General features: G+C 40.0%; 51 protein-coding genes (1 of these 51 only partly in view). 18 read left to right on the forward strand and 33 right to left on the reverse strand.

The window, feature by feature from the left end:
* Positions 1-163 precede the first annotated feature (163 nt).
* The gene (locus AB8M93_RS15130) at positions 164-400 is read left to right on the forward strand and encodes a GIY-YIG nuclease family protein (RefSeq protein ID WP_373059179.1); all 237 of its coding nucleotides are present in this window, start codon (positions 164-166) and stop codon (positions 398-400) included.
* Positions 401-444: 44 nt separating this feature from the next.
* Here the strand turns inward: AB8M93_RS15130 and AB8M93_RS15135 are convergent, their stop codons facing one another.
* Positions 445-1,713, reverse strand: a complete 1,269-nt coding sequence (locus AB8M93_RS15135) for a M28 family peptidase (RefSeq protein ID WP_373059181.1) — start codon at positions 1,711-1,713, stop codon at positions 445-447.
* Positions 1,714-2,217: 504 nt separating this feature from the next.
* Here AB8M93_RS15135 and AB8M93_RS15140 point away from each other — a divergent pair.
* Genes AB8M93_RS15140 through AB8M93_RS15160 form a run of 5 tightly spaced genes read left to right on the forward strand, consistent with a single transcriptional unit; the run spans position 2,218 to position 7,039 of the window.
* Positions 2,218-3,114, forward strand: a complete 897-nt coding sequence (locus tag AB8M93_RS15140) for a MerR family transcriptional regulator (RefSeq protein ID WP_373059183.1) — start codon at positions 2,218-2,220, stop codon at positions 3,112-3,114.
* A 6-nt stretch (positions 3,115-3,120) separates the two neighbouring features.
* On the forward strand, positions 3,121-4,584 hold the full coding sequence (locus AB8M93_RS15145) for a phytoene desaturase family protein (protein WP_373059185.1): 1,464 nt from the start codon (positions 3,121-3,123) through the stop codon (positions 4,582-4,584).
* 4 nt (positions 4,585-4,588) lie between these two features.
* Complete coding sequence (locus AB8M93_RS15150) at positions 4,589-5,428, forward strand: phytoene/squalene synthase family protein (protein ID WP_373059187.1); 840 nt, start codon at positions 4,589-4,591, stop codon at positions 5,426-5,428.
* Positions 5,429-5,440: 12 nt separating this feature from the next.
* Entirely contained in the window at positions 5,441-5,890 is a 450-nt protein-coding gene (locus AB8M93_RS15155; RefSeq protein ID WP_373059189.1) for a sterol desaturase family protein, read from the forward strand.
* A gap of 12 nt (positions 5,891-5,902) precedes the next feature.
* Positions 5,903-7,039, forward strand: a complete 1,137-nt coding sequence (locus AB8M93_RS15160) for a lycopene cyclase family protein (RefSeq protein ID WP_373059191.1) — start codon at positions 5,903-5,905, stop codon at positions 7,037-7,039.
* A gap of 1 nt (position 7,040) precedes the next feature.
* On the opposite strand, the gene AB8M93_RS15165 is transcribed toward AB8M93_RS15160, so the two are convergent.
* The 7 genes from AB8M93_RS15165 to AB8M93_RS15195 form a co-directional block, all read right to left on the reverse strand.
* Entirely contained in the window at positions 7,041-7,601 is a 561-nt protein-coding gene (locus AB8M93_RS15165) for a TlpA family protein disulfide reductase (protein WP_373059193.1), read from the reverse strand.
* Positions 7,602-7,711: 110 nt separating this feature from the next.
* Positions 7,712-8,233 (reverse strand): S24 family peptidase, encoded by a 522-nt coding sequence (locus tag AB8M93_RS15170; RefSeq protein ID WP_373059195.1) that lies wholly within the window; start codon positions 8,231-8,233, stop codon positions 7,712-7,714.
* Positions 8,205-8,462 carry a helix-turn-helix domain-containing protein gene (locus AB8M93_RS15175; protein WP_373059197.1) on the reverse strand — a complete coding sequence of 86 codons (258 nt, stop codon included), beginning with the start codon at positions 8,460-8,462 and terminating at the stop codon, positions 8,205-8,207. Before AB8M93_RS15175 ends, AB8M93_RS15170 begins: the two co-directional genes overlap by 29 nt.
* A gap of 663 nt (positions 8,463-9,125) precedes the next feature.
* Complete coding sequence (locus AB8M93_RS15180; protein ID WP_373059199.1) at positions 9,126-11,393, reverse strand: aconitate hydratase; 2,268 nt, start codon at positions 11,391-11,393, stop codon at positions 9,126-9,128.
* Positions 11,394-11,831: 438 nt separating this feature from the next.
* Positions 11,832-12,785: an AAA family ATPase gene (locus tag AB8M93_RS15185; protein WP_373059201.1), complete on the reverse strand. Its 954-nt coding sequence runs from the start codon at positions 12,783-12,785 to the stop codon at positions 11,832-11,834.
* A 10-nt stretch (positions 12,786-12,795) separates the two neighbouring features.
* On the reverse strand, positions 12,796-14,244 hold the full coding sequence (locus tag AB8M93_RS15190) for a peptidylprolyl isomerase (RefSeq protein ID WP_373059203.1): 1,449 nt from the start codon (positions 14,242-14,244) through the stop codon (positions 12,796-12,798).
* Positions 14,207-15,070, reverse strand: a complete 864-nt coding sequence (locus AB8M93_RS15195; RefSeq protein ID WP_373059205.1) for a peptidyl-prolyl cis-trans isomerase — start codon at positions 15,068-15,070, stop codon at positions 14,207-14,209. The genes AB8M93_RS15190 and AB8M93_RS15195 overlap by 38 nt, the downstream gene beginning before the upstream one ends.
* 193 nt (positions 15,071-15,263) lie before the next feature.
* Here AB8M93_RS15195 and AB8M93_RS15200 point away from each other — a divergent pair, with 193 nt between their 5' ends.
* Both AB8M93_RS15200 and AB8M93_RS15205 read left to right on the forward strand, forming a co-directional pair.
* Positions 15,264-15,740, forward strand: coding sequence for an SRPBCC family protein (locus AB8M93_RS15200; RefSeq protein WP_373059207.1), 477 nt, complete (start codon positions 15,264-15,266; stop codon positions 15,738-15,740).
* A gap of 46 nt (positions 15,741-15,786) precedes the next feature.
* Positions 15,787-16,302, forward strand: coding sequence for an OmpH/Skp family outer membrane protein (locus AB8M93_RS15205; protein WP_373059209.1), 516 nt, complete (start codon positions 15,787-15,789; stop codon positions 16,300-16,302).
* An 80-nt stretch (positions 16,303-16,382) separates the two neighbouring features.
* On the opposite strand, the gene guaB is transcribed toward AB8M93_RS15205, so the two are convergent.
* The 11 genes from guaB to ggt form a co-directional block, all read right to left on the reverse strand.
* Positions 16,383-17,855 (reverse strand): IMP dehydrogenase, encoded by a 1,473-nt coding sequence (guaB, locus tag AB8M93_RS15210; RefSeq protein WP_373059211.1) that lies wholly within the window; start codon positions 17,853-17,855, stop codon positions 16,383-16,385.
* A gap of 59 nt (positions 17,856-17,914) precedes the next feature.
* The gene (locus AB8M93_RS15215) at positions 17,915-18,316 is read right to left on the reverse strand and encodes a YkvA family protein (protein WP_373059213.1); all 402 of its coding nucleotides are present in this window, start codon (positions 18,314-18,316) and stop codon (positions 17,915-17,917) included.
* Positions 18,317-18,333: 17 nt separating this feature from the next.
* Complete coding sequence (locus AB8M93_RS15220; protein WP_373059339.1) at positions 18,334-20,799, reverse strand: TonB-dependent receptor domain-containing protein; 2,466 nt, start codon at positions 20,797-20,799, stop codon at positions 18,334-18,336.
* A complete protein-coding gene (locus tag AB8M93_RS15225; RefSeq protein WP_373059215.1) occupies positions 20,780-22,144 on the reverse strand; it encodes an HTTM domain-containing protein in 1,365 nt (454 codons plus the stop codon). Before AB8M93_RS15225 ends, AB8M93_RS15220 begins: the two co-directional genes overlap by 20 nt.
* A gap of 7 nt (positions 22,145-22,151) precedes the next feature.
* A complete protein-coding gene (locus AB8M93_RS15230; protein WP_373059217.1) occupies positions 22,152-23,255 on the reverse strand; it encodes an imelysin family protein in 1,104 nt (367 codons plus the stop codon).
* A gap of 54 nt (positions 23,256-23,309) precedes the next feature.
* Entirely contained in the window at positions 23,310-24,521 is a 1,212-nt protein-coding gene (locus tag AB8M93_RS15235) for a DUF4856 domain-containing protein (RefSeq protein ID WP_373059219.1), read from the reverse strand.
* Between the two features lie 129 nt (positions 24,522-24,650).
* The gene (locus tag AB8M93_RS15240) at positions 24,651-25,514 is read right to left on the reverse strand and encodes a hydroxymethylglutaryl-CoA lyase (RefSeq protein ID WP_373059221.1); all 864 of its coding nucleotides are present in this window, start codon (positions 25,512-25,514) and stop codon (positions 24,651-24,653) included.
* 644 nt (positions 25,515-26,158) lie between these two features.
* Complete coding sequence (locus AB8M93_RS15245) at positions 26,159-26,773, reverse strand: LysE family translocator (RefSeq protein WP_373059223.1); 615 nt, start codon at positions 26,771-26,773, stop codon at positions 26,159-26,161.
* 189 nt (positions 26,774-26,962) lie between these two features.
* Positions 26,963-28,000 (reverse strand): quinone-dependent dihydroorotate dehydrogenase, encoded by a 1,038-nt coding sequence (locus tag AB8M93_RS15250; RefSeq protein WP_373059225.1) that lies wholly within the window; start codon positions 27,998-28,000, stop codon positions 26,963-26,965.
* A gap of 329 nt (positions 28,001-28,329) precedes the next feature.
* Entirely contained in the window at positions 28,330-31,203 is a 2,874-nt protein-coding gene (locus tag AB8M93_RS15255; RefSeq protein ID WP_373059227.1) for a TonB-dependent receptor, read from the reverse strand.
* Positions 31,204-31,299: 96 nt separating this feature from the next.
* On the reverse strand, positions 31,300-33,000 hold the full coding sequence (gene ggt, locus AB8M93_RS15260; protein WP_373059229.1) for a gamma-glutamyltransferase: 1,701 nt from the start codon (positions 32,998-33,000) through the stop codon (positions 31,300-31,302).
* A gap of 94 nt (positions 33,001-33,094) precedes the next feature.
* On the opposite strand from ggt, the gene pepT reads away from it, so the two are divergent.
* Both pepT and AB8M93_RS15270 read left to right on the forward strand, forming a co-directional pair.
* On the forward strand, positions 33,095-34,339 hold the full coding sequence (pepT, locus tag AB8M93_RS15265) for a peptidase T (protein WP_373059231.1): 1,245 nt from the start codon (positions 33,095-33,097) through the stop codon (positions 34,337-34,339).
* A gap of 21 nt (positions 34,340-34,360) precedes the next feature.
* A complete protein-coding gene (locus AB8M93_RS15270) occupies positions 34,361-34,951 on the forward strand; it encodes a YdeI/OmpD-associated family protein (protein ID WP_373059233.1) in 591 nt (196 codons plus the stop codon).
* Positions 34,952-35,058: 107 nt separating this feature from the next.
* On the opposite strand, the gene yajC is transcribed toward AB8M93_RS15270, so the two are convergent.
* The 4 genes from yajC to AB8M93_RS15290 form a co-directional block, all read right to left on the reverse strand.
* Positions 35,059-35,364: a preprotein translocase subunit YajC gene (gene yajC, locus AB8M93_RS15275; RefSeq protein ID WP_373059235.1), complete on the reverse strand. Its 306-nt coding sequence runs from the start codon at positions 35,362-35,364 to the stop codon at positions 35,059-35,061.
* A 9-nt stretch (positions 35,365-35,373) separates the two neighbouring features.
* A complete protein-coding gene (locus AB8M93_RS15280) occupies positions 35,374-35,835 on the reverse strand; it encodes a DUF1573 domain-containing protein (protein WP_373059237.1) in 462 nt (153 codons plus the stop codon).
* Positions 35,836-35,884: 49 nt separating this feature from the next.
* Complete coding sequence (locus AB8M93_RS15285) at positions 35,885-36,829, reverse strand: transcription antitermination protein NusB (RefSeq protein WP_373059239.1); 945 nt, start codon at positions 36,827-36,829, stop codon at positions 35,885-35,887.
* A gap of 82 nt (positions 36,830-36,911) precedes the next feature.
* Positions 36,912-38,015, reverse strand: coding sequence for a Glu/Leu/Phe/Val family dehydrogenase (locus AB8M93_RS15290; protein WP_373059241.1), 1,104 nt, complete (start codon positions 38,013-38,015; stop codon positions 36,912-36,914).
* Positions 38,016-38,147: 132 nt separating this feature from the next.
* Here AB8M93_RS15290 and AB8M93_RS15295 point away from each other — a divergent pair, with 132 nt between their 5' ends.
* Entirely contained in the window at positions 38,148-39,905 is a 1,758-nt protein-coding gene (locus AB8M93_RS15295; protein WP_373059243.1) for an ABC transporter ATP-binding protein, read from the forward strand.
* Positions 39,906-39,976: 71 nt separating this feature from the next.
* On the forward strand, positions 39,977-40,360 hold the full coding sequence (locus AB8M93_RS15300; RefSeq protein WP_373059245.1) for a PUR family DNA/RNA-binding protein: 384 nt from the start codon (positions 39,977-39,979) through the stop codon (positions 40,358-40,360).
* A 93-nt stretch (positions 40,361-40,453) separates the two neighbouring features.
* On the opposite strand, the gene AB8M93_RS15305 is transcribed toward AB8M93_RS15300, so the two are convergent.
* Complete coding sequence (locus AB8M93_RS15305; RefSeq protein WP_373059247.1) at positions 40,454-40,789, reverse strand: tRNA-binding protein; 336 nt, start codon at positions 40,787-40,789, stop codon at positions 40,454-40,456.
* 184 nt (positions 40,790-40,973) lie between these two features.
* Here AB8M93_RS15305 and AB8M93_RS15310 point away from each other — a divergent pair, with 184 nt between their 5' ends.
* Positions 40,974-41,615 (forward strand): peroxiredoxin, encoded by a 642-nt coding sequence (locus tag AB8M93_RS15310; RefSeq protein ID WP_373059249.1) that lies wholly within the window; start codon positions 40,974-40,976, stop codon positions 41,613-41,615.
* An 82-nt stretch (positions 41,616-41,697) separates the two neighbouring features.
* Here the strand turns inward: AB8M93_RS15310 and AB8M93_RS15315 are convergent, their stop codons facing one another.
* The 6 genes from AB8M93_RS15315 to AB8M93_RS15340 all read right to left on the reverse strand — a co-directional run bounded on the left by AB8M93_RS15315 (position 41,698) and on the right by AB8M93_RS15340 (position 51,593).
* Positions 41,698-42,279 (reverse strand): YfiT family bacillithiol transferase, encoded by a 582-nt coding sequence (locus tag AB8M93_RS15315; RefSeq protein ID WP_373059341.1) that lies wholly within the window; start codon positions 42,277-42,279, stop codon positions 41,698-41,700.
* Between the two features lie 28 nt (positions 42,280-42,307).
* Entirely contained in the window at positions 42,308-43,240 is a 933-nt protein-coding gene (locus AB8M93_RS15320) for a peptidylprolyl isomerase (protein ID WP_373059251.1), read from the reverse strand.
* Between the two features lie 296 nt (positions 43,241-43,536).
* Complete coding sequence (locus AB8M93_RS15325) at positions 43,537-45,159, reverse strand: amidohydrolase (RefSeq protein WP_373059253.1); 1,623 nt, start codon at positions 45,157-45,159, stop codon at positions 43,537-43,539.
* A 79-nt stretch (positions 45,160-45,238) separates the two neighbouring features.
* Positions 45,239-46,366: a hypothetical protein gene (locus AB8M93_RS15330; protein ID WP_373059255.1), complete on the reverse strand. Its 1,128-nt coding sequence runs from the start codon at positions 46,364-46,366 to the stop codon at positions 45,239-45,241.
* Positions 46,367-46,705: 339 nt separating this feature from the next.
* On the reverse strand, positions 46,706-48,547 hold the full coding sequence (locus tag AB8M93_RS15335) for a porin family protein (RefSeq protein WP_373059257.1): 1,842 nt from the start codon (positions 48,545-48,547) through the stop codon (positions 46,706-46,708).
* A 31-nt stretch (positions 48,548-48,578) separates the two neighbouring features.
* Positions 48,579-51,593 (reverse strand): tetratricopeptide repeat protein, encoded by a 3,015-nt coding sequence (locus AB8M93_RS15340; protein ID WP_373059259.1) that lies wholly within the window; start codon positions 51,591-51,593, stop codon positions 48,579-48,581.
* A gap of 160 nt (positions 51,594-51,753) precedes the next feature.
* On the opposite strand from AB8M93_RS15340, the gene AB8M93_RS15345 reads away from it, so the two are divergent.
* Entirely contained in the window at positions 51,754-52,437 is a 684-nt protein-coding gene (locus AB8M93_RS15345) for a cell division ATP-binding protein FtsE (protein ID WP_373059261.1), read from the forward strand.
* Positions 52,438-52,570: 133 nt separating this feature from the next.
* On the opposite strand, the gene AB8M93_RS15350 is transcribed toward AB8M93_RS15345, so the two are convergent.
* Positions 52,571-53,041 (reverse strand): DUF4442 domain-containing protein, encoded by a 471-nt coding sequence (locus tag AB8M93_RS15350; RefSeq protein ID WP_373059263.1) that lies wholly within the window; start codon positions 53,039-53,041, stop codon positions 52,571-52,573.
* 143 nt (positions 53,042-53,184) lie between these two features.
* Between AB8M93_RS15350 and AB8M93_RS15355 the strand changes: the two genes are divergently transcribed.
* From AB8M93_RS15355 to AB8M93_RS15370, 4 genes are all read left to right on the forward strand, one after another.
* Complete coding sequence (locus AB8M93_RS15355; RefSeq protein WP_373059265.1) at positions 53,185-53,649, forward strand: DUF4870 domain-containing protein; 465 nt, start codon at positions 53,185-53,187, stop codon at positions 53,647-53,649.
* Positions 53,650-53,743: 94 nt separating this feature from the next.
* A complete protein-coding gene (locus AB8M93_RS15360; RefSeq protein WP_373059267.1) occupies positions 53,744-54,088 on the forward strand; it encodes a PadR family transcriptional regulator in 345 nt (114 codons plus the stop codon).
* Entirely contained in the window at positions 54,081-55,859 is a 1,779-nt protein-coding gene (locus AB8M93_RS15365; protein WP_373059269.1) for a PspC domain-containing protein, read from the forward strand. The genes AB8M93_RS15360 and AB8M93_RS15365 overlap by 8 nt, the downstream gene beginning before the upstream one ends.
* Positions 55,856-56,011: a hypothetical protein gene (locus AB8M93_RS15370; protein WP_373059271.1), complete on the forward strand. Its 156-nt coding sequence runs from the start codon at positions 55,856-55,858 to the stop codon at positions 56,009-56,011. Before AB8M93_RS15365 ends, AB8M93_RS15370 begins: the two co-directional genes overlap by 4 nt.
* A 177-nt stretch (positions 56,012-56,188) precedes the next feature.
* Here AB8M93_RS15370 and AB8M93_RS15375 read toward each other — a convergent pair whose 3' ends face one another.
* Together AB8M93_RS15375 and AB8M93_RS15380 are read right to left on the reverse strand one after the other, a co-directional pair.
* Complete coding sequence (locus AB8M93_RS15375) at positions 56,189-57,046, reverse strand: hypothetical protein (protein ID WP_373059273.1); 858 nt, start codon at positions 57,044-57,046, stop codon at positions 56,189-56,191.
* Positions 57,047-57,101: 55 nt separating this feature from the next.
* Positions 57,102-57,671, reverse strand: the 3' portion of a protein-coding gene (locus AB8M93_RS15380; protein WP_373059275.1) for a hypothetical protein. Its footprint extends 546 nt past the window's final position; 570 of the gene's 1,116 nt are visible here — the last part of the coding sequence; the start codon falls outside the window, past its right edge; it ends in the stop codon at positions 57,102-57,104.

The following is a 57,671-nucleotide window of genomic DNA, read 5'->3' on the forward strand; positions in this document are numbered from 1 at the left end:
TGAAGCCAGAAAAAGAGAGAAATACCTCAAATCTACTGCAGGCAAAAGATGGATCAGAAATAATTTCTGAAGCTGAGTGCGGGCCTGTCTAACTGGCTATCGCCAGAGCGCCAGGTAGATTCAAGTCCCGCTCCGGGTACTTTACTCTCTTTTTTATATTGCGATGTATTTTGTTTATGCCATCCGTAGTCAGCTTAAAGATTGGATTTACGTAGGCATGACCAACAATGTCCAAAGAAGAATAGCACAGCACAACGCCGGACAGAATAAAAGCACTAAAGCTTACAAGCCTTTCCAATTTTTATTCTCTGAAAATTTCCCGACAAGACCTGAAGCCAGAAAAAGAGAGAAATACCTCAAATCTACTGCAGGCAAAAGATGGATCAGAAATAATTTCTGAAGCTGAGGGCGGGCCTGTCTAACTGGCCAATTTTTCCGAAAATTCTATTCTGTTTCCAGTGCAGGAGCGTTCATTTGTTCCGAAACTTTCCATCCCGTGGTATACATCCATTTGGTCATTTTAGTAAGTTTTTCTATATCAATAGCCTCCGCTTCGTCTTTAGGAGTATGATAATCTGGATGCAATAAAGTGGTAAAGAAAATGGCAGGGATATCTGCACGGGCATACGGCAGGTGATCACTGCGGTAATACCAGAACTCCGGATGGCTTGCGGCATCCCAGCTGGTATCTACATTAAAATTTGTGATTTGCCGGTTGGCTGCCAGGGCCATATCTACCAGGTCCTGTGAATTTTTATGAGGGGAGATAGCACCTAACAAAGCCGCTGAACCGGACTCGTTTCTTCCAATCATGTCGCCGTTTAAAACCGCCACGATTTTATTTTTTTCAACCGTGGGATGTTGCACAAAATACCTGGAACCAAGCAACCCACGTTCCTCTGCACCGTGCCATACGAAAAGTGCAGAGCGCTTACCCGGGTTCTTCTTCCAGGCGCGCCCAATTGCCAAAAGCGCAACGCTTACACTGGCATTATCATCGGCCCCATTCCAGATAGAATCTCCCTGCTGGGGTACTCCTATCCCATCATGGTCATGATGCCCGCTAAAAAGTACATACTGCCCTTTTAAACCAGCATCTGCTCCCACTGCCTTTGCTACCACATTGGCAGAAGGATAAGTAAATTCATCAATTTTAAAGTTTGCACTAAGGCTACTCCCGGATTGTTTAAGTTCATTTGCCCATTCCCGACTTACCAGAAGCACCGGGATTGTATCTGCAATACGTTCTTCGGCCGTGCGGGGTTCTATTTCATAAGTACCTTCTTCAAAACCATGACCAAAAAATCCAATTTTTGAAGTGGCTGTAGAATCTGCTACCAGAACAATAGCAGTGGCGCCCTGTCTTTTTAAAACCGCGCCTTGTTCCCGTATGGCCGCAAGGGCATAGCGGTAAACCCAAAGGCTCATACCTTCAGCAGGCATTCGCGATGGCGGCATGAGCGGCATTGCCACCAGCTTATTCTCAAGGTCTGCAGTGGTATCGGCTAAAGTTTCTATCCAGGTAACCTCTGTGTTTATTTTTGCTTCCACAGGAGAAGTTTCCCATGCTTCCTTCCATAGCGCCAGCTCTTTTCCATTGACCTTCACCCAGCTTTGAGGGGAAACTGTACGCCGGAAAAGGGGAAAAAACTGGAAGTAAGTACCGTCATCACCGGCTGGCGCTAAGCCTGCTTCCTGTGCTTTTTGTGCCACCCAGGCTGCCGCCCGGAGTTCATCTAAGGTTCCTCCTTCTGCCTCTCATAGCATCGCTGGCCAATGCAAAAATGTCATTCTTTAACTCAGTCGCTTTTATTGCTGAAATTGCCGGTGGAGCCTCATCTTTTTGCTGAGCGGTAAGTATAAACGTGCAGAAATAGAAAAATAGAAAATAAATTTTTTTCATATCAAGTTGTAAAGAGGTGATAAAAAGTGAAGATATAAAAATTGATTCATTCAGCATACTTCCCATTCTAATAGAAAGCTAAAAAAATAAACTACTAATCCAGGCAGAGGAGTCCTGTTTTCTTAACCCACCTTTTACTGATGCTTGCCGAAGTAAAAAGGCTGAAAAAATTTCAGGATACTCCTTAAGTCGCTTTCGCTATATGTGGAATTTGTTTTGTTTAAGATTTATTTAAATTTATTAAACATTTAACAATTTCAATAAATGTTAAGAAGGGCCAATTGTTTAGATTTGTTTATCTTGTTATTCAAAATATGGAACTGGTAAAACAAAACTTTAGTATTAAAGACCTTGAGCATTTAAGCGGGATTAAGGCACATACCATTCGCATCTGGGAAAAAAGGTACAACGTATTGTCCCCAGATCGTACTTCTACAAACATTCGAACTTATGACAGTACAAGCCTCCAGAAAATATTGAATATTGCCTTTTTAAATGAACATGGATATAAAATATCCCGTATCTCAAAATTGAACGATGAAGAAATTAGCCGAATGGTTAAAAGAATTTCTGCGAGTTCCAGCAGGGAAAATCGGGCGATAAATGCTCTTAAACTGGCTATGATCAATTTTGATGAGCAATTATTTCATAATACTTATGAACGCTTAATGGAAAGCAAATCGTTTAATGAAATTTTTGAAGAGGTCTTTTTACCACTTCTCCAAGAAATTGGAACTTTATGGCAAACCGATACTATAAAACCCATCCATGAACATTATATTGTAGAACTTATTAAACAAAAATTATACATAAATTTAGGAGAACTCAAGAAAAAAGAAGTAAAACAGAATCCAGAGCATGTATTTGTACTTTTTCTCCCGGAGAATGAAATTCATGATATAGGGATACTATATATTGATTATTTACTGCTATTAAACAATAAAAGCACCATTTATCTCGGTCCTAACCTTCCCATTGAAAATTTGAGCTACCTGTTGGAAAGGAATTCTAATATTAGTTTTATTAGTTACTTTACCATAGCGCCACAGGATATAAAATCTTTTATCGATGAGTTTCAGGAGAAAATTTGTTCAGTAAGATCATCTGAGCTTTTTTTATTTGGCCAGAGGGCAAAGAGCGTGGAGGAAATCAAGTTTCCGGAAAATATTAAATTTCAGCATTCCATTAAGGAATTTGTTCAAAAGCTGTAATTGGCCATGAAAAAGCAAGTTTCCATCATTGGCTCGGGTTTCGCCTCTTTGGCAGCGTCCTGTTATTTGGCCAAAGCAGGATATGCAGTTGATCTCTATGAAAAAAATGCTGAAGTTGGGGGGCGGGCCAGGCAACTAAAAAAGGAGGGGTTTACCTTTGATATTGGCCCCACCTGGTACTGGATGCCCGATGTATTTGAACGCTTCTTTGCCGACTTTAATAAAACACCAGAAGATTTTTACCATTTGCAGAAGCTAAATCCTGCATACGAGGTGTTTTTTGAAGATGGCAGGAAAATAACCATTGGAGATACTCTCGAAAAAATTTATGCTGCATTTGAAGCTGAAGAAGCAGGGAGTTCCCGGAAGTTGAAAAATTTCATTAAAGCCGCTGAAGATAATTACAAAATTGCCATTAAAGACCTGGTATATCGTCCCGGAACTTCCCCTTTGGAACTTATAACCCCGGAAACATCAAAAAAAATCGGGCAGTTCTTCAGTACCATTTCTAAAGAGGTGCGAAAGGAATTCAATAATATCAAACTTATTCAAATTCTGGAATTTCCCGTACTGTTCCTTGGGGCTAAAGCCAGTAACACCCCGGCTTTTTACAGCTTTATGAATTATGCCGATTTTGGACTGGGAACATGGCATCCCAAGGGCGGGATGTACCAGGTGATTTTAGGAATAAAATCTCTGGCGGAGTCCCTGGGGGTGAACATTCACACCAATTCTTCCGTAGAAGAAATAAAAATTTCCAAAAATACCGCAGAAGCCATTGTGGTGAATGGAAAAGAAATCAAATCTGACATTATCTTAAGCGGAGCTGACTATCATCATACAGAAACTTTATTGCCGGAACACAAGCGGCAGTATCCTGAAAAATACTGGAAAAAGAAAACATTTGCTCCTTCTTCCCTCCTGTTCTATGTAGGCTTTGATAAAAAGTTAAAGAACGTTGCCCACCATACCTTATTTTTTGATACAGATTTTAAGGTACATGCAGAAGCCATTTATGATCATCCAAAATGGCCTGAAGATCCTCTGTTTTATGCCAGTTTCCCTTCTATTACAGATGGCAACGCGGCTCCGCAGGGAAAAGAAGCGGGCATCTTTTTAATCCCACTGGCACCAGACCTTGAAGATAGTCCTGCATTAAGGGAAAAGTACTTTAAAAAAATTATAAAAAGGTTTGAAAACCTAACCGGACAGGAAGTAAAAAACAGCATCCTTTTTAAGGAATCTTTTTGCGTAAACGATTTTAAGGAACAATACAATTCTTATAAAGGCAATGCCTATGGTCTTGCCAATACCCTATTGCAGACCGCTTTTTTAAGGCCCAAATTAAAAAGCAAGAAAGTGCACCATCTTTATTTTACGGGCCAGCTAACCGTTCCAGGGCCGGGTGTTCCCCCATCCCTTATTTCGGGAAAACTTGCAGCAGAGCTTATTCAGAATTCCAAAAACTAGTGCTATGAAATCTATATTCGATCTTGTTTCCCACGGCTGTAGCAAAATAGTAACAAATTCCTACAGTACTTCTTTTGCTACCGCCACAAAAATGCTCGCCCCCGGCATCCGCCAGGATATTTATAATATTTACGGCTTCGTAAGGCTTGCAGATGAAATTGTGGATACTTTCCATGATTACGATAAAGAAACACTTTTTAACGATTTTGAAGCAGACCTTAAAAAAGCGATCGCTGGGAAAATAAGTCTGAACCCTATTCTTAATGCCTTCCAGGAAACAGTGCACCGCTATGGGATTGAAGAGCATCTTTATACTTCTTTTATGAAAAGTATGCGGCAGGATCTTTACAAATCAGATTACCTTAGTATAGAAGAATTTAAGGAATACATTTACGGCAGTGCAGATGTGGTGGGCCTTATGTGCCTGAAGGTTTTTGTGAAAGGCGATAATAAAAAATATGAAGCGCTTAAAGAATCTGCCATGAGCCTTGGGTCTGCCTTTCAAAAGGTAAATTTCCTGAGGGATCTTAAAGCTGATTATGAAGATTTAAGCCGAAGTTACTTTCCCCACATTAACCTTTCGCAATTAGACGAAGTGAGCAAACATAAAATTATAAGTGAAATTGAAGCCGATTTTCAGAAAGGCCTGGCCGGGATTGCCAAACTTCCTGTGGAGGCAAAATTTGGGGTATATACTGCCTATATTTATTACAGGAAATTACTGCACAAATTAAAAGCAGTACCTTCGCTGGAAATTAAAAACCGCAGGATTAGGGTTCCAAATTATCAAAAAGCCGGTTTGCTCGCAAAATCGTATATTACTTATAGATTAAACCTTATCTAAAATTAGTTCAATATGGATACTCTTTTATGGATAGCAATTTTCACTGGCACCTTCGTGGGTATGGAAGGAATGGCATGGCTTACCCATAAATATGTGATGCATGGCTTTCTCTGGCGGCTGCATGAAGACCACCACAGGAAAGACCATAGCAGCTGGTGGGAAAGGAATGATTTATTCTTTGTATTTTATGCCATAGTAAGCATTACCTGCTTTCTCCTATGGCAGTACAATGATTTTTGGGCAGGTTTACCCATAGGTTTAGGAATTCTTGCCTATGGAATTACTTATTTTACGGTACACGATATCTTTATTCATCAGCGTTTCAAGATCTTCCGGAATGCCAATAACAGGTACGCCAAAGGAATACGACGTGCGCATAAAATGCATCATAAACATTTAGATAAAGAAGATGGAGAATGCTTCGGGATGCTGTTTGTTCCCTTTAAGTATTTCAGAAAGTAATTTAATTAGTTAATGTTGGGGCCGGTATATTATTATGTGATAATAGGTGGCGGGATGGCCGGGCTACAATTAGCGCTTCAGCTTAGCAGGGATGTTTTCTTTAAGGGCAAGAAAATCGCCATTATAGATCCTTCAGATAAAGATAAAAATGATAAGACCTGGTGCTTCTGGGAAAAAGGAGCTGGCCATTGGGATCATATTGTAAGTAGCTCCTGGGAAAAAGGCCTCTTTTTTTCTTCGGAAGCAAAACTGGAACTTGATCTTTCTCCTTACCGCTATAAAAAAATCAGTGCAATTGATTTTTATACTGAAGTAAAAAAAGAATTAAGCCATTCCCCTGACGTTATCTTTATAAAAGATACTATTACTGAAGTAGATACAGTTAAAATGCAGGCCATTGGAGAAGAAGGAAACTATCCTGCCACGCATTTTTTTGACAGCCGTATTCCTGCAGATTACCTTGAAGCAAAAAAAGCCACTAAGATTTTTCAGCATTTTAGAGGCTGGGAAATAGAGACTGAAAATGAGCATTTTCAGCCTGAAGTTTTTACGATGATGGATTACCGACTTAAGTTCAAAAATTCCACTTCTTTTATGTACGTCCTGCCCGAAACTTCAAAAAAAGCTTTGCTGGAGTTTACATTTTTCACCCCATTTCTAACCGAAGAGAAAATTTATGAGGAAATGCTTGAAAATTACATTTCTGAAATCCTAAAAATAGGCGATTTCAGGATTACTTCAACAGAAAGCGGCGTTATTCCCATGACCGATTTCCCTTTTGAAAAAAAGAACAACAGGAAACTCACCAAAATTGGCACCGGCGGCGGTTGGGTAAAACCCAGCACGGGTTATTCCTTTAAGAATACCGAAAAGAAAACGGGCAAGATCATCAGCAACATAAAAAGCGGCCATATACCCGGCAAAAATCTCGTTTACAACCGCTTCCGCAGGTATGATGCATTTTTCCTGGATGTACTGGCGCGGCATAATCAAAAAGGAGAAGCCATATTCACTAAATTTTATCAGGCTAATTCTATAGAAATGATCTTCAGGTATCTGGATGAAGAGACCTCTTTTTCTGAAGATATTAAAGTTATGCTTTCCCTTTTTGGGTATGAATTTATAGAAGCTTTTTTCAGGAAACTATAATTCAGGACCCGAGTAACTTGTCCAGTGTATTTCGCATGGTCTGGCTGTTCCAATCGGCAGAACCCACTTTTTTAATTACTATGTTGGATTTCTTGTCAATCACATAAGTGGTAGGTAAAGTATAGCCATCAAGAGGCTTGGGATCTGCGCTTAACATTCGGTAAGTGGGCAGTTCCAGGCGTTTAGCCTTTAAAAAATTTTTAACCGTTTCATGTTCTTCCCCAGAAATAAAAAAGAAATGGACCTTATTTTTATAATCTTCATATAATTTCTGAAAAGAAGGCATCTCCGCAATACAGGGAGGGCACCAGGTAGCCCAGTAATTTACCACAATAACCTCATCTTTAAACTCTGAAAAATTCACCCTTTTACCGTTGTTACTTTCCAGGATCCAGTTATAGCCTGAGAGTTGTTCTCTTTCGGCTTCGTTGGTAACTTCAGGGCTAAACACGAATATTTTATTTGCAAAAATCTGCAAAGGTTTACGGGTTTGGGGAATAAGCAATGCCAAAATAACAACTATAAGAATTATGTTTGACCATTCATTTTTAAAAATTTTCATGTCTTACTTTTTCCTAAATTCTTTAGAAAGACAAAAGTAAGTAAACTCCCGGGCAAAAACCTGTAGAGTTTCTTTTAAAGTTCAAGTAGGCAGAGAATGCTTCTATTATATTAACTGGACATCGAAGCAATTTTTTTATTTAGTTTAAAAACTTCTTTTTTTAAGAGTTCCAAGGCTTCTTCCAGTGCGCTAATTTTCCCTTTGGAGGCTATTTCATGATGCGGAACTAAAACCCCTGTTACCTTTCCTCTTACACTCATAATTTCTAGCACGTCTTTCCTGCTTATCTTAAGCTGAGACTGTTCCTTTTCATTATCATTTTCCAGCAGAAGATAACCGGGATCATGGCCGGCTCTAAATCTTTTAATTAAAATAGCTTCTTTTGTCACTACCAGCACCACTGTCCCGTCCAGTACATTCTCTATCTTCTTTTGAGTTTGGCATATAACCAGATCTCCATCAAGTATAGTGGGAGCCATACTGTTCCCTTCTACTTCAAAGAGCCGCTGGTTTAAAGTAGGATTAAAACCTGGTATTCTAAACCAATCGTAATTACTATCCAGATCTTCCAGGTGGTAATCCCTTATAAAACCGGCATGAGCACTAACTTTTATGAGGGGGTATGAATCCATTTTCAGAAGACATTTTTATAAGTTGCTTATCTCCCTTTAACAAATAATCTGTAGTAACCATATAGAGTTTACTTAGCTTTAAAATATGCTCTGCCCCTATTCCGTTTTGCGAATTTTCAATTAAGGAGTACGCTGCCTGGGAAATAAACAATCTTTTTGCTACATAGTTTTGTGAAAACCCATTCTTTTTCCTTAGCTCCTTAATGCGGGTACTTATCTCTTCTTTCATATGTAATGCGGGAGTTGAAAAGATACATTAGCAGGGTATGCATCTTATTTTATCAAAGGTCGCTTAATATTTACAAAGCGGGAATCATTATAATGAATAATGATACTATTTCATAATTTGTGGATTAATATTGTTAAATAAAAGTTAATAAAAAAATCTATTTTATTTTTAGTCCTTCCTGTAGTTAAATTATATCAGAAACAAAAAACGCTTCGAAAAACATAAATAAAAGATCCAAAATATCTGGTTCTGTAATTTAGCGGCTTTCCTTCTCAAATCCTGGCCTTCTAAAATCTACTAAAAGAATATTGAAAGCTAAACCGGAGGAGGAAATGATCCAATAAATACTTGCACTCCTATTGCTATTGCTTTAAGGAAAAAGATAAAAAGGAAATTGCAGAAGCTGGAACATAAATACTGGAACTACCCATCATTAAGTTATATAAGATGTCCTAATTTTTCTAACGCTAAGGACAATGATTTGTTACTAAAACAAAAACTGGATCAATAAAGATTTTATAGCAAAAATAGATTAGTTATTTAAGAATGGGGATTGAATAACTAATTGCAGGAAGCCCGGCGTTAGTGCCGGGTTTTTTAAATGAAAACTCCCGTAAAACAACTGGTTTTACGGGAGTTCTTTTAACTTAGAAAACCTGCTTCTTAAGCTGCGTTTTGCTTTTTAATTAGGTTTAATGCAGAACCCTGCCTGTACCATTCAATTTGCGGCTCATTGTAAGTATGATTTGCTTTTATAGTGTCTTTACTGCCATCGGCATGAACCACTTCAATAGTAAGAGGCCTGTCCGGAGCAAATTGTTCAAGATCTATGAAATTGAAGGTGTCATCTTCCTGTATAAGCTCATAGTCTTCTTCATTTGCAAAAGTGATTCCCAGCATTCCCTGTTTTTTAAGGTTGGTTTCATGAATACGTGCAAATGATTTTACCAGTACTACTTTTACTCCCAAATGCCGTGGCTCCATTGCCGCATGCTCCCTGGAAGAACCTTCCCCGTAATTATGATCTCCCACAACAACAGTAGGGATTCCAGCCTTTTTATATTCTCGCTGTACAGAAGGTACGCCATCGTACTCTCCATTCAGTTGATTTTTTACAAAATTGGTCTTTTTATTAAAGGCGTTTACTGCTCCAATAAGACAGTTATTAGAAATATTATCTAAATGCCCCCTGTAACGCAGCCATGGACCCGCCATAGAAATATGGTCTGTTGTACATTTTCCCCATGCTTTTATAAGAAGTTTAGCTCCTGTAAGGTTCTTTCCGTCCCATGGTTCAAATGGGGTAAGCAGTTGAAGGCGGTCACTGTCTTCGGCAACTTTCACGTCTACATCGCTACCGTCTTCTTTTGGAGCAACATAACCCGCATCTTCCACGGCAAAACCTTTTGTTGGCAATTCAATTCCTTTAGGCTCATCCAACATTACTTCCTCTCCATCTTCATTGATGAGTTTATCGCGGGTAGGATCAAAATCCAAACGACCCGAAATTGCAATTGCAGCAACCATTTCTGGAGAACCTACAAAAGCGTGGGTATTAGGGTTTCCATCTGCACGTTTGGAGAAGTTACGGTTAAAGGAGTGCACAATAGTATTTTTTTCTTCTCCTTTACGATCACTCCTGTCCCACTGGCCAATACATGGTCCACAGGCATTGGTAAATACCGTTGCGTCCAGATCTTCAAAGATTTGAAGCAGCCCGTCCCGCTCTGCGGTATAACGAATTTGTTCAGAACCAGGATTAATCCCGAAATCTGATTTTGCCTTTACTTTCTTTTCCACAGCTTGTTTCGCAATAGAAGCGGCACGTGTCAAATCTTCATAAGAAGAGTTGGTACAGGAACCTATTAGGCCCCAATCTACATTAATAGGCCAGTTGTTTTCTTTAGCTTTCGCCCCCATTTCTGAAATTGGGGTGGCAAGGTCTGGCGTAAAGGGACCATTTAAATGAGGCCTTAATTCTGAAAGGTTGATCTCGATTAACTCGTCAAAATATTCCCCTGGATTTGCATAAACCTCATCATCTCCAGTAAGGTGTTCACGCACGGCATTTGCAGCTTCTGCAACATCTGCGCGATTGGTGGCTTTAAGATAGCGCTCCATGGAATCGTCATATCCAAAAGTAGAAGTGGTTGCCCCAACTTCGGCTCCCATGTTACAAATGGTACCTTTCCCGGTACAGGACATCGAGCGGGCACCTTCACCAAAATATTCAATTATGGCCCCGGTTCCTCCTTTTACGGTCAGGATTCCGGCCACCTTTAAGATTACGTCTTTTGGAGCAGTCCATCCGGAAAGCGATCCGGTAAGCTTCACTCCAATTAGTTTTGGAAATTTAAGCTCCCATGGCATTCCTGCCATAACATCTACGGCATCTGCCCCACCTACTCCAATAGCGACCATTCCAAGACCACCTGCATTCACGGTGTGGGAATCTGTTCCAATCATCATTCCTCCCGGAAATGCATAATTTTCAAGAACTACCTGGTGAATAATCCCCGCACCAGGTTTCCAGAATCCAATGCCATACTTATTTGATACCGATTCCAGAAAGTCAAAAACCTCACTGCTGGATTTGTTTGCAGCCTGTAGGTCTATAGCCGCTCCCATTTTAGCCTGAATAAGGTGGTCACAATGCACTGTAGTAGGTACAGCAACCTGTTTCTTACCTGCCTGCATAAATTGTAACAATGCCATTTGTGCAGTTGCATCCTGGCAGGCAATCCTGTCTGGAGCAAATTCTACATAATCTTTCCCTCTCTCATAAGCTTCGCTGGTTTCCCCATTCCACAGATGAGAGTAAAGAATTTTTTCTGAAAGTGTTAAAGGCTTTCCAACAACTTCACGTGCTTTATTTACACGATCTGCCATTTGACCATACACCTTCTTGATCATATCAATATCGTATGCCATGTTCTTATATTTATTTTGTTCTAAAAGTCATGCAAAATTACGAATTTCAGCCGGATTTCGAAAATTATAAGCTTTATTCAAAAATTAATAGATGTTTTATGGCACAAGATGTATTTCATCTAGAATGTTTCAATAAAATAAAATATTAGCGTCCTATTTTAAGATATTGGCAATTTTAACTTATCAGAATTACATAATCTGAATTTCAGATGCTCTTGTTAAAGCCCTCTTTATATGGAAAGAAGGAAGATTATGAAATAAAAGAGGTAATATAAAATTCTACTTCTTCTGCTTCAGCAAAAATCAAAAGAGCATAAAGAAGTGCATTAAAGAAGCATTTAGTAAATCGAAGATTTAAGGAATAAAAATTAAAAAAGAAATAAGGTATGGAAGGAAGGACAATGCCAATAAAGACTTCGTTTCTCAGCACATTTGGAATTAGAACAGTGCTTTAATAATTTTTTCTTCAGTAACCCCTTCTGCTTCAGCTTTATAATTTTTAATCACCCTGTGACGGAGTATGCCTGTAGCCACAGCCTGAACATCTTCAATATCAGGAGAGAATTTTCCATTTACCGCCGCGTTCGCCTTGGCAGCAAGCACCAAATTTTGAGATGCACGGGGGCCCGCTCCCCAATCTACATAATTCTTCACCAGTTCTGGCGCAGTATTTCCCGCCGGCCGGGTTCTTCCAACTAATCCCACTGCATATTCCACCACATTATCTGCTACCGGAATTCGCCGGATAACATGTTGCAGATCAGAAATTTCCCCGGCAGTAAAAAGAGCTCTTACTTCTGGCTTTTCATCAGATGTGGTGCTTTTTACCACATTAACCTCTTCTTCAAAACTTGGATATTCCAGGTTAATGGCAAACATAAAGCGGTCCAGTTGCGCTTCAGGCAAGGGATAAGTACCTTCCTGTTCTATGGGGTTTTGCGTAGCCAGAACAAAATAAGGAAGATCTAAATTGTAGTGATGGCCTGCCACCGTAACCGATCTTTCCTGCATTGCTTCCAGCAAAGCGGCTTGTGTTTTTGGCGGGGTACGGTTAATTTCATCTGCGAGGATGATATTGGCAAAAACAGGGCCTTTAATAAATTTAAACTGGCGGTTCTCGTCCAGGATTTCTGATCCAAGAATGTCACTGGGCATTAGATCTGGCGTAAACTGTATACGCTTAAAATCGAGCCCCAGGGCTTTGGCTATGGTATTTACCATTAAAGTTTTAGCCAATCCCGGTACTCCTATTAACAAAGAATGCCCTCCAGAGAAAATGGAGAGCAAAATTTGGTTTATAACTTCATCCTGACCAACAATTACCCTGGCAATTTCCTTCTTTAACTGTTGATTCTTCTCAACTAATTTTTCTACAAGCGCAACGTCAGACATTCAGAATTTTCTAATTTTTCAACCAGTTACTATTATATTCACAGTTCCTGAATTTACCATTTATTTTGATATAGGTATCGGCTATTTTCTCTTTTTGCCATTTTTCTATAGCCTCTAATTGTTTTGCCTGCAGAGCAAGATCTTTAATTTTTAAATAATCTGTGGCATAATCGGCTTTGTGCTCGGGAATTCGTTTGGTGATCTTTATGATCTTAAAGAAGGGTTTGCCGGTATTATCCTGATCGCTCAACCGCAGCGACATTTCCCCCTCTTCTAAGTTTACCACCTGGTTGTAAAGGGCAGGGTCCAGTTTAGTAAGTTCGAATTTAGTATCGCCCGTTTGCGGATTTCTAAGCCTGCCGCCATCATTTTTAGTTTCTTCTTCATCTGAAGAAGCCTTGGCTGCTTCGGCAAAGGTTATTTGACCCTCATTGATTCTTTTTCTTATCGTATCGATTTCAGCTTTTGCCTTTTCAACCGTTTCATTGGTCACTTCAGGAATAATTAAAATATGCCGCAAATCCACCTGCTGCCCGCGAATTTTATCTATTTGAATTATATGGTACCCAAATTCGGTTTCAAAAGGCTCACTTACTTCGCCTTCCTGCAGGCTGAAAGCCACGTCTTTAAATTCCTTTACAAAGTTATCTTTCCTACCAAGGGAAATAACAGAACCCCCGGTATTGGTGTCATCTGAATATAAAATCGCCTTGGTCCTGAAACTGGCCCCGTTATCCACCACATCTGCCCTGAATTCATTTAGACGGTCTATTGCCTTTTGCTTTTCACTTTCCGGCACTTCAGGCTCAATAACAATTTGCGCAATCTCTACCTCATCTCCAAAAATAGGAAGCTCATCCTTTTTCATTTCTTCAAAATAAGCCCTTACTTCTTCAGGCGTAACTTCGATTCCCTCTACAATTTTCTGCTGCATTTTCTGGGAAAGCTGCCTTTGCTTGTTAATTTCAAAAAGTTCGTCCCTTAGCTCCTGTTCAGAAGATTTGTTGTAATATTCCACCACTTTTTCCATAGATCCCAACTGCCTTACCATTTCAGCAAGTTGCTGGTCTATATAGCTTCTTATATCGGCATCCAGCACCACAATACTATCCTGCACCGCATGGTGCGCGTAAAGCTTGTTCTCCATAAGCGAACCTGCTAACTGGCATTCGGTAACATCGGCCGTAGACATATTCTGGCTCTGCATTTGCTTGTACATAAGGTCTATGTCACTATCCAGAATAATATAATCCCCAACTACCGCGGCAATACCTTCCACTCTCCTGCGCTCGTTGCTCTGTTTTTTCAAGGTATTTTCAGCCACCTCTTTTTCCGGTTGGATGGCAGTACTATCGGTTACCACCACTTCCTGCGCCTGGGTGGTAAGAGAATTCAGGACAAGTGCTAAACCAGCCGTTATCTTAATTATATATTTCAAATTCATTATTTTTAATTGCATCTTTGGTAATATCTTTTTCCAGTTCCTTTACTAATTCCAGCTTTTGCTTGTTCAGCAATATTTGTTCTATTGTGGCTGCAGCATATTCCAGCGGCGCCTGTTCATTTCTTTGTAACACATCTTTTACGTACACCAAATATACATTTAGTGAATCTTCAAGCTGCAGATAATTTGATTTTTTTAGCAGCTTTGAACGGTCATCTGCAGATAATGGGCCAATTTTATCATAAACCGCCTTGGTTCGCACCCAAACAGAATCATTTATTGAGTAATTTTTAAACTGAAGGGCAAGGTTTTCCAATTCCTGTTTATCTTCTTCATTAAAACGCTGAATGGCTTTCTTTATCTTATCAAAATTGGTATTATCCTTATCCAGGTTTACATAACGCAGTTTCACCAGGTCTTCATTAAGCCTGAAATTTTCCTTATTTTGTTCATAATAAGACGCTACTTCTTCAGGATTTACAGCAGTATCCAGTTGTTTTGAAACCACGGCATCGGTATAAGCATTAGTGAAAATTTCGTTTCGATAATTTTCTACCAGACCATTAAACTCTTCCTGTTGTTTCTGCGGAAGATTTAATTCTGCCCGGTCTATTAACAACTGCTGTGTTGCCCAGCGGTTAATATAACTAGAAACGATTACAGCACTGTCTTCAGGCGAAGTATCTTCATCTATAAGCGCAAGGATATCCTCCTCATATAAATAAGAATCGTTCACTCTAACCAGGGCTTTACGCTCTTCTGAAGGCTTAAAGTAGTTACAGCTCACTGCGCAAAAAGTGAACAAAACAGAGATCACTGCATAAAAGTTTTTCAAACTCATTCTTTATTTGGAGGTGCAATTTACATACCAAAAAGCTTCATTTTCCACGCCACCAGCTTTAACGGATGCAAAAATAAGAAAACCCATAGGTTCTGCAAGGTATTGGTTCAACGATTATAGAGGATACTTTATTATTAACCTTTAAAAATTAAAAATTCTGAGCTATATTTAATATGCTAAAAATCAATAAATTATGGATTACACCTTAGAAATTGAAATCGATCTGCCCCGCACTGAGGTAGTAAAAAAGTTTGAGGATCCTAACAATCTTAAATGCTGGCAGCGGGGATTGTTATCTTTTAAACCGCTTACAGGAACTATGGGAGAAGAAGGCGCTACAAATGCATACCGGTTTACAATGGGAAAGCGGGAAATAGAAATGACGGAGACCATCATCAAAAATAATCTTCCCCAGGAGTATCATGCTACCTATGACGCCAAAGGGGTGCACAACATCCAGGAAAATTTTTTCACTGAAATTTCAAATAACCGAACAAAATGGGTATCCCACAGCATATTCAAATTTAGCGGATTCATGAAAATTATTGGTTTTACCATGCCGGGATCTTTTAAAAAGCAATCGTTGCAGTATATGCAGGATTTTAAGGCTTTTGCTGAAGACGGTAAAACCGTAAATCACGAGAAAGAAGAGAAAATTAAAAATAAATAGGAATTAAAAGTTTGTGCCTCTTATATTTGCGAAAAACTTATTTAAAATGAAAAAAATCGGATTTCTTTTCACACTTCTATTTGTAAGTGTACTTACCAATGCGCAAACTAAAACAGGAACTATTGATCCTGAGTATATTCTTTCTAAAATGCCCGAAATTACAGAAGTTAACCAGGGCCTTGATGAATATAACAAGGAGTTACAAACGGGGATGCAGGAAAATATCAGCAAGTATGAAGGTCTGATTGCAGATTACCAGGAAAACAACACCACTTTTACTGACGAACAAAAGAAGGAAAAGGAAACTGAGATTATAGGCCTTGAGAATGAAATAAAAGGCTTCCGTCAAAAAGCTTCTGTGATGCTTCAAATGAAAAGGAATGAACTAACCAAACCGCTATATGAGAAAATAGATGCCGCTATGAAAAAGGTGATCGCTGCGGAAGGTTATACGCATATCCTTAATGCCGGTGGTAACAGCCTGGCTTTTGCTGCAGAAGAATATGACATTACCCTTAAAGTGATGAAAGAAATGGGCATTTCTGTGGAAGACGCTCAATAAGCAATTGCAAGAATTAATTTTAAAAAGAGGCGGTTCGAAAAATCTTCAAACCGCCTTTTTTAATGCTCTAATTCAGAAATTTACCTGCTGTAATTAGGAGACTCTTTGGTGATAGTAACATCATGCGGATGACTTTCATGCACCCCGGCAGCAGTAATTTTTACAAATTTTCCGTTTTCCTTAAGTGCTTCAATATCTTTCGCTCCACAGTATCCCATTCCGGCTTTTAGCCCTCCCACAAACTGGTGAATGCTTTCTTCAAGTTCCCCTTTATAAGGCACACGGCCAACGATACCTTCAGGGACCAGCTTTTTAATATCATCTTCCACATCCTGAAAATAGCGGTCTTTTGAGCCTTTTTGCATAGCTTCCACAGATCCCATCCCGCGGTAAGACTTAAATTTACGGCCTTCATAAATAATGGTTTCCCCGGGAGATTCTTTTGTTCCGGCAAGCAAAGACCCCAGCATCACACTGTCGGCTCCTGCCGCAATAGCTTTGGGGATATCCCCGGTATAACGAATCCCGCCATCTGCAATAACCGGCACTCCGCTACCTTTTATAGCCGCAGCTACTTCCAGAACGGCTGAAAATTGAGGAAACCCAACTCCGGCGACTACCCTGGTAGTACAAATTGAACCAGGACCAATTCCCACCTTTACAGCATCGGCACCGGCATCTACCAGGTATTTTGCTGCTTCTCCAGTGGCAATATTTCCCACCACTACTTCCAGATCTTTAAATTTATTTTTTACCAGTTTCAAAACATCCACCACACCTTTGGTATGCCCGTGGGCAGTATCTATAATTACCGCATCCACACCAGCGGCAACAAGGGCTTCCACCCTGTCTACGGCATCTAAAGTAACCCCAACCGCAGCTGCCACGCGCAGCCTTCCGTAGCTATCTTTATTTGCATTTGGCTTTTGAGTGAGTTTGGTAATATCTCTAAACGTGATAAGACCAACCAGCTTATCCTCTTTATTTACCACCGGTAGTTTTTCAATTTTATTGCCCTGAAGAATCTCTTCGGCCTGCTCTAATGAAGTTCCTTCGGAAACCCTCACGAGATTTTCAGAAGTCATCACTTCAGAAATAGGACGCTCATTATTTTTTTCAAAACGCAGATCCCTGTTGGTGACAATTCCCAGTAATTTACCCTCTCCGTCTACAATAGGGATCCCACCAATACTATGCTCCTTCATGTGAGCCTTGGCGTCTTTAACCTTAGCCGAAATAGGCAAAGTAACGGGATCTATAATCATTCCGCTCTCCGCTCTTTTTACCTTACGAACCTTTAGCGCCTGCTGCTTAATGCTCATATTTTTATGAAGCACCCCAATGCCCCCCTCGCGGGCCATAGCAATAGCCATCCTGGACTCTGTTACGGTATCCATTGCTGCCGAAACAATAGGAACATTAATAGAAATATTTCTGGTGAATTTTGATCTGATACTTACTTCCCGGGGTAACACTTCAGAAAATGCAGGAACCAATAATACATCATCGTAAGTTAGCCCTTCCCCTAAGATTTTGGAATCGTGTGCAGTCATAGCAATTAAGGATTTAATTGCGTGCAAATGTAAGACTTATAAATGAGAAATACGATGATTTATACAGGATAGGAAGCTAATGGACTTAAAAGTCTTTCCCTGTACCTGAGGAACAACCATAAAAAAAGGCCAAGCCAGAAAACCACTATAATAATTGCTGCTAGGATATTTTTCTTTTTATGCCATGTAAAATCTGCTGTTTTACGGGCGCATTCTTCAATAATTCTCTTCGGAATTAATTTAAAACTCAACCATATTCCCAATGGAACCAGCAGAAGATCATCCAGCAGACCAAGTACGGGAATAAAATCCGGGACAAGATCTATAGGGCTAAGCGCGTAAGCCAGTGTGACAAGAAGAATAATTTTAGGATACCATGGCGTCCAGGGATGAATGGAAACCAGATGGGCCAAAACCATTTTATCGCGCAGGTCCTTTGCCCAGCGTTTAAAATTTTGCATAAATCGCATCCTGAAATTTACAGTTTAACCTGTAATGTGGTATACCAGGTGATAGGCTGCGCGGGAATAATTCCAGGCCCGGGATATCCTGTTGCCCTTCTTGTAAAATATGAATTATCCAAAAGATTATTTATTCCGGCTTCCAGCTTGAATTTACCAAAACTATAAGATGCTGAAAGATCCATAATTCCATAAGCCGGAACTTCTCCTTCTATTCCACGGTTATTTTCAGTTTTATCCTGCGGTGCATTGGTAGCATCGGTATACTGGCTTGATAAATAAGTATACTGCAAACCTGCAAGGAAGTTCTTATACCCAAAATTCAAACCTGTCTTTAAATTTACTGCCGGAATAAATTCCACTTCATTTCCTTCTACATTTATTTGTTCAGACCGAATATATTCAGATTTTGTAAAAGCAGCATTTACGAAAGCATTCAACTGATAGTTTTCTGCAGCTTCAAAAAAGCTGTTTCTGATATTCCATTCCGCAAAAGTTTCCAGGCCGTAAATAAACGCATCTCCAATGTTTCCTCTGAATCTTACCAGTCTTCCCGTTTCTTCCAGTTCTCCTTCAGCATTTACACGTTCTTCAGGTTTTAATACTTCTCCTATCCTGTCATTATATTTTAATGCAAAAATACTGGCATCATAAGAAAGAAAATCTTTCAGACGGCCTCTAATTCCCAGATCTGACGTAAAACCTTCTTCATCACTAATATCCGGATCTACCTGGAAACTTGGGTTTACTACCCTGATATCATTAAAGGTAACCGACCTGTAATTCTGTGAAAAGTTGGCATAAAACTCATTCGATGCATTCAAATTATAACTACTTCCAATCCCCAGAAGAATAAAACTCCTGTCAAATTTGCGATTATCTTCAATGGTTTCATTCAGCAGAACATTTTCCGCATTATCGGTGATGATATTCTTATAAAAACCGTCGGCTTCAGTATTGATATATTCGAACCTGAAACCAGGCGTGATGGATAGATTATTGGTTAAATTGAAAATATTTTCTCCGAAGAAAGCAAGGTTTTTATTCGGGAACTCAAATTCTGACTGCCTTTCATAATCCGGAAAACTAAAATTGGCGAATTCAAAATCAGGTCCGGAAGCAGCACTACCCGCTCCTTGTTGTTGTTGATTAAATGCCTGGTAGTATTTACTTCCCAGCAATAAAACCGATTCTTCTGCAAATAGGTCATATCGCGTCAAAATCCTAGCTTCAGCTCCCCAATTTGAGAAATCATCCACCAGTAGTTCTCTTGGCGCTTCCGGATCATCATCCAATGCCACGCGATTTTGTCTAAATCCTAAAGCTTTTCGGCTGGCATCAAGCCCGAATATATTCAGACTAAGATCTGTTTTTTCAGAAATCTGATGCTCCAGTTTTAGCGCGAAAAGATTCCAGTTCACATCAAACCAGTTTCGGGAACGATTGCTAAAATCCGGATTTTCATAAAATTGCGCATCTGTTAAACCACCAGGCTGTTGTGCCAGGTAATCCAGGAAAGTATATTCAAAACTGATATTGGTCTTTTCATTAAATTTCCATCCCAGATGAGCGAATGCATTATGAGAATCATATTCTGAATTAGGTCTAAAACCCTTTCCCCCTTTATAATTGTAATAGGTATAATAACTAAACTTCCCCACTGTTCCGCTCAAACTATTGAAACTGGTGAAAAGATCATAAGATCCTACGGTTTGCCTGGAAACAAGTTCAATTTCTTTATTTGGAACCGGTTCTTTAAACCTGAAATTTATGAGTCCTCCAAACTGAGTTCCATATTGCAAAGAGGCGGCTCCACGAACCACCTGGATCTCCCTGAGAGCCTCCGGCGGCGGGGTATAGTAACTTTCCGGATAACCCAGAACGTCTGCGGAAATATCATATCCATTCTGGCGGGTGTTGAAATTTTGAGTCCGGTTAGGATCCAGTCCACGACCACCAATATTTAGCTGAAGTCCAGCATCCCCATTATCGTAAATATTCAATCCTACTACCTGGCTGTAGATCTGCCTTGCATTGTTGGCAGCAAGATTCCCGGAAACCTTATCCATCAAGACCACTTCACTTTTCTTACCGGCGTAGATCGCAGTGCCTTCTACTTTTCGTAATTTTCTCAGCGCGAAGATCTGCTCTCTTCGATTGGTGATCATTACTTCGCTGAGACTTTCGGCCAGCGGAGAAAGTTGAAAATTAGCTTCAGTATTTTGAATAATACTAATCTCCCGCTGAACGATTTCGTATTCATAACTGAAAACTGCAAAAACGTAGGTTCCTTCTTTTATGGAGGAAATTTGAAATTCTCCGTTCTCATTTGCGATGGTTAACTTCCCATTGGTTTTATTCCAGATTTCCGCATTGGGAACAGGTTCACCAGTATTAGATGATGTCACTGTTCCGCTCAATGAGTACTGAGCATTCGCGATCATGCTAAAAAAGAAGAGTATGCTAAAGACCTTTAATTTCATCATTAAATGGTAAAATGAATGTTTTATGTTCAAATGAATCGGCGAAATTAAGCAAATTAACCTCGGGGCTTATATAGGGTTCACTTTTTCTGCCATTAAGACCTACGTAGTTTTCTACATAGATCTCAATATTTCTATGCCCGTCTTTTCTGAAATGATCTGCCAGAAAGTGTGCGTATTCCAGAATGAAATCGGGCTGAAAAGACATTTGTTTTTCCTGAAACGGCGTCAAAAAATCTGAATTATTTACGTAAAATCTTTTTCCGGTTTTGCCATCAATCACTTTAAATCGAGCATATCCGGCTTTCTCCATCAACATTACCCGCCATGAAAATCTAAAACCTTCTTCAGTCCAGAATAATTCGCCCGGATATAGTAAATATCTCCACGGAAATAAAAGTTGAATGATAAAAAATATAGATACTACAGAAATGAATATTTTCCGCTTAAGAGGCTTATAAAATAACAGCCGGTCATTATCAAATTTCTCTTTTTTGATCCTGAACCAGTCTGAAATTTTCTGAAGAATTCGATTGTGAACTTTCGGGCTGAAAAATATAAGCGCACTCACGATCATGATGTAAGGAAACATCCCGATTGGGAACAAGACCCTCGTAATCACATGAAAAATAATCACCATGATAAAAGCGAAAAACCTGGTTCGTTTCCAAAGAAGCAAAAAAGGAATAAAAAGATCGTAAAACATCCCGCTCCAGCTAAAAGCATATGCAACCCATTCCTGCTGCATAAGATCGCCCAGAAAAGGGATGTCATATTTTGAAGGCAGCCAGATCTTTAAAGGCATCGCCCTAAACAGCCAATCTGAATTGATCTTGGCCAAACCGGCATAGCAATAGACAATTCCCAGCAGTAATTTTATGGCATCTATACTCCAGCGTGGAATCTTCTGAAAGCGATTCTTTGCATTCTTCCATGCGTCCATTGAATAATAGACATTCGCCGGAAGAAAGATCATTAGAAAGCTAAGAATACTAATAAAATAGTAATGATTAAGGTAAGTAGTCTTATCCATGAGTTCTATGTAGGTAAAACTCAGGAAAAAAGTAATGATCGCTAAGCGATATTTATAACCAAAGGCTACAAATAAGGCGGCAATCCCGCAGATTATAAAAAGAAAATAGGTGAAATCGCCAGGCGGTTTCACCCATTCAAATCCATAATAACTAAAATGAAATTTAGGAGTTATATATAGTTTTTCGATCCATCCGTTCAGCCAGAAACGTATAATACTGGCGAACATCATAATTCCAAAACCGATACGAAAAACTGCCAATGGAGCGGCATCGGTATAAGAATCAAAATATTTAGTGATGGACGATCTCATCAATCACTTAATCTCCATCTGAATCTACATAATTTATACTGATGGAAAGTGCCTGTACCATATCCAATTTCAGAAGAACCACCTGCTTCTGCAGTTCATCATGAGCAGCAAGCATTAGCGTATTATTGGTTTCTACCTGATTCTTTAGGCTTGCATTCAAATTTGAAGCCTGGGATTTAATCGCGCTAAACTGGCTTAAAATATCATTGGCAAGATCGCTTCTGTCAAGATATTCCAGATATTGCTTATAACTTTTACCGGTCTGACTTCCATTAAATGATTTACCGTTAAAAAAATCAACCGTACTCTGTACAGCTTTCAGATAAAGTTCTTTTGAAAGATCTGCTGAATAATAGGCTTCTACATTGATTGGGGAAGGCGTACCGGTTAAAATTCCAGAAGGATAACCAATCTTTCCTGAACGTAAAAAAGCCTCAAAATACATGATGTATTTATTGGTGAACTTATCTACTGAACCGGTGCTTGAAGAACTGGTGTTGTTTACAAAAGTATCTCTGTAATCTCCCTGCCAGGAGGCGTTAACTTCAGCAGTAAGCGAGTTTATTCTTTTGGAAACATCTAAAAGATAATTTCTATAATTTTCAGAGGAATATTTCGCAACGATCTCAGCATCTGTAGCACCTATTCCATTCAGAAGATAATCCAGCGCAGGAAACCCCTGTTCTTTAAAGCTTGAAGGTAATTCGAGATTGTAAGAACCACTCGCAATCTTTTCTTCAACCGCTGAAGCTGCCAAAGGATAGGTATTCAGAAAACGGCGATAATTCAGCTCTTCTGCCTTACCAATATCGAACATGGCAACTGTTTGAAAATCTAAATAAGAACCTTCATACTGACCTCTTAATGCAACAAGATTCTCTTCAGTTGGATCTGCTGTAAAAGCAGCCGTAAGATCTTCCAGTTGCTGTGTAGAACTCTTAAAACTGCCAAAAGCCGGAATGATAATATTATCAGCCCAGTTTGCCAGCATAGCTCCACGATCAAAAGAATCGGTTTCGTTTCCACCGCCATCATCTGTCCCTTCATCTTCTGTAGAACAAGCTGTAAAAATCAGGGTTGCGATCAATAAAAATTTTGAGATCTTTATCATAAGTATTAATATTAAGAACCGGAGCAGATCGAAATCATGCTCCGGCTAAATGTTTTATTCTGCTGCTTCAGAAACGCTAAAACCAAAGGCTGTAGCAATTTCTTCAGAAATACTGTCCAAAGTTTCCGGAGTTACCTCCCAGAATCCGTTTCCGTCTAATAATTGCTCTTTAAACATGTCAATTTTTTCTTTAGACAGGTAGGGCATATTCGTACCCGGTTTGTTCGTAAATCTAAGACTATAAACAAATCCGAATCCTTCAGAAAGTTCATGAAAAGCTGCGCCCATACTATTTTCAGCTAAAGCAGATTTTCCGCCCTGAAGATAATGAACCGCTCTTACCGCGATTACTGTAGAAATATTCTCGCGAATAATGGCAACCTGCTCATCACGAGTTTGATAGTCTCCGGCAACGATTGCAGCACGTCCTGTTTTAAAAGCTTCAAAAGTACTATCAGCAAGCCCGGCAAAATCCTCATCGGCATCAACCTGACCTAAATAGCTGAAAAGTAAATGATCATCGCTTTCTCCAAGAACCGACATAGGATCTGCAGTAGGAATTGACGGGTCCCCGTAAAGGTAGCCGTAAGCCTCATCCCATTTGTGCTCCATAGTGGTATAAACCGCGCCTTCTTCAAGCACCTCATCATCATTATTCATACGATTATCAGCTTCATCCAGAACCGGCTGAGACAGATAATTATTAAGGATCTGGTCTGCAAGTAATCCACCTATTAAACCTTTTGCGAAGGCCTGGTTTAATTCAAGTCCTTTCTCGTTTACATAACGAACTCTTGAACCCTGATCGATCTGCCCGGCTACGCCAGCTTCGGCTACTACCTCTTTATTATTCTTTACGGTAGTGAATTGTTCCGTAATGTAAGAATCGAAATCATTTTTGATTTCTGAAGCTTCCACAGTATTTGTAGAAAAATACAGGTTAGAAGCGGCAACTTTCGATCGTACACTTTTTGAGGATTCATTAAGACTTGCGTTCTCAAAAGGTGAATTTTCATTCGCAAACATATTTGCTAATATATCTTCTGAAGCATCAAAATTGGTAAAATTAGACAGTAATTCAGCCGACATTTGCAGTCGGGTGGTCTGGCCATTATAATCTATGGTGGATTCCCCGTCTCGTTCAAAGGAATAATTATTTGGGATATCTATGGTTTTTCCTCCGTCATCAATTACATCATCATCGTTGGAACAAGATGATAAAAAAATGGATCCCGTAGTAAGTAGTAGTAGAAAAGTTTTTTTCATCAATAGTTTATTTAGACTGATTTAAAATAATAGCCGCAAATATATAATGTCACTTTGATTAGAGCAACTTTATTTAGACTTAATTTAAATAATTTTTAGTAATGATTGTAGAAGGAGCTATAAATAAGATTAATGGTAGGCTCCAAAAACTTTGGAAGCTTCATTATATGCAGATTCAAAACTTCCCATTCTTATATTGGTATCTGCCTTTTTTGAAGTGAAGTAGGAAACCATTCTTTCTGTAGGCATATTGCCGGTAAGTTCATCTTTGGCCATAGGACAGCCGCCAAATCCCTGGATTGCCCCATCAAACCTATAGCAACCCGCTTTATAAGCCGCATCCACTTTTTCGTGCCAGCTGGAAGGGGTGGTATGAAGGTGTGCTCCAAATTCTATATTAGGATACTTCGGAATCAGATTTGAAAACAGATAATCTATAATATCTGGCGTTGAACTTCCAATAGTATCAGATAATGAAAGGATTTTGACACCCATTTCAGAAAGTTTTTCTGTCCACTCCCCTACGATCTCCACATTCCAGGGATCACCATAAGGATTGCCAAAACCCATACTTAAATAGGCTACTACTTCCTTATTGGAATTATTGGCAATCTCCAGAATTTCCTGCAGGATCTCTACAGATTCAGCAATGGTTTTGTGGGTATTCCGCATCTGGAAATTTTCAGAAATAGAAAAAGGATACCCAAGATATTTGATTTCTTCATGAACCGATGCGTCCTGAGCGCCACGCGTATTTGCTACAATGGCCAGGAGTTTACTTTGCGTTCTGGAGAGATCCAGCTGTTTAAGGACTTCAGCAGTATCGGCCATTTGCGGGATAGCCTTGGGAGAAACAAAACTTCCGAAGTCTATAGTATCAAATCCACACCTTAATAATGCTTGGATATATTGTACTTTTTTTTCCGTAGGAATAAAGGTTTTTATACCCTGCATCGCATCCCTGGGACATTCGATTAGTTTTATTTCTTGCATACGCCCAAAGATAAGGGAACAATTTTAGTTATGCGATAAAGTGTAAAGGAGTTAAAGAGCTAAAGAGAAAAATATTCTTGTGAAAACAATGTTGTTTTATGGTTAAAGCTTCTTCAGCTAAAATCCGTTTTATCCTAAAATCTGCAGGAGAAAAAAATAGTTCGGAGTTTGGAGTTCGGACTTCAAAGCAAGGTCAGAGTAAAAAAGTAAATTGAAAATAACATTCTCTGCACCACTTTTATTTTCTTAGCTGGAATATTCTTTTTAGAGAATTTCTGCGGAAATCAGCGAGATCTGCGAGAAGAGAAAGTAGTTCAGTTTGGAGTTTGGAGTTCGGAGTTTAGAGTTCGGAGTTCGGAGTTTGGGGTTTAGAGTTTGGGGTTTGGAGTTCGGGGTTTGGGGTTTGGAGTTTGGGGTTTTGGAGTTCAGAGTTCGGAGTTCGGAGTTTGGAATTCGGAGTTTGGAATTCGGAGTTCGAAGCAAGGGCAGAGTAAAAAAGGAAATTGAAAATAACATTCTCTTCACCACTTTGACGTTCTTAGTTTGGATTTTCTTTTAGAGAATTTCTGCGGAAATCAGCGAGATCTGCGGGAGTGAAATCTAGCAACTTTCCACTTTTCACTCTATACTCTCCAATCTACCATTTAAACCAAAATAAGGAAAGCAATCAAAAGAAACACGACCACCTGCACCCACTTTAGGATCAATCCGGAATTTGGATGCTTTTTTAGATACGTGGAAATTTTCCCTGCCATTACAGCCACACCGCTAAATATTAGAAAAGCCTGCAGCATAAACAGAAAGCCGAGAATATAGAATTGAAAAATGGTATTTCCGGACGGCTCCCATAGAAAACCAGGAAAAAACGCTAAAAAGTAGATGGTCACTTTAGGATTCAGCACATTCATAATAAATCCCTGCCTGTAAAGTGCAAAAAGAGATTTATCCTGAAGCCCTTCAGCCGAAAAGGCAATTTTTGGATCGCTTTTAAAAACCTGGTATGCCAGGTAAAACAAATAAACCGCACCGAATATCTTTATCAGCATAAACAATACAGGGGAGTTTTTGATGATGACCGAAACTCCAAAAGCTACCAAACTGGTATGGATAAGAATGCCCGAAACCAGGCCCAGTGCTGTAACTATTCCATACTTGCTGCCATTGGCCATTCCTCTTACCAAAACATAAATAATGTCTGGCCCGGGAGAAATGGTAAGCAATATCGAAGCAGTTAAAAATGGAATTAGCTGTTCTAACATTCTAGAGGTTCACTATTATTTGTTGTCTGTTGTCTGTTGTCTGTTGTCTGTTGTCTGTTGTCTGTTGTCTGTTGTCTGTTGTCTGTTGTCTGTTGTCTGTTAAAAGGTAAAAACCACAACTTATATCCCACATTTTTTTTACTCTCCATTCCTACATCCAGATTCCAGTATCTGGTGTCCAACTTCATTTCACTCCTTACTTCTCTCATTAATCTTCTCCAGAATCCTTTTGTTTATCCTTTTTACCAATCCCGGTCCTTCATAAATAAAGCCGGTATAAAGTTGAATTAGACTGGCTCCCGCCTCCAACTTCTCCATCGCATCTTCGGGGGAAAATATTCCTCCCACTCCAATAACAGGAAAAGCATGATTGCTTTTTTCAACCAGAAAGCGAATGACTTCCGTAGAACGTTTCCGCAGGGGTTTTCCGCTTAAGCCACCTATTTCAGTTTTGTTTTCAGATAGCAGGCCTTCCCTGGAAATAGTGGTGTTTGTTGCAATAATTCCTGCAATTTTAGTCTCCTCCACAATTTCAATAATATCAAGCAACTGGGCATCGGTAAGGTCTGGCGCAATTTTTAGTAAAACTGGTTTTTGCTTTGGCCGGGCTTTATTTAATTCCTGAAGGCGGTTTAATAAAAATTTTAAAGGCTCTTTATCCTGAAGTTCCCGCAAATTTGGGGTATTGGGTGAACTCACGTTTACCACAAAATAATCTACATAATCATAAAGGGCTTCAAAACAAATTTTGTAGTCCTCTGCCGCATTTTCATTTGGTGTTATTTTATTCTTCCCGATATTGCCTCCAATAAGCACATTTTTATTCTTCTTAAGTCGGTTTACCATTTCTTCCACTCCGCCATTATTGAAACCCATCCGGTTAATAATGGCTTCATCTTCCTTAAGCCTGAAAAGTCGCTTTTTCTCGTTTCCGGGTTGTGGTTTGGGGGTAACTGTTCCCACTTCAATGAAACCAAACCCAAGATTAGAGAGTTCTTTATATAATTTGGCGTCTTTATCAAAACCTGCGGCAAGTCCCACCGGATTCTTAAATTTAAGTCCGAAAACTTCCCTTTCCAGCCGTGGATCTTCTACCAGATATTTTTTTTTCAGAATAGCAGAAATTCCCGGAATCTTATTCAACTTTTGTAAAGCGTTAAAGGTAAAATGATGGACATTTTCAGGGTCATACCGGAATAAAATTTTCCTGAGAAGTGATTTATACATAGTGGCGGGTTTGTGCAAAAATAGGTTTTAAAAAATACATTCTGAAAACCACGCCGGAAAGACTTCAGATTTTAATCACTTAAGAATCACTCGATCTATAATGCTTCACTGGTACTTCTACTCCGTGCTCGCATAAGATGCTGCACAAAAGCTAAATTTTGGGTTCTACCTCAGCCATAATTTATAAACATTATTTACTCTCATAAAAAACCCCAAGGCAGAGCCATTGGGGAATTTTAATTAATAAATGTTGAGTCTTATCTTTTTTTCCTTGTAACAAAACCACCCGGATTCTTTCTCGGACTGTAGAAGAAAAATTATTATTTCATTTATAAGCTAAGGCTTAGCCTGGCGAAAAGAAATCTCCCGCCAATTCCAAATTGCTGAGATCTTCTTGACCAGTCAAACCTTCCATCGCTCCTGTTTCCAAATGCGGGATCTGCCCTGTCTGGATACACATCAAATATATTATTTGCTCCTACTGTAAGTCTTAAAGCATCTGATAAGGAATACCCCGCAGAAAGATCGGTCACCACTTTAGATCCAAACACCTGCTGACTCGCTTCGGTGGTCGCCGCTTCGGTTACTTCCCCAAAGAACACATTCCTGAGAAATACATTAAACCTGTTTAAAGAGAGGGTATTTGTAAGGTTAATCTTGGTTCTTGGAACTGCTTCTTCCAGATAAATGCGGCTATCTTCAGGAAAATAAGTACCCACCAGGCCTGCACGTTCCAGCTGGGGAGAAGCATTAATTCCACCTACCTGTTTTGTTTTTGAAAGTGTGGCGGCAAGATCTGACTTCAATTGTACTTCTTCTGAAAAATATGCATTATGAGTGATCACTACATCTAATCCTTTAGATTCGGTATCTATGGCATTTGCAAAAAATGAAGCTGCAGTGGCATTGGCCTGGGCTAATAAATTGTCCAGTTCGGTTCCCGTGCCAGGCCCCTGAAATTGTCCTGTATAAACAATCCTGTCATCTATAGCAACAAAATAACCATCGGCCGTAAGGGTAATGTTAGCATCGGGAATTTTAGCCGTGAAACCAAGACTTACACTTTGGGAAGTCTCTTCTTTTAGCTGCGGAATCCCAAGTAACTGTGCCGGCCTGCTATCATTCGAAAAAGTTCCCACTTCCTGAGGATCACCATTATTATCAAAAATGGTAGAAGTAGAATTAAAATAGAGCTGATGCAGGGATGGTGCCCTGAAACCGGTATTTGCCGCTCCTCTTATATTTATATTATCGGTTAGTTTGTATCGGGAAGACACTTTAAAATTTATGGTGGAACCAAAATCTGAATAATCCTCAAACCTTGTTGCAAAAGTTAACAGGAAAGCTTCAGTAATATCTGCTTCAATATCAAAATATCCCGCAATACTGCTGCGTTGGCGTGAGAGTTCATTTTTGGGACTAAATCCCGGAAAAACCTGTGAGCCACCCGGGCGGGCATTTCCGAAGAAATCTGTCGCCGGCATTTGATCTGCCCTGGTCACCACATCTCCGTTTTGAGTATATTGCTCATAAGAAGCTCTTTCTCCCGCTACAATCTCATAAGTTTCCAACCGGTATTCGGCTCCAAAAGCTACGTTTAATCCTTCAAAAACACTTCCATACAACTGGGAAACATCCAGATTTACGGTATTCTGAGCAAAAGAGAATCCTCCGGCATCAAAAGTAGTGGGACTTGCCCTTTGTAAAGATGCATTGGAAGTATTGGAAATCAAATACAGAAATTCATTTTTCCCCCAGGTGTTACTAAAATCTACATCCCAGTCTCCAACAACCCCACGAATCCCTACTGCTAAAGATTTATCGTTGATTTTAGAGTTTATTTCAGGTAAGAATCCGTTTATATAAATGGGAGTGTAGGTCCTGCTTTGGTTGGGCAGCCTGTAGAACCCTGCCGAATTTCCTTTTCGGGAGCTCATTCCTGCAAAAGAATATAACTCCGTTCCCTCATCATCTAAAGGCAGAGACATATTTGCGAATAATCTTCCTCCACGAAGAGCAGACTGTCCCACCCTCATATTAAAATCGCTCCTTACCATACCCCGCGCGTCAAGTTCATTTTCAGTAACATCTGCGCTTAGCAAAGATTGTAAGGCAGCCCTGTCTTCAGCATTAGCAATATTATCCTGTAGAGAAGCATCGAAGTACGAAACATTTTGGGCATACTGCTGTATTTGCTCGTTGCTAAGATTTGCAATATCGGCTCCTGCATTGGATGCAACTCTTTCCACAGCATTATAAGCATTAAAAATAGTTCCTTCCCACTCCTTCATCCGGTTATAATCTTCCCTATAATCAAAATCGCCGGCAAAAGTGATAAAACCGCCATTATCTCCCAACTCTATCCCGTAGCTTGCTGCCACATTCACCGTCTCCCCATCTACGCCACCCGTCTGTTCATTAGCATTTTTACTGAAGTTGGCACCGGTAGTCACATCGAGATTAAGTTCATTAACCGCATCTTTCAGGACAATGTTTATTACACCTGCAATAGCATCGGATCCATACTGGGCTGCCGCACCATCGCGCAATACCTCAATTCTACCAATGGCCGCAGCCGGAATAGCATTTAAATCTGTTCCCACACTTCCACGGCCAAAAGTGCCATTTACATTAATAAGGGAAGAATTATGCCTTCTTTTACCATTTATGAGGACCAGTACCTGATCTGGCCCCAGGCCTCTGAGGGATGCGGGGTCAATATGGTCTGTTCCGTCTGATATGGTTTGGGTATTTGAAGAAAAAGACGGGGCCACATAATTTAACATCTGGTTAAGGTTTACCTGAGGGACGGCCACCGAGATCTCTTCCAAATCCAGCACATCCACAGGAACCGAAGATTCCGTTACGGTACGGGCACGCCTTCGGGAACCCACCAGCACAACTTCATCTAAGGCCATTCCCGATACCATGGTAACATTGATCACCTCCTGATCTACCGGAACTTCACGTGCGTCAAAACCTACAAATGTAAAAACCAGAACATCCCCTAGAGAGGCCTCAATACTGTATTTACCGTCAAAATCTGTTACTGTACCCTGATTTGTTCCCTTAATAGCTACCGAAACTCCCGGTAGTGGTTGGGACTGTTCATCTACTACTGTACCTGTAACTTCCTGGATTTGCCCATGCATCAACCACCCGATAAGCAGCATGCAAAAGCTTAAAAAGTAACTCTTCTTCATATTTTTTTAGTTTAGTTAAGATGTTAAATATAATTTAATATTTTAACTAAACCTCAAAAAATAAATATCTATTAAATCCTAATTTAATAATTTTAACTAAAATCCCACCGCAGTGTCATCGCCACGTTTATCTGCCCCTCCTTCCAGGGTACCATCAGGCAAAACCCTTATGGCATCTACTTTTCCTATTATTGTTGACTCTCCTTCATCTATATGATAGCCTTTATCCTGAAGACTTTTTAAAATATCGGGGCTAAAAGCATTAGGTTCAAACAGAATCTCATCCGGAAGCCACTGGTGATGAAATCTGGGGGCATTTACGGCTTCCTGCATGGTCATGTTATATTCTTCCACATTAAGGATGGTTTGCAGGACCGATGTAATAATAGTAGAACCTCCGGGAGAACCCAGGGTTAACCATAATTTTCCGTTTTTCTCAACAATTGTTGGCGTCATCGAACTCAACATCCTTTTACCCGGAGCTATTGAATTTGCTTCAGCGCCAATTAAGCCAAACATATTAGGCACCCCTGGTTTAGCGCTAAAATCATCCATCTCGTTATTCACAAAAAAACCAAGATCGCTCACATAAAGTTTAGAACCATACGCTCCGTTTAAAGTAGTAGTAGCGGCGATAGCATTTCCTGACTGGTCTACTATAGAATAATGCGTGGTCTCCATACTCTCATAACCCGGAATCACCCCATGATCCAGTTGGGAAGAAGCTGTGGCTCCTGAAAAACTAAAATCCTTCATTCGCCATTCAGAATATTCTTTACTTAACAGGGAATCTACAGGAATATCCACATAATCTGGATCCCCAAGATAAAAGCTTCTGTCAGCATAAGCCCTTCTTTCGGCTTCTGTTAACACCTGTATGCTTTTCACTGAATTGTGCCCGTATTCATCAATAGGATAATCTTCTATCATTTTAAGAATCTGCCCCAGAACAATTCCGCCGCTGGAGGGTGGAGGCATAGAAATAATATTCAAATTCTTGTATTCCACGTTTATGGGTTTCCGCCATTGTGCCTCGTACTGTTCCAGGTCCTCCATCTTCATAATCCCGTTATGCTTCTGCAAGTAAGCGACTATTTTTTCGCCGGTTGGCCCGCTGTAGAATTCATCCCTTCCATTTTCTGCCAGTCTTTGCAAGGTATTGGCGAGGGACAGGTTTTTTATAGTATCCCCTTCAGCAAAATCTTTAGAAAAAAGAATACTGTCCTGGTTTACCTCCACAAATATATCCCGGTATCGCTGCAGGGTTTCTGCCTGCCTGGCAGTAACTACAAAACCTTTTTCTGCCAGTGCGATCACCGGTTTTAGCAATTCTGCCATAGGCATGGATCCAAATCTTTCATGCACGGCAAAAATGCCTGCCACCGTTCCAGGAACCCCCACGGCCATCGCTCCAACTTTACTTTTTTCAGAAATAACTTCTCCGTTCTCGTCCTGGTATATCGTCTTACTCGCTTCCAGGGGAGCTTTTTCCCGGTAATCCAGGGTTCCGGTTTCTCCATTAGCAAGACGATATACCATAAATCCGCCGCCGCCAAGATTTCCGGCAAAGGGATAACAAACCGCAAGAGACATTTCTGTAGCGATCATGGCATCAAAAGCATTTCCGCCATTCTTTAAAACCTCCAGGCCAATGGCCGAAGCTTCTTTTCTTGCAGAAACCACCATAGCCTCTTCTGCAGTAAGACCCAATGTTTTTCCCGGTTTTTCAACAGGATTAACTTTGGCTTTACAGGAGGCAAGCAAAATTATAACAAGAAGAAAGAGCAGTTTTTTCATAAGTTTAAGGTATAGGTTTTCCCGATCATATATCTTTGTCATGAACGGCTGAATAATTGCAAATTAGCCTATTTTTTTTCTAAACAACTTTGAAATGATCAACAAAAATAAACTCATAGACAAATTTATAAGTTACGTAAAAATAGATACTCAAAGTGACCCCGAAAGTTCTTCTACGCCCAGCACTAAAAAACAGTGGGACCTGGCCAATAAACTTGTAGATGAGCTCAGGGAGATAGGCATGCAGGAGGTGAATATAGATGAAAATGCCTATGTAATGGCTACTTTACCTGCAAATGTTGCCCATAAAGTGCCGGTGATTGGCTTTGTATCTCATTTTGACACCACACCAGATTTTACCGGCACCCATGTGAATCCGCAGATTATTGAAAAATACGACGGGAAGGATATTATCCTGAATAAAGAAAAAGACATTGTTCTTTCTCCTGAATATTTTGAAGACCTGGAACAATATAAAGGGCAGACTATTATTACCACAGATGGTACCACCTTACTAGGTGCCGATGACAAAGCAGGAATTACTGAAATAATGACTGCTATGGAATATCTTATTGATAATCCTGAAATTGAGCATGGCGAGATAAAAATCTGCTTTACGCCCGACGAAGAAATTGGCCGCGGGGCGCATAAATTTGATGTAAAAAAGTTTGGCGCAGAATGGGCTTATACTATGGACGGCAGCCAGATTGGCGAACTGGAATATGAGAATTTTAATGCTGCCGGTGCCGTGGTAAAAGTAAGCGGAAAAAGTGTACACCCCGGTTATGCGAAAGACAAAATGATTAACAGCCTGTACATTGCCCAGGACTTTATAAGTTCTTTGCCCAGGCTGGAAACTCCGGAGCATACCGAAGGCCGCCAGGGATTCTTTCATCTAAGCAAAATGCAGGGAGATGTAGAAGAGACCACGCTGCATTATATTATCAGGGATCACGATAAAAAACATTTTGAAGCCAGGAAAAAGATGATGCTGGACCTGGGACAGGAAATTTGTGCACAGTATGAAAGGGAATGTGTGACTATTGAAATAAAAGATCAGTACTTTAATATGAAGGAAAAGGTAGAGCCTGTGAAACATATTGTTGATCTTGCTGAAAAAGCGATGAAAGCAGTGAATGTAAAACCTATTATAAAACCTATTCGCGGCGGAACAGATGGTGCACAGTTGAGTTATATGGGCTTGCCCTGTCCCAATATTTTTGCAGGAGGGCATCATTTTCATGGGAAGTATGAATATGTGCCGGTGGAAAGTATGATAAAAGCTACTGAAGTTATTATTAAATTAGCTGAACTTACTTCGGAAAAATATAAAAAGTAACGCCAACCAAAATCAACACTTATGGCAGTAAAATCTGCAGAGCAATACATTGAAGTCCATAAAAAATGGCAGGAAGAACTGAAGGCTCTCAGGGAAATGCTGCTTTCCACAGAGCTTGAGGAAACCATTAAGTGGGGAGCGCCCACTTATACTGTGTCAGGAAAGAACGTAATAGGCCTTGGGGCATTTAAAAACCACTGCGCCCTTTGGTTTTTTAACGGTGCTTTGCTAAAAGCAAATACGGCTCTGCTTCAAAATGCCCAGGAAGGAAAAACAAAGGCGCTTAGACAAATCAGGTTTGCAAAAGGCGAGGAGATAAAAACGGAAGTTTTGATAAAATATGTTGGGGAGGCCATTGCCAATCAAAAACTCGGCAGAGAAATTAAACCAGAAAAACAAAAGCTTGTTGTGCCCCCAGAGCTAAAAGCGGCACTGGAAAATGATAAGGAATTAAAAACCTCATTCTCCCAACTTACTCAGGGGAAACAAAGAGAATATTCCGAATATATTCTGGAAGCTAAAAGAGAAGCGACCAGGCAAAACCGGCTTGAAAAAATAACGCCGATGATTAAAGAAGGAATTGGCCTGAATGACAAGTATAAAAACTGCTGAGCTAACATTCAGGCATAATGATAACTTCCATTACCAAAACAAAAAAGATAAAATAAAAAGCCTTCCCGACAGGAAGGCTTTGTTTTTAAATCTATTTTTTGCAGAAACTATTTTTTCTCCTTAACGGCAGGTTTTGCCGGCTCATTTAACTTTTTACTCATCTCCATAGAAATAGAAGATCGATCAAAAGTAATTTTACCTGCACCTGTTTCTATAATCACTGCATTATTTTTTTCGCTGAAATCCAGGATTTTTCCATGCATTCCGCTTTTAGTTACAATTCTATCACCTCTCTTAAGTTCGTCCACAAAGTTTCTTTCCTGCTTTGCTTTTTTCATCTGCGGCCTTATCATAAAAAAATAGACCACCACAAACATTAAGATGATGGGAGCAAACTGCGCTAATTTATCCATATTTCGCTGTTAGCTATTGGTTCCTTCCGCTGCTTCAACGAAAGCTTTTATTTTTACCTGTTCTTTCCCGGCTTCGGTATTAGCAGTAACAGTAACTGTTTTGGTTACCTGCCCGTTACCAGAACCATTATATTTTACAGTCATTTCGCCAGTTTCTCCCGGTGCGATAGGCTCTTTTGGAGCATCTGGAACAGTACACCCGCAAGAACTTGTAGCATTGGTAATTACCAGTGGTGCACGTCCTGTGTTGGTAAATTTGAATACATGCTCCACGCTTTTTCCTTTTGGGATATTCCCAAAATCGTATTCACTTTCTTCAAAAGTAATTTCAGGATAGACAGTAGCTTCTGCATCACGCTCAGCAGCTGTTTCCACGTTTTCAGCCTTTACTTTATCTGAAGCGTTGTTATCCTTGCAGGAAGTGAAAAGCAGAGCACCTACCGCTGCTATCATTAAAAGTCCTTTTTTCATGATTATGTTTTTTATTATTTCAAGGTTTAAAATTAAGAAATTTTCTGTATTACATAAGGCCGCGGCCCATTTTATTTAATCTGCCTTCCGTTTTATATTCTTTAGATAGTTTATCAAGCACTCCATTTATAAAAATACTGCTCTTGGGAGTACTGTATTCCTTGGCTATTTCAAGATATTCATTAATACTCACCTTTACCGGAATAGAAGGAAATTTCACGAATTCACAAATAGCCATCTTTATCAGGACCATGTCCACTTCAGCTATCCGATCTTTATCCCAGTTTGGTGTTTTTCCCAGCATTTCATTGGAAAGCATTTCATCATTGAGATAGGTTTTTCTAAAAAGCTCTATAGCAAACTCTTTATCTTCCGGGCTTTTAAAAAGTTTGGTAAGCTTTAGCGACCCTGCCGAAGATTCTTTGAGCTTCTGAAGCATCTTTAGTATAGCCGTGTTTATTAAAGGTAAATCATCCAGCCAGGTAAGTTTTTTATCTTCCAGGTATTCATAAAGCTTTTCATTAGGCGCTATAATTTCCTTAAATATGGCAATTACAAAATCTTTATCCTCTTTAAAAGAGGACTCGCGGGTCTTCATGTATTCTTCGTAAACCGCACTGCTCTTTATTTCTTCCCAGATAATATTTACATACTCATCATCCCTTTTCCAATGAGTAATTTTATGATCTTCTATAGCCTGCCTCAAAGGCTCATTTTCATCAAGAATCTGGAAGACCCTGTTCTCCACAAACTTCTTATTGGGATCTATATCTTCCCGTGTGGCAAGATGTTTCTGTTGGGATTTTTCAATAAAGTTTTCAGCTTTACCTCTTATTTCTGTAAGAAGATTTAGTTGCAGCAGGTAGAGATCGTACATCTCGTCCATACTTTTTTTCAGGAATTTCTCTTCCGTGGCAAGTTTATCATTCTGGCTTTGGTTAAAGGCATATAAAGACTGCATTACTTTAACCCGGATATGTCTTCTTGTCAACATGAGTGTAAAAGAACTTTTAAAATTAGAAAAGGGCGAAAACTTCTGTTTTCGCCCTGCAAAAATATTAATAAATTTATAGCGACTACTTCAAATTATGTTTTTTTCTTTCCTCAATTCTCTGCTTCGCAATTTCAAGCGCCGCAAAATGAGTGGTAAGATCCCTTTTTCTGGCTGTTTCTAAAATCTGTAGAGTAGTGTTATATATATTTTCGGTCTTGCGCATAATTTCGTTTCTGCCGTAATTTTCAATTTCAGCATAAACATTTATGATTCCTCCGGCATTTATTAGAAAATCCGGAGCGTAAACAATCCCTTTTTCCTGCAGGATCTTTCCGTGGGTAACTTCATCTGCCAGCTGATTATTGGCCGCACCCGCAATGACTTTTGCCTGCAACCTTTCTATGGTCTCATCATTAATGGTTGCTCCAAGGGCACAGGGAGCATAGATATCCACATTAGCACTATAAACATCGGCTTCATCAAAAATAAGCGCACCATATTTTTTGCTAACTTCCTGCAGCCTTTCTTCATTAATATCGCTTATGTAAACTTTAGCGCCTTCCTGGGTTAAATGTTCTACCAAAGTCTCCCCAACATGGCCAATCCCCTGTACTAAAACCGATTTATCTTCCAGGTTATCCTCTCCAAATTTAAACTTAGCAGCTGCCTTCATACCCATAAACACTCCGTAAGCGGTTACGGGAGAAGGATTCCCGGCGCCTCCTTTTGCTTCGGAAATGCCGGTAACATAAGGAGTTACCTCTCTAATGATATCCATATCTTCGGTTTCCATACCTACATCTTCTGCAGTAAGGTATTTACCACTAAGAGAATGTACAAATTCGCCAAAACTCCGCATAAGTTCCGGCGTTTTATGAGTTTTGGCATCCCCCATGATCACCGCTTTTCCACCTCCAAGATTAAGGCCGGTAATCGCACTTTTAAAACTCATTCCACGCGAGAGGCGCAACACATCATTTAAAGCCTCCCACTCACTGGTGTAATTCCACATTCTGGTGCCACCCAATGCAGGTCCCAAAACCGTGCTGTGAATACCAATAATTGCTTTTAAACCTGTATCTTTGTCGTTGCAAAAAACTACTTGCTCATGATTATCAAAGGAGAGCTGCCCAAAGACCGGCGCAGCTTTTTTAAGTTCTTTAGCATTTAGAACATCTACTTGCATAACTTTTTAGATATTAAAATTTAATTTTAAATAATCCATAAAAATGATGGGCAAAAATAATCAATATTTTAATAATCTATAATTTACAGGATGTTAAAATATTAAATTCTCAATTGCTCAGCATCAATACGCATGAAACACCTCAGGCACCTAAATAAGTATTTCGTAAAATACAAATGGAAGTTAATCAGCGGGCTTATCATTACCATAGCCGCCCGTATTTTTGCCATTTATTATATTCCGCTCATAGGAAATTCTACCAGTGTAATTGAAGATTATGTAAAAGGAGAAATCACAGACCCCTCTGTGGTACGCAGTGAGCTCGTGTACAATATTCTGCTTATTATTGGCGCCACACTTGTTTCGGCATTCTTAACTTTTTTGATGCGGCAAACCTTTATTGTGGTTTCCCGGCACATGGAATATGACCTTAAAAATGAAGTTTACCGGCACTACCAGGATCTTTCGCTTAATTTTTATAAAAAGAACCGTACAGGGGACCTTATGAACAGGATTAGCGATGACGTATCTAAGGTGCGGATGTACCTGGGACCTGCCATAATGTACAGTGTTACCACTTTTACTTCTACCGTTGTGGTGCTTATATACATGATTGATGCCGCTCCGGAACTTACCCTTTATACGGTAATCCCTCTGCCGGTACTCTCTTTTGCTATTTATAAATTAAGCGTGGCCATACACAAACGCAGCACCGTGGTACAGCAATATTTATCCAGGCTAAATACCTTTACACAGGAAAGCTTTAGCGGGATTGCAGTCATTAAATCTTACGGAATAGAACCACAGACCAACCAAAATTTTACAGCGCTCTCCAACACCAACCGCGACAAAAATATAGCCCTGGTAAAAGTGCAGGCATTTTTCTTTCCGCTAATGGTTTTGCTCATAGGAATCAGCAATATCCTGGTTATATATATAGGTGGAAGAAAATATCTGAATGGTGAGATTGAAAACCTGGGGGTTATCGTGGAATTTTTGCTTTATGTGAACATGCTTACCTGGCCGGTGGCTTCTATAGGATGGGTAACTTCCCTGGTACAACAGGCTTCTGCTTCACAGGAAAGAATAAATGAATTTCTAAAGGAGAAACCTGAAATCACTAACCACAAAGCAGCTCCAGATAAGATAAGAGGCAGTATCGCTTTTAAAAATGTGAGCTTTACTTATGATGATACCAACATTACTGCATTAAAAAATGTTTCTTTTGAAGTGAAAAACGGGGAAACTCTGGCGATAATTGGTAAAACCGGTTCAGGAAAATCTACTATCCTGGAACTTATTGGAAGACTTTATGATGTAACCCAGGGAACAATAACTATTGATGGAAAGGAGATCCAAAGTCTTAACCTGGAGAGCCTTCGCAACAGCATTGGGTATGTGCCACAAGACGCTTTTCTTTTTAGTGACTCTATAAGAAACAACATTAAATTTGGTAAATCCAACGCCACCGACGAAGAAATTTTTGAAGCGGCTAAAAATGCTTCGGTCCATAAAAATATTACAGGCTTTAGCAAAGGCTACGATACCGTATTGGGAGAACGGGGAATTACGCTTTCCGGAGGACAAAAGCAACGTGTCTCCATTGCCAGGGCTATTATTCATAATCCTGAAATCCTGCTGTTTGACGACTGCCTTTCCGCCGTAGATACCGAGACTGAAGAGGAAATCTTAAACAACCTGTTTAAAATTTCACGGAAAAAGACTACAATAATTGTGAGCCACAGGATTTCTTCCGCAAAAAATGCTGATAAGATCATTATCCTGGAAGATGGAAAAATAATGCAACAAGGCTCTCATTCTCAATTAATAAACCAGGCCGGATACTATAAAGAACTTTATGCAAAACAATTGAACGAAAAAGAAATGTGAAAATTTTTTGGGAAATGTTAAAAATTTTTAGATTTTTGAGCAGCATAATAAACAATTAAAGAATCTATTTTATGAGCGACAAGGGAATGATGGAGAAAGAGGAAATATTCTCTAAAGTATTAAGAGCCGGAAGAAGGACTTATTTTTTTGATGTAAGGGCTACCCGGGCTGATGATTATTACCTGACGATTACGGAGAGTAAGAAGTTTACCAACGATGATGGTTCATTTCATTACAAGAAGCACAAAATTTATCTTTACAAGGAAGATTTTGCCGGATTCAACGAGATTCTACAGGAAATGACCGACTTTATCCTGGAAGAAAAAGGAGAAGAGGTTATTAGTGAACGTCATCAGAAAAACTTTAAACCTGAAGATCAGGAAGAAATTGGCACCGAAGCATCTGCCACAGCTTCTCCAAAAGCGTTTACTGACGTAAGTTTTGATGACATTTAAGCCAACCGCTTAAAAAACATTTTAAACCGTCTCTTCAGGACGGTTTTTTTTGTGCTTAAATTTTTAAGCTGATGAAGAAGTTACGGTACTTCCCTAGCCTATTCTTAATCCATTCTCAATTTTTGAATCCGGGCTTAGAAGTACAATATCATTTTCCTCTCCTACCGCTCCAAGCACCAGGCATTCGCTCATAAAACTGGCAATTTGTTTCTTCGGAAAATTGATTACCGCTACCACCTGCCTCCCCTGCAATTGTTTCTTATTATACCTTTTTGTGATTTGTGCGGAGGTTTTTCTAATCCCTATTGTTTCTCCAAAATCTATTCTTAGCTGATATGCCGGGAGGCGCGCTTCGGGAAAATCATCTACCTGAATAATAGTTCCCACCCGCATTTCCACCTTTTCGAAATCGCTCCAGCTTATCTTCATTCATATAATTTTTTAGTTTCTCCTAAATTAATAAACAAAATCCATTATAAGTAACAGCTATTAAATACCTGTGTAATAAAATTGATATTATTTATTTTAACTTATAATATTCCTATTGGTCAACTAGGTTTTTAAGCAGATTATTGTTTAATTTTAACTACTAAAACTAAAAACATTAATAGAGATGAGCGATTTAAAATTAGGAGACAAAGCCCCAAATTTTGATGCGGAGACATCAGAAGGGAAAATTAATTTTTATGACTATCTGGGCGATGGATGGGGAATCCTTTTTTCCCATCCTGCAGACTATACTCCGGTTTGTACCACCGAGCTGGGAACTGCCGCGAAATATAAAGAAAAATTTGCGCAACGGAATGTAAAAATGATGGCACTAAGTGTTGATGGCGTAGAATCGCATAAAGGCTGGATACAGGATATTAACCAAACTCAGAATACCGAGGTTAACTTCCCGATAATCGCCGATGAGGACAAGAAGATTTCTAACCTTTACGGAATGATTCATCCAAAGGCAGACAATACCCTTACCGTACGATCTGTTTACGTAATTGCGCCAGATAAAACCATTAAATTAATGATCACTTATCCCGCCAGTACAGGACGGAATTTTGATGAACTGCTAAGAGTTATCGATTCCTTACAGCTTACCGCTTACCAGAAAGTGGCCACTCCGGCTAATTGGAAAGAAGGCGAAGATGTGGTAATTAGCCCCGCAGTATCCAATGATGAGGCTAAAAAATTATTTCCTAAAGGTTTTAAAGAAGTGAAGCCTTATCTTAGAATGACTCCACAACCGGATAAAAAATAGTGAATTTTTGAGTACAGCTGCATAAAATCGGCCATTGTCAACCTTCTTTCTGGCGAAGCAATCCCGGGGTTATGCAGCTTTTTTACATCCAGTCCCTCCTGCGCAGGAGATGTTCTATATGAGCATAATGGTGCCGGCAGTGCCAGGAATACATGGCCAGACATTTTAAAAGCGAAATTTCTGCACCACTTTCGGGATGCCTGAAGGTTTTCTGAAAATCGGCTTCCGTCATGCCTTCAATTAAAAAAACCCATTTTGCATGTAATGCCTTAAGGTAATCCAGGGAAATCTGCACCGGAGCCTTTCTGCTGTCGGGAAGTTCAGCAAAAGCTTTTTCATCATAGGCCTTTATCAGGGGATTATCTTCAGTTAAAGTCCATTTAAACCGAATTAAAGCGTGGGTATGGCTATCTGCCAGATGATGGACTAACTGTCTCACGGTCCAGCCATCGGGCCGGTAGGGTGTATCCAGTTGTAAATGGTCAAGATCTTTTACCAGATTTTCCAGTTTCTGCGGAAAAGCAGCAATATCTTCCTTCCATTCTTCAAGATGCGTCCCGGCATTTTGCTGCGGAAACTGCATCTTTCCTATAGGATATTTTAATAATTCCAGTTGCTCTGAAGTCATATCTAAAGATAAAAAAACGTGCTGAAATTTCAGCACGTTCAAATCTTCTATTTTAGAATAAATTTTATTTAACCTCCATAAGTTCCACATCAAAAATAAGGGCTGCATTTGGCGGGATTACACCACCTGCCCCACGCTCCCCATATCCAAGATGGGAAGGAATTACAAATCTCGCCTGGTCTCCTACTTTTAACATTAAAATACCTTCATCCCAGCCTTTAATCACATGGCCCACACCAACAGGAAACTGGATAGGTTCTTTTCTTTTGTAAGAAGAGTCAAAAACGGTCCCATCTGCCAGCATTCCTTTATAATGAACAGAAACGGTTTTACCCTTTTCAGCTTTTGCTCCATTCCCCTCTTTTTCAATTTTATATCTCAGCCCACTTTCGGTTTTTTGAAAACCCTGGGAAATTTCACCCAGTAATTCTTCCTGTTGTTTTTTGGCAGCCGCTTCTCTTTCTGCTTTTGCCCCGTTGAAACTGCGAAAAGCTTCCACGGCATTAAAGTTTTGAGCCTCCTGCCCTTCCCTTATAATTTCCAGCTTTTCAATTTTATCGCCCTGTTTTATTTTATCTACCACCTCCTGGCCTTCCACAACATTTCCAAAAACGGTGTGTTTGCCATTTAGCCACGGAGTTTCTACATGAGTGATAAAAAACTGGCTACCGTTTGTACCAGGTCCTGCATTGGCCATGGAAAGTTTTCCGGGAGCATCGTGTTTTAAATCCGGATGGATTTCATCTTCAAATTTGTAACCTGGACCGCCGGAACCTGTGCCTTGCGGGTCTCCACCCTGAATCATAAAATCGGGGATTACGCGATGGAATTTAAGTCCGTCGTAATAAGGCTGCCCCTGCGGTTTGGCCTCATTTTCCAGGTTTCCTTCAGCCAGGCCTACAAAATTGCCAACCGTGCCGGGTGTTTTTTCATATTCGAGTTCCACTAAAATTTCGCCCTGAGTGGTATGAAATTTAGCATATAATCCGTCGTTCATTTTTTTGATTTTTGTTGAAATGCAAAGATACCGAAATAAATTTTTAAGGATAAAGGTGAAAGTGAAATGAAAAAGTTCTGATTGCATTTTACCATTATCGCCAGTTTGAATTTTACCCTTCCGCCTTAATCAGCTTTGGATGGTTAATCCACTTTCTCTCTAAAAAAAGGGAAGGAGCTCCGTGGTTACCAAAATACATCTACACAAAATACATTGCTCAAAAATTGAATAGTCGGGATGCCCCAATTTTTCAAAGTTTTAAAACTTTAGAAAAGTTACTAAAAGAATTACCAAACTTACATTACCTTTTCTCCATTTACATAGGTTCCAATTACTTTTAAATCAGGAATTTTATCTTCCTGCACTTCCATAATATCTTCATTCAAAATTACAAAATCGGCAAATTTCCCTACTTCTATACTGCCTTTTTCATTCTCTTCAAAATTACTGTAAGCCGCCCAAATGGTCATTCCTTTCAATGTTTCTTCACGGGAAAGTGCCTGTTGTTTCATAAAACCATCTTTAGGATAATTGTTGGTATCCCTTCTTGAGACGGCGGCATAAAAGGTAAGAAAAGGACTTACCTCCTCTACCGGAAAATCTGTTCCTAAAGCCAATAGCCCAGCCTGGTCCAGCAGTTTTTTATAGGCATAGGCACCATGCATTCGTTCTTTCCCAAGCCTGTCTTCTGCCCAGTACATATCACTGGTGGCATGGGTGGGTTGTACCGAGGGAATAATATTTTTGCTGAAATATTTAAAATCCTCCGGGGCTATTACCTGTGCATGTTCTACACGCCACCTTCTGTCTATGGCATTACCAATAAGACTATCATAAGTTTTAAGTACAAGATAATTGGCAGAATCCCCTATAGCGTGAGTGTTGAGCTGAAAATCTGATTTTGCTATCCGCATAGCCGTTTTTTTAAAATCCTCTATGGGAGAAAGCAAGGCACCAAAATGCCCCGGCCGGTCGCTATATTGTTCTTTTAAAGCTGCTCCCCGGGAGCCCAAAGCTCCATCTCCATAAAATTTAACAGATCTTACATTTAATCGATCGGTTTTATAAGGCCCTCTGGGAAGAAAAAAATCCAGATTCTCTTTAGAATTACTAATCATGGCATACATCCTTATCTTAAATTTCCCCTGTTTATGCAGGCTATCCATCAATTCTATAATTTCACGATCTATCCCTGCATCATCTACGGTAGTGAGCCCATATTTAAAACAAATTTCCTGGGCTTGCATAAGGGCATTTACTTTATCTTCAACAGAGCTCTCCGGCTGGGCTTTCGCGATCAAATCCATAGGATTATCAACAATAATTCCGGTAAGTGTCCCATTTTTCTGCTCAATATCGCCACCTTCAAAAGCTGTTTTTGTAGTAATCCCTGCAGCATCCAGGGCAGCCTGATTAGCCAAGAGGGCATGGCCGTCTATGCGGATAACCGCCACCGGAGTATCGGGAAAAAGCCGGTCCAGGGTATCTTTGGTGGGGAATTCTTTTACCTGCCAGTCATTCTGGTCCCATCCTCTTCCGGTAATAAAGTCAACTCCTTTTTTCTGCTGAAATTCAACAATACGGGCCACTACTTCTTCAAAACTTTTTGTACCGGTAAGGTCTACTTTGTCCTGCTGAAGGCCTAGCCGGTAAAAATGAGCATGGGCATCAATAAATCCTGGATATACTGCCTTGCCTTCAGCATTATAGGAATTAACTGCTTCATATTTTTCATGAAGTTCCCCGGTGCCACCTACGGCTATAAATTTTCCGTCTTTAACCACAAAAGCTTCGGCTTTACTGAAGTTTCCATCTACGGTATATACTTCGGCATTGTAAACCAACAGGTCTGCCTTTTCCTTTTTGTTGCAGGAAAACATGAGCACACAGGAAAAAAGAAGTAGTGCAAAATTTTTCATTTTCAAAGTTTTGGGTAAAAATAAAAAATGCCCCTCAGGAAAGGCGCATTTTCTAAACATTAATAAACTTACTAAATTTTTATGAGAAGCCCAGGCCTTCCCAAACAGCATGCCTGATATCCGGATTGGCAGCAGCAGCAAGGGCTACCGAAACAAAGAGGCCAATCATGGCATAGGCAAAATCCTTAAAGATCATCTTCCCGGCTTTCTTGCGGTGCTTCTTGCCTTTTTTCTTACGGGCAAGGCTAATAGCGATCTCCCTACCTCCAATTACCCCCAGGAATACCCAGGTGGTACTCATTGGCACGGTACTAATAAAGAGCTTGTATATAAGCATTACCACGTAAATTAAATCCACGAGCGTGGCAGCCCGTATATCTGAAATTCTGGTCTTCTCACTTACTACCTGCTGAATTTTATCTCCCCGCAGGTAGAACAACAATCCCAATCCAAGAAAAATAGTAGTGGCAAAAATACCAAACTGAAAAGCATCCAGGCGGCGCGGAAGGAAAACCGCGATATTGGCTCCATCCTGCATCACCCAAACCCCCCATAATGTACCGCTAACCAGCCACTGAATAATAGTCCAGCTATTGCTGAATTTTCTGCTTTTAAAGTACTTTTTTATCAGGTTATAGGAGAGATACCATACCAGGAATGAAAAAACAAAAGCCATGATATAGCCCGTCCAGCTCTTCCATACTACAGAAGTAATTCCCGAAGTATCTGCACTAAAGACGCTTAAAATTAGAAAAGTTGTGGAAACCGGCATACGTAACCTCGTTAATATCAGCAAAATAAGCGGCGCAATAATCTGGAAAAAACTGAAGCTTTGCGGATGTGGGTATGCCGTGGTGCCATCAGGATTTAAAAGCCGCTGATAAGTTACATCACCATTAAAATAGAACCAGCTGAAGGTTACCACTCCCAAAAATATAGCGCCCACATAAAGCCATAAAACCCACCAGGGCTTGGATTTATTGCTTTCTATAAAAGTTCCCAGGGATTGGATACTATCATTTGCCACTGTAGCATAGGCTGCGAAAAAGAAACCAAGCCACATGGCTGCCCGGGTGTTTCCGGTAAAAATTCCCGCAAGGATAATCCCGCCTATAACAATGGCGAGAAATGTTTTTTCTTCTACAATAAAATCAAGAATGTTCAGGTAGGGGCGGTCACGGTTAGTACGCCTGAATTTTTTTGCCATTTATAAGTTAGGTTTCTGAGTTGTAAAGCTTCACTTCTTTGATTTTGGGTGCAATATTACTTTAAATTTGAATCTTCAATGTTTAGTAATTGTTAAGTCACGCGATTTGATGAAGATAACAATTTTCTTTAAAGGCTAAAGATTCTGGCTGGGGACCTGCAAGAAAATGAAACCTTACACCTTCTAATTCCGGCTTTTCTTTAGTGCCTGGAAAAAATTATCCTAGAAGACTGCAAAAAGTTCTCTGCAAAGAGTCGAATTAGAGCATAAAAAACCTGGAAATAACTGGATCTATATTATTTCAGTTAATTCCAGGCTTCTTAAAGTGAGGTCTAATTTTTAATTAAAATCAAACTTATAGGTGGCTCCTGCAAGGAACTGGGCTCCCTGAACAGGATAATTGAGCCAGCGCTCGTAATTGTTGTTAAGCAGGTTGCTGCCTTTTACAAACGCAGAGAGCTGCTCATTGAACCGGTATCCAAGATGCGCGTTTAAATCAAAATACCCATCGAGAGTTACCTCCTCATTTTGTTGAGGGTCCGCGGGATTTGTTATTACTGTGCGTGCAAGATCCATGCGCTCTCCGCGGTAAAAAATATTGGCACCGGTATACCATTTTTCGGTTACCTGGTAATCTGCAGTTAAAGCAGCGGTAACCGCTGGCAGGTTCCATGCCTCAGCCTCCTCATCTGTCCCATAGCTAAAAACTTCAGCATTTACAGAAAGCCTAAAATTGCGGTTTACATCTGCATTCAATTCGGCATAAAAAGAAAAGGTATTTACATCGTCATAAACCACTTCAAAAGAATTTCCGTAGGCATAATCTTCCTCAGTTACATTTGTTGCATAGGGATTCCTTCTGTAAAGCGCCTTATTGAATTGTGAAGAATAGCTCACGCGGGCATTATAGCCAAAGCTGTTGGTGAGCCTTCCTTTTGCCCCAACATAGGCGTCATACTCGGTATCTGTAGGCTGGATGGCCAGTGTGGGGGATACAAAATGGTTGTCCTGGTAAAAATCATAATACGTGTTCTGTTCCAGTTGGCCTTCTATCCCTCCATAGGCAGTAAGCATATCCCCGGCTAGCTCGTAACTTGCCGTAATTTTTGGATAGAGGTAAAAATTATTATCAGTATTTTCAGTATCAAGACTATAGTAAAATGCGACTCCAAGATTTAAGGTAAGATTGTCCCGTAGCACCAGCAAACTGGGATTAAGTCCAAAATTCAAAAAACTATAATTGTTACCATCGCCACCATAAAAGGCTTCGTTAAAATTGCCATTTACAATATCTGCAGTGATATTCGTGGTAATAAGTTCTCCTCCAATATTAGCTTCAAAAGCTCCACTGGCATCAAAATGATTTTCAGAAGAACTATAAGAATCCCCGGAATGGCGGAATTTTGCTTTTGCTTTATCGAAAAAAGAATCATACAATTCAATCTCCCCGCCGGCATAAACTGAAAAATAATTTTGCTGCGGATCTACTTCCAACAACTGCTCATCGGTAAGTACGGGGCTGGCCGGTAAACCGTACCAGTTAAAAAGCTGGTGCTGCCCCCCAACTTCAGTTTTCCAGGATAAATCCCTGTCCCTGCGGGTATAGCTAAGGTTTAATTCGGTATCATAAAATTTGTCATCAAGACGAACACCTTCAATCCCTCCCTGGGAAGAATTATGAGTAAGAAATATTCCGAAGTTATCGGTCCGGTTTACTTCAAGGTTGCTGTAGAATTCTGCGAGTACATTGGAGTAATTCCCGAAACCTAAAGTGGCATAATTGTTAAAAACCTTAGGTGGCCTTTCCCTTTCTACAGTTGTTGCCCGTCCTTTGGCGGGAGTGAAAGTTGAAGCGACAGGAACAGAAAAAATACTATATTTTACTTCCTTCTTGGCCAAACTTACAGAATCTGCCTTGCCCGGCATTTCCTTAATTTTTGAAGCGTCCCGTACCGATGGGGAATAGGGCTTTACTACGGTTACTGTTTCGCTGCCAAGCGGATCCTGGGCAAAAAGAGCCCCGCTAAAAAGTACCAGGGACAGGAACAGCATTGTTTTTGTTGCCGCTATTTGCCACAAATTAAAATGAACTAGCAGGCGTGTATCCTGAACTTTTGCAACCCGTTGATTTGGATAATAACACTGATTGGCGGCAGGGTCCTTAACTGAAAAAATTCGCATATAGGAGTTCTTAGATTTTAGTTTAGTTAGATTAGTTTTCTACAGAAGAGTTGGTTTTGGCTTCTTTGGCCTTTATCCTGGCTAGTTCGGCTTTAGCTTCAGAAACAAGTTCCGGATAATTGGAAAAATTCTTGATCACGTTGTCCAGGATGTATGTGGCCTGGTAAGCATCGCCAAGTTTGTCAAAATTTTTCGCCATAAGCACCAGGCCTTTTGCGCCCCAACGCTTATAACCTGAAAAATCCTTTGCCAGAATTTGAATAGCGGCATTGGAAGCTTCATAATTTCCGTTTTTGTTCTTGAAATAAGCATCATAGTACAAGGCTTCCGCAGCCAGCTCTCCGTTAGCGGTCTTTTGAACTTCGGCATACGCGGTTTTAGCCCGGCTTTCATTTCCTGCTTTCATTGCCGATCTCGCTATAATTACCTGGGCATCGGTTTTGGCCTGTTTTTCAGCACCTGCATTGTTCAGTACCTTTTCAGCGTAAGCTTCAGCTTTTTGATAATTTCCTGCTTCGTAATACGATTTCATCAGGTTAGACTGGGCATAAGCAACATTTTCCTGAGAATCTGCCTGTTTTTCCAGCCTTTCCAGGAGCGGGGTGGCTTCAGCATAATTTCCTTTTTCAAGATAAACCTGCGACAACCTGGCCAGTGCCTGCTCGGTAAATTCGTTTCCGGGCCTTTCCACCACATAGCGGTAATGGCTCATGGACTTGTCTTTATTCCCCTGGCGGAAGTACATTTGCGCAAGATAAAAATGGGCATTTATAGAATGGATCCCGTTTGGAAATTCGTTTAAATATTTTTCAAATCCATTTATAGCCTGGTCTGTCTTGTTATTTAAATATTGATTCTCTGCAGACTCATACGTGGTATTATCCAGATCGGCATCTGTTACCTCTACAAAATCGATGTTTCTTACCCAACTGGCATACTCATCTGTCCTGCCTAAATCCACATATACGTTTCTTGCGGTAGAAACTGCCTGTTTGGCCTCAGGCGTATTGGGATAATCGGCTACTACTTTTTTAAGGCGTTCAAGAGCTTTTTCCCCATCGTTGGAATTGTAATAAACAAGGCCCTGCCTTAACATCGCTTTCGGCACAAAAGCACTTTCAGGCACATCCCTTATCAAACGGTTGTATGCCTGAATTCCCTGCTGATTATTGTTCATGGCGATGTAGGTATTTCCAAGTTCAAAAAGCGCATCATCACGATATGGGGAACGCGGGTATTTACTGATGAAGTTATTAAGTTCCTCAATTTTAGTCTCATTTCTATTGACAAAGCCATAACTGATGGCTTTTTGAAAAGCAGCATAATCACTATCGCTTACATTATTGGCAATGGCTTTATTGTAAGCCTCCATCGCAGGCCAGTACTGGCTGTTCACAAAATAGCTGTCACCAAGCCTAAGCCAGGCATCATTTCTCCTGGCAGTATCATTACTGCTATTTTCTGCATACCTTTTAAAGTAGTTGATCGCCTGGGCATAATCGTTCTTTTTGAAATAGGCATACCCAATGTTATAATCCAAGTTTTCCATTTCTCCAGTGCCACGGGCAGCGCTCATTCCCCCAAATTCTTTATAGCCAATAATCGCATCGTCTATACGGTTTACGTTAAATTCACTTTCTGCTTTCCAAAAAGTGGATTTGGCAGTAATAGCAGGATCCCGGGGTTCTCCCAAGGCTTTATCAAACATTTCTATGGCCTTGTAATAATCTCCCTCTTCGTAAAGTTCCAGCCCGTAGTAATACGCCACCTTTTGATAAGCCTGCTTATCGCTGAAATTCCTGTTGTTTTCCAGCAAACGCATGGCTTCTTCATAATTTTTTGAAGTGATAAAAGAATCTATAAGCAGGGTTTCCACTTCCTGTCTTTCGGCAGCATCGGGATATTTTTCAAGATAGCTTAGCAGCACCTGGGAAGGGCTTTCATAAGAATTGCCAATTTCATAGCTCAGCTTGGCATAATTCAGAAGTGCGTCTTTTTGGATTTTAGCGTCAAATTCCATTTCGCTGGCATTTTTAAAGGCGTTTAACGCTTGCTGCTTCTGGTCCAGGTTTAGGTAAGATTGTGCAAGATGATAATAAGCGTTTTGGGCAATGGAATTATTCCCGTCTATAATTTTATTAAATTCTGAAATGGCCATTTCATAATCGCCCTGCTTATAATAAGCGTAGCCTAACTGATAATAATCGGTATTGTTCCATTTTCCGCGAAGGCCCTGGTATTCTTTTAAGTAAGGAATGGCTTTTTCGTACTGCTGTAAATTGAAGTAACTCTCTCCTATAATTTTATTCAACTGGGATTTTTCCTGACGGTTTGATTTTGGAAGTTGTTCCAGACCCAAATCGATGGCTTTTTGAAAATCTCCAAGTTTAAAATTCATATCGGCCTGGAAATAGGAAAGATCTTCGCTGTACCTGGAATTGTCCTGCACCTGCTCAAAATTCTGGCTGGCTTCTTCGTAATCATCACTTTCATAAGCCATAAACCCGATGTAATATTTAGCCTGGGAACCATATTCTTTAGAATCCCTCACCCGTTCAAGATAAGTTCGCGCCTGCTCATAATCGTTTGTACGAAAATAGGCATACCCATTGTTGAAGTAAAACCGCTGCCTCTCCTTACGGCCCATCGCGTTTTCGTCCACCTTATCATACCATTTCCTGGCAAGGGCATATTTTCCCGTGTTGAAATAATAATCGGCCACATCCAGATAAGCTGAATTGGTTTTGGTGCTCGTTGGATAGCGGGTCACAAACCGCTCCATCAGTCGGTCTGCTCCCGGCTGGTTTAACCTTACCGCTGCATTTGCGATGTAATAGGCCGCATCGGCCTTAATTTTTTCATCTTCGGTTTCTTCTTTAACCTCATCAAAAAGGTTTTGGGCTGCCAGGTACTGCTGATTATTATACAATTCCAGCGCGCGGTTAAAGTCGGCCAGTTCATTTGTATAAGTAGCAGATTGCTGGGAAATACCTTTAAATGAGAAGAATAGTAAAACAACAATGAGGAGAGATTTACCGGGTGTCATTTATATATTTTTAGATTGAAGTTCAAAGATAATTTAATGCTTATTTTAATAACGATGAAAGTGGCCTATAATTATGTTAATATGAAAAAAAGTAAAGCGGCACTTTTTGAAAAATGTATATTTACAGATATTTTTACATCCTAATTTAGCAACAGTATTTATGTCTCAAGCCGTCTTGGAATTAAAAAATGCCGCCATTTATCAGCGTGAAAATTTAATCCTTTCTGAAGTAGATGTGACCGTAAATAAGGGGGATTTTGTCTATCTTATAGGGAAAACCGGTACCGGGAAAAGCAGTTTCATGAAGACCCTTTACGGGGATTTACCTTTAACTGAAGGGGAAGGAAATATTGTTGATTATAACCTGCGCACTCTAAAAGAAAAAGATATCCCATTTTTAAGGCGTAAGCTGGGAGTGGTTTTTCAGGATTTTAAGCTGCTGACCGACAGGAACATTAATGATAACCTGCTATTTGTACTGAAGGCAACCGGATGGAAAGACAAAGGAGCCATGGAGAAAAGAATTGAAGCAGTGCTTAACAAGGTAGGCATGAAAACCAAAGGCTTTAAATATCCTTATCAGCTTTCAGGTGGAGAACAGCAGCGCGTGGCAATTGCGCGGGCTTTGCTAAATGATCCTGAATTAATCCTTGCCGATGAGCCCACCGGAAACCTGGACCCTCAGACCTCTGTAGAAGTGATGGAAGTGCTGCAGGAAATCAGTAAAAACGGGAATACTATTCTAATGGCCACCCACGATTATGCCTTACTGCTGAAATATCCTTCCAAAACTTTAAAATGCGACGGACAAAGAGTATTTGAGGTGGTACAGAAAACTGTTTAGTTAGAAGTTATTAGTTCGGAGTTCAGAGTTTGAAGTTCAAAGTTCGGGGTACGGAGTTCGGAGATTTGAAGTTTTAAACCAGACATTTCAGACTACCGCAGACCTTCATTGTTTATCGAGAATTGCTTAATGTTCAATGTTCATTAAACTCCCGCTTCACCTTTACCGTCCATTCAAATTTAAAACTGGAAACTTCCACCCCTTCTTCATTAAAGCCTTTGCTGTTCATCCAGAAGGTTTGCCCCTCGCCTGTCTCTAAAGTTCTTTGAATAGCGGCATCTATTTTATGCCCGTCACCGCAGGTAAAAGTAATTTTACCCGTGGCTTTTTTAGAAAAGGAAGCGGCATTTTGGGCCACCAGCATTGATATTTTTCTATTTTCCTTCTTAATTTTTGCCATTACCAAAGCTCCGGTACTAAGTTCTGCCGCCATAGCCTGAACTGCAAAATACATAGATTTAAAAGGATTCTGATTAATCCAGCGATGGGTAACCTTTACCCTGCATATTTCTTCATCTATCTCCCGCACGCGTACCCCACATAGCCATGCGCTTGGCAATTTCAGCATTAAAAAGGTATTAAGCCTGGATGGTGTTAACTTCATAGAAGCGCTTATTTTCTCTAAAAATACCTAAAATAAATCAACTCATTAAAGAAGGCATTTCTTAATTAAAAGTTAAAATAAAGTACTATGTTTTGCAAAATACCTTCTTTTAACCATATATTTGTATAAGAAATTAATAGGTTATGAACTCACAGGTATTACATCAGGAAAAAACATTGGCCACTTGCATCCATTTATCAGTATTTTCAAAATATTTTTTCCCATTCGGAAATTTTCTGTTTCCCCTGCTTTTATGGCTGGTAAAAAAACAGGATCCGTTTGTAGACAGTCATGGGAGAAATGCTATCAATTTCCAGATAAGCATGTTCCTTTACTTTATTTTACTGGTTCTTTCCGGGCTGGCCCTTCTTATTCTCATGGGGGTAAACCTAAGTACTTCTGCTCCATTATATATTGATAGCAACCATATCCATGCAAAAAATGTTCAGGATTTTATTCCTTTAATTATAGTGGCCATAAGCATTGGAACATTAATTCTGGGGCTTTTTCTCCTGGAGATTTATGCGGTAATAAGCGCCAGTTTAAGGGCCAGTGAAGGAGAGCTTTATAAATACCCGTTTTGCATCAATTTTATAAAAGAATCCTGATCCTTTTCAGGGCAGGAAAACATCATCAACAATCCTTAAAAATTAACCATCAATCAAGAAATGAACAGTTTAACAACATTCTAAATCGCACATTATGAAGATTGAAAACACCAAAGCACAAATGCGTAAAGGTGTGCTGGAGTACTGCATTCTCTCTGTCCTTCGGGATGAAGACGCTTATGTAGCGGAAATTCTGGAGACTCTAAAAGACGCAAAACTACTGGTGGTGGAAGGTACTATTTACCCTTTACTTACAAGGCTAAAGAATGCCGGCCTGCTTTCCTACCGCTGGGAAGAGTCCAGTAGCGGGCCGCCCCGCAAATACTACGGCCTCACAGATACCGGGAAACTGTTCCTTAAAGAACTTACCAGTACCTGGGATGAACTGCAAACAGCCGTAACTATTGTAACTACTCAAAAAAAGAAAAATCATGAATAAGACAGTCAATATAAATCTTGCCGGTGTTTTCTTCCATATAGATGAAGATGCGTACGCCAAACTGCAACATTACCTGGAAGCGCTAAAACGCTCTTTTACCAACACGCCGGGTAGCGATGAAATTATAGCAGATATTGAAGCCCGTATTGCTGAATTATTTACTGAAAAAATCAGGGATAAGCGCCAGGTGGTAAGTTTAACTGAAGTGGAAGAAGTTATCGCCATAATGGGCCAGCCAGAGGATTATATGGTAGATGAAGAAATCTTTGAAGATGAACCTGCTTACCAGCAAAACACCCGTAAAACCAACAGGGGCAGAAAACTCTTTCGCGATACCCAGCATTCTTATATTGGCGGGGTAAGTTCCGGGTTGGGCCATTACCTGGAAATAGAAGCGGTATGGGTAAGGCTTCTATGGGTTTTTCTAACCTTCTTAACCAGCGGCGCTTTTATTTTAATCTATATCGCACTCTGGATTTTTGTTCCTGAAGCTAAAACCACAGCAGACCGCCTTGCCATGGAAGGTGAAGAAGTTACCATTAGTAATATTGAAAAAAAGATTCGCGAGGGGTTTGACAATGTTACCGGTAAAATGAAAGATGTAGATTATCAAAAATATGGTGAAAAAGCAAGATCGGGAGCAAGTTCTGCCGGCTCAGCAATAGGCAATATCATTAAAGTACTGCTTAGTGCATTTGTAAAATTTATTGGTATTCTCCTAATTCTCCTGGCAGGAGTAGTTTTAATTGGCCTTTTTATAGCCCTGTTTACCGTTGGGATATTTGGAATAATTGATACTCCCTGGATAGATTATGCAGAAATGGCCGTTAGTGGCGGGCCCTTTTGGCTAATTTCCCTGCTGGTATTTTTCCTTACTGCCATTCCATTTTTCTTCCTGTTTATCTTAGGCCTAAAAATACTGGTAACAAACCTGAGGTCTATAGGCACAACCGCAAAAATGGTACTGCTGGGACTTTGGATCATTTCCCTTATTGGTTTAGGTATTATAGGAATACAACAAGCCACTCAAAGGGCATTTGATGGAGAAACCGTGGTTACAAAAACCCTGGAGATTAACAGGATGGACACCTTGTACGTTAGTATGAAAAACGAAAACAATGTTTCCAGCAGCTTTTACCGCGGTGGGGATTTTAAAATAAGGCATGACAGGAATGGTAAAAAGATGCTGTATTCAGACCGGGTTTGGCTTACGGTTAAATCTACCCGGGACTCCCTTGCGAGTGTGGAAATAGTAAAATCTGCGGAAGGTAGTGATTTTGAAGATGCCAATACCAGAGCACAAAATATCAATTACGAGGTATTGCTTTCGGGAAATCAACTTCAGCTGGACAGCTATCTTACTTCTGCCGTGGAAAATAAATTCAGGGATCAAAAAGTTGAAATCACCCTCTATGTTCCTGAAGGCACCACCCTGTATGTAGATGCCAGTGCCAGCTCTTACGCTAACAGATGGTACGGAAGCGAAAATATTTTCAAAAGGGCAGACCAGGAACGATACCTGAAAGTAATAGAAGGCGCAACCACCTGCGAGGATTGTCCTGTGGAAGATATGCATTACGAAGAAGGAACCCAGGAAGAATGGGATAACGAAGATGAATGGAACGAGGAAGATGACTTTAATGCCAAAGTGAACATTAACAGAGAAGGAGTAAATATCCAGATTGAAAAAAAACGGAATAATGACACGTTAACTAACCGCAATGAGCGGAGTACCAACCCACCAGTAACCGATACCACCAGAGCATTATGAGTACTTTAATGAACCTTCTCATCAGTTTTATGCTATCCCTGCTTGTGGAAGCACCGGCAGAGCAGCCAGTAACCTATGAGCCCAAGAGTACTGTCCAGTATGAAGTTCACTTTACAGATCCTTACATTTCCTATATATGGAATTGCGACTAAAAAAAGAGCCTCCTTCCCGGAGGCCTTTCTTTTTATTGAAGATAAAAAAGAAGTCTTTGATTAACTCATTCCTTCATTAAAACTGCTTTTCCAAAATAAACAGCAGGTATCCTTATTGCAATTCTCTTTTTTGAGGCAGTTGAAAAAACACAATTGTCACATTTGGAAAAACTTCAACTATTGGCTGCTAAATACGGGGGAAGAAGTTAATTGGCCTGCAACATATTCCAGAGATGGTTTCCAAGCATCAGAATTTGCAAGAGTTTGGGCGCCTTCCTTTGTTTCTCCTAAAAATTTTTCTTCTTTAAAATCCATGCCAAAAGCTTTCATATCATCATGGGCACTATAAACACTTAAGCTAACATTCCTTTGTATTTCTCCCAGGCTTTTAGAGCCGGCAGCACCAGAGATATAATCTGCCTTTCCAGCAATAGTACTGTCTTTCTGGCTTTCATTTATCTTAACATATAAAATATACTCGGTTCCCATTACCTTTCTTAATTGCTCTGGAGAAGATTCTCTTAATTCACTGTAATTAATGCCTGCGTCCAGCAACTTTTCAATAGCTTTATCCATTGGCAATACTCTCATCTTTAGGGTATCGGACTTGGTTGATAAAAGTCCCATCAGATAATCTGTAGCCAAACCGGCCAGTTTCTTTTCATAGGCCCCATTTTTTTCATATTCCAAAGGAACCACCGCGAGTGTATTTTCCAGGTAGGCAGGGGTTGTAACTACATCTTTTGATACTGCCGCAGAATTTTCTGCGGATGCAACCGGGATTGTTGCGTCACCATTAAATTCCTGCGTCCTTCCACTTGCAAAAACTATTTTATTAATGGCATCCGGCGGTATTTCATTCACCACGCTTTCGCCGGGATAGCTAAACGCTACCACGTCCTGGCTTACCTTTGTAACCTTAACCTGCAGAAATTGCCCATCTGTAGTTACAATTATATCGTTCTTTAAATTATTTTGCTGAGCAAAAAGACTGGTGCAAAAAAGAAATCCTAAAATACATATCCACTTTTTCATTTTCAATAATTTTTTAATTAAACAATTAGCCATTTTTGCGAAGAACCTGCTGTGGCTATAGATCTAACCGCAAGCCCAGCGATAAAAATTGTTGATCTTTTGCACCGTTCTTAAAAATGGTATTAAGATCGTATTTACCATAAATAGAGAAAGCTCCAACGCCTGCATACGCGCTAAGTCCATAAATCATCTTGTTGGTATTATAGCCTTCTATTTTTTCTCTTTCTACCCAGTAAAAACCGTGATAAAAGTAAGGTTGTTCTACCCACTGGTATGCGTTTAGGTTAATGCCTATATATCCACCAGCCGCAATTTTTAACTGGTTCCCGGCTGAGAAGTAACTTTTGTCCCCATCTTGTTTAAGCTTCGTGGGGCCTATTTCCAGATGAAGAGGCAAAACCAGGTTGTTTACCCTAAACCCAGATCCTGTAATATTTTGGCCCGACTGTAATTGGGTTTGCCCGTCCACTTCAGTAAAAAACCTGTTATTGGTTGGTTCCAAACCATTATTTTGGTAAGAAAGCCCATACTTGATACGCAGCCAGTTCTCTTTGGTAAGAGGGGTTTTAAATGCAATACCTATTTCCAGAAAGTGGGAGCTGTATAGGGCATAGTCCCTTTCTTC

The sequence above is a fragment of the Autumnicola aciditolerans genome (assembly GCF_041679265.1).
Taxonomy (GTDB): domain Bacteria; phylum Bacteroidota; class Bacteroidia; order Flavobacteriales; family Flavobacteriaceae; genus Autumnicola.

Coding starts and splice junctions, on each gene's coding strand:
- AB8M93_RS15230 (WP_373059217.1), bottom strand. CDS start 23,255: ATGATAAAGATCTCAAAATTTTTATTGATCGCAACCCTGATTTTTACA.
- AB8M93_RS15340 (WP_373059259.1), bottom strand. CDS start 51,593: ATGACACCCGGTAAATCTCTCCTCATTGTTGTTTTACTATTCTTCTCA.
- AB8M93_RS15140 (WP_373059183.1), top strand. CDS start 2,218: ATGGAACTGGTAAAACAAAACTTTAGTATTAAAGACCTTGAGCATTTA.
- AB8M93_RS15175 (WP_373059197.1), bottom strand. CDS start 8,462: ATGAAAGAAGAGATAAGTACCCGCATTAAGGAGCTAAGGAAAAAGAAT.
- guaB (WP_373059211.1), bottom strand. CDS start 17,855: ATGACTGCACACGATTCCAAAATCTTAGGGGAAGGGCTAACTTACGAT.
- AB8M93_RS15195 (WP_373059205.1), bottom strand. CDS start 15,070: ATGAGTTTGAAAAACTTTTATGCAGTGATCTCTGTTTTGTTCACTTTT.
- AB8M93_RS15150 (WP_373059187.1), top strand. CDS start 4,589: ATGAAATCTATATTCGATCTTGTTTCCCACGGCTGTAGCAAAATAGTA.
- AB8M93_RS15345 (WP_373059261.1), top strand. CDS start 51,754: ATGTCTCAAGCCGTCTTGGAATTAAAAAATGCCGCCATTTATCAGCGT.
- AB8M93_RS15185 (WP_373059201.1), bottom strand. CDS start 12,785: ATGTCTGACGTTGCGCTTGTAGAAAAATTAGTTGAGAAGAATCAACAG.
- yajC (WP_373059235.1), bottom strand. CDS start 35,364: ATGGATAAATTAGCGCAGTTTGCTCCCATCATCTTAATGTTTGTGGTG.
- AB8M93_RS15245 (WP_373059223.1), bottom strand. CDS start 26,773: ATGTTAGAACAGCTAATTCCATTTTTAACTGCTTCGATATTGCTTACC.
- AB8M93_RS15170 (WP_373059195.1), bottom strand. CDS start 8,233: ATGGATTCATACCCCCTCATAAAAGTTAGTGCTCATGCCGGTTTTATA.
- AB8M93_RS15220 (WP_373059339.1), bottom strand. CDS start 20,799: ATGAAATTAAAGGTCTTTAGCATACTCTTCTTTTTTAGCATGATCGCG.
- AB8M93_RS15350 (WP_373059263.1), bottom strand. CDS start 53,041: ATGAAGTTAACACCATCCAGGCTTAATACCTTTTTAATGCTGAAATTG.
- AB8M93_RS15335 (WP_373059257.1), bottom strand. CDS start 48,547: ATGCGAATTTTTTCAGTTAAGGACCCTGCCGCCAATCAGTGTTATTAT.
- AB8M93_RS15255 (WP_373059227.1), bottom strand. CDS start 31,203: ATGAAGAAGAGTTACTTTTTAAGCTTTTGCATGCTGCTTATCGGGTGG.
- AB8M93_RS15155 (WP_373059189.1), top strand. CDS start 5,441: ATGGATACTCTTTTATGGATAGCAATTTTCACTGGCACCTTCGTGGGT.
- AB8M93_RS15165 (WP_373059193.1), bottom strand. CDS start 7,601: ATGAAAATTTTTAAAAATGAATGGTCAAACATAATTCTTATAGTTGTT.
- AB8M93_RS15200 (WP_373059207.1), top strand. CDS start 15,264: ATGGATTACACCTTAGAAATTGAAATCGATCTGCCCCGCACTGAGGTA.
- AB8M93_RS15145 (WP_373059185.1), top strand. CDS start 3,121: ATGAAAAAGCAAGTTTCCATCATTGGCTCGGGTTTCGCCTCTTTGGCA.
- AB8M93_RS15355 (WP_373059265.1), top strand. CDS start 53,185: ATGAACTCACAGGTATTACATCAGGAAAAAACATTGGCCACTTGCATC.
- AB8M93_RS15370 (WP_373059271.1), top strand. CDS start 55,856: ATGAGTACTTTAATGAACCTTCTCATCAGTTTTATGCTATCCCTGCTT.
- AB8M93_RS15285 (WP_373059239.1), bottom strand. CDS start 36,829: ATGTTGACAAGAAGACATATCCGGGTTAAAGTAATGCAGTCTTTATAT.
- AB8M93_RS15280 (WP_373059237.1), bottom strand. CDS start 35,835: ATGAAAAAAGGACTTTTAATGATAGCAGCGGTAGGTGCTCTGCTTTTC.
- ggt (WP_373059229.1), bottom strand. CDS start 33,000: ATGAAAAAACTGCTCTTTCTTCTTGTTATAATTTTGCTTGCCTCCTGT.
- AB8M93_RS15160 (WP_373059191.1), top strand. CDS start 5,903: ATGTTGGGGCCGGTATATTATTATGTGATAATAGGTGGCGGGATGGCC.
- AB8M93_RS15295 (WP_373059243.1), top strand. CDS start 38,148: ATGAAACACCTCAGGCACCTAAATAAGTATTTCGTAAAATACAAATGG.
- AB8M93_RS15215 (WP_373059213.1), bottom strand. CDS start 18,316: ATGCAAAATTTTAAACGCTGGGCAAAGGACCTGCGCGATAAAATGGTT.
- AB8M93_RS15250 (WP_373059225.1), bottom strand. CDS start 28,000: ATGTATAAATCACTTCTCAGGAAAATTTTATTCCGGTATGACCCTGAA.
- AB8M93_RS15130 (WP_373059179.1), top strand. CDS start 164: ATGTATTTTGTTTATGCCATCCGTAGTCAGCTTAAAGATTGGATTTAC.
- AB8M93_RS15310 (WP_373059249.1), top strand. CDS start 40,974: ATGAGCGATTTAAAATTAGGAGACAAAGCCCCAAATTTTGATGCGGAG.
- AB8M93_RS15270 (WP_373059233.1), top strand. CDS start 34,361: ATGGCAGTAAAATCTGCAGAGCAATACATTGAAGTCCATAAAAAATGG.
- AB8M93_RS15365 (WP_373059269.1), top strand. CDS start 54,081: ATGAATAAGACAGTCAATATAAATCTTGCCGGTGTTTTCTTCCATATA.
- AB8M93_RS15180 (WP_373059199.1), bottom strand. CDS start 11,393: ATGGCATACGATATTGATATGATCAAGAAGGTGTATGGTCAAATGGCA.
- AB8M93_RS15320 (WP_373059251.1), bottom strand. CDS start 43,240: ATGAACGACGGATTATATGCTAAATTTCATACCACTCAGGGCGAAATT.
- AB8M93_RS15325 (WP_373059253.1), bottom strand. CDS start 45,159: ATGAAAAATTTTGCACTACTTCTTTTTTCCTGTGTGCTCATGTTTTCC.
- AB8M93_RS15305 (WP_373059247.1), bottom strand. CDS start 40,789: ATGAAGATAAGCTGGAGCGATTTCGAAAAGGTGGAAATGCGGGTGGGA.
- AB8M93_RS15360 (WP_373059267.1), top strand. CDS start 53,744: ATGAAGATTGAAAACACCAAAGCACAAATGCGTAAAGGTGTGCTGGAG.
- AB8M93_RS15205 (WP_373059209.1), top strand. CDS start 15,787: ATGAAAAAAATCGGATTTCTTTTCACACTTCTATTTGTAAGTGTACTT.
- AB8M93_RS15240 (WP_373059221.1), bottom strand. CDS start 25,514: ATGCAAGAAATAAAACTAATCGAATGTCCCAGGGATGCGATGCAGGGT.
- AB8M93_RS15375 (WP_373059273.1), bottom strand. CDS start 57,046: ATGAAAAAGTGGATATGTATTTTAGGATTTCTTTTTTGCACCAGTCTT.
- AB8M93_RS15290 (WP_373059241.1), bottom strand. CDS start 38,015: ATGCAAGTAGATGTTCTAAATGCTAAAGAACTTAAAAAAGCTGCGCCG.
- pepT (WP_373059231.1), top strand. CDS start 33,095: ATGATCAACAAAAATAAACTCATAGACAAATTTATAAGTTACGTAAAA.
- AB8M93_RS15225 (WP_373059215.1), bottom strand. CDS start 22,144: ATGAGATCGTCCATCACTAAATATTTTGATTCTTATACCGATGCCGCT.
- AB8M93_RS15330 (WP_373059255.1), bottom strand. CDS start 46,366: ATGGCAAAAAAATTCAGGCGTACTAACCGTGACCGCCCCTACCTGAAC.
- AB8M93_RS15235 (WP_373059219.1), bottom strand. CDS start 24,521: ATGAAAAAAACTTTTCTACTACTACTTACTACGGGATCCATTTTTTTA.
- AB8M93_RS15300 (WP_373059245.1), top strand. CDS start 39,977: ATGAGCGACAAGGGAATGATGGAGAAAGAGGAAATATTCTCTAAAGTA.
- AB8M93_RS15190 (WP_373059203.1), bottom strand. CDS start 14,244: ATGCAATTAAAAATAATGAATTTGAAATATATAATTAAGATAACGGCT.